Raw genomic sequence first — 57,671 nt, 5'->3', positions numbered from 1 at the left:
TCGAACAAACCCTGCAACAGATGGCCGAAGCCGGAGAGCAGCCATGGTCGCTGCACAGCTTCGAACGGGGCGAAGACCTGTTGCGCCAGCTGCGCCGGGAAACCTTTGACCTGCTGATCCTCGACTGGCAACTGCCCGACCTCACGGGATTGTTATTGCTGCAATGGACTCGCGAACACATGGACGCTCCTCCAGCGGCGATCATGCTCACCAGCCGCGACGGCGAAAGCGATATCGTTCAGGCCCTGAATGCAGGCGCCGATGACTACGTCAGCAAACCATTCCGCCCTAATGAACTGAAGGCCCGTGTTGGCGCAGTCCTGCGCCGCCATGGCCAGCAGCGCCTGGCTGCTGAAGTGTTGAGCTTCAATGACCTGGTTTTCGACGACGCCGAACTGACCGTCACTCGCGACGGCAAACCAATCGTCATGACCGAACGCGAATACCGCCTGGCGCATTGCCTGTTCAGCAACCTCGGCCGACCGCTGTCGCGGGAATACCTGTACGAACGATTCTGGCCACATGAAGAAATGTCGTCGTCACGGCCGCTGGACACCCACATCTATCGCCTGCGCAACAAGCTCGGCCTGACCGCGGATCGCGGTTGGCAGTTGCTGACGATTTATGGGTATGGGTACCGGTTGGAGAGTGTGGCGTCGGCGAGCGAGTGAAACGCTGGCCCTGACAATCCCTGGAAACACAGATGCCGCAAAACCTGTAGGAGCCGGCTTGCCGGCGATGGACCCAAGTACGCCCTGTTTACCCAATTAACACGCGTTATCGCTAACGATCATCGCCAGCAAGCCGGCTCCTACAAGGACGCTGCCCAGGCTGAAAATGAACTGACCAAAAAAAAGGCCAATGCAAATGCATTGGCCTTTTCGTGGCACCGACCTGGATCAGAAGTCCAGGTTGGACACCGCCAGGGCGTTGCTCTCGATGAAGTCACGACGAGGTTCGACCGCATCACCCATCAGGGTGTTGAAGATCTGGTCCGCGCCAATGGCGTCTTCGATGGTCACTTTGAGCATCCGGCGCTGACTTGGGTCCATGGTGGTTTCCCACAGCTGATCCGGGTTCATTTCGCCCAGACCTTTGTATCGCTGGATGGTGTGACGCTTGGTGCTTTCCGCCATCAGCCATTCAAGGGCTTCCTTGAACTCGGTCACTGGCTTCTTGCGCTCGCCACGCTGGATGTACGCGCCGTCGTCGAGCAGTGTGCTCAGTTGAGCGCCTAGCGAAACGACAGTCTTGTAATCATTGCTACCGAAGAAGTCGCGATTGAAGGTGACGTAGTTCGACAGGCCGTGGGAGATCAGTTCGACCTCTGGCAGCCAGACGTTACGTTCACGGTCTTCACGCAGGCTGGCTTTGTAAACCAGGCCGGACTTCTCGACGGTGCGCAGGCGAACTTCGTACTGAGCCAGCCAATCTTGCATTGCTGCGTGATCGGACAGTTGTTCCATGCTCACCGCTGGAAGGTAGATGAAGTGCTCGGTCAGTTCCTGTGGGTACAGGCGCGACAGACGCTTGAGGGTCTTCATCACCAGACGGAAATCAGTCACCAGACGCTCAAGCGCTTCACCGGAGATGCCAGGAGCTTCTTCGTTCAGGTGCAGGCTTGCATCTTCCAGGGCCGACTGCGTCATGTACTCTTCCATGGCGTCGTCGTCTTTGATGTATTGCTCTTGCTTGCCTTTCTTGACCTTGTACAGCGGTGGCTGGGCGATGTAGATGTAGCCGCGCTCGATCAGTTCCGGCAACTGACGGAAGAAGAAGGTCAGCAGCAGGGTACGGATGTGCGAACCGTCGACGTCAGCATCGGTCATGATGATGATGTTGTGGTAACGCAACTTGTCGATGTTGTACTCGTCACGGCCGATACCGCAGCCCAGCGCGGTGATCAAGGTGCCCACTTCTTGCGAAGAGATCATCTTGTCAAAACGCGCCTTTTCGACGTTCAGGATCTTGCCCTTAAGCGGGAGGATGGCCTGGGTCCGACGGTTACGCCCCTGCTTGGCGGAGCCGCCAGCAGAGTCACCTTCCACGAGATACAGTTCGGACAGGGCAGGGTCTTTTTCCTGGCAGTCAGCCAGTTTGCCCGGCAGGCCGGCGATATCCAGCGCGCCTTTACGACGGGTCATTTCACGGGCTTTACGCGCCGCTTCACGAGCACGCGCCGCATCGATCATCTTGCCGACAACCAGCTTGGCTTCGTTCGGGTTTTCCAGCAGGAAGTCGGAGAAGTACTTGCCCATTTCCTGTTCGACCGCGGTCTTCACTTCGGAAGACACCAGCTTGTCTTTGGTCTGGGAGCTGAACTTCGGATCCGGCACTTTCACCGAAATGATCGCGGTCAGGCCTTCGCGGGCATCGTCACCGGTGGTGGCGACTTTGTGCTTCTTCGCCAGGCCTTCCGCTTCGATGTAGGTGTTCAGGTTACGCGTCAGCGCGGAACGGAAACCCACTAGGTGAGTACCGCCATCGCGCTGTGGAATGTTGTTGGTGAAGCACAACAGGTTCTCGTTGAAGCTGTCGTTCCACTGCAGGGCGATTTCCACGCCGATGCCGTCTTCGCGCTGGATGTTGAAGTGAAACACCTGGTTGACCGCAGTCTTGTTGGTGTTCAGGTATTCAACGAACGCACGCAGGCCGCCTTCGTACTTGAACAGTTCTTCCTTACCGCTGCGCTCATCCTTGAGGACGATGCCGACACCGGAGTTGAGGAACGACAGTTCACGAATCCGCTTGGCCAGGATGTCCCAGCTGAAGTGGATGTTCTTGAAGGTTTCAGCCGATGGCTTGAAGTGAATCTGCGTACCGGTTGTCTCGCTCTCACCAACGATTTTCATCGGCTCTTGCGGAACACCGTGGACGTAAGTCTGTTCCCAGATCTTGCCGCTGCGGCGCACCGTTAGAACAAGCTCTTTGGACAGGGCGTTCACCACCGACACACCTACACCGTGCAGGCCGCCGGATACTTTGTAGGAGTTGTCGTCGAACTTACCGCCGGCGTGCAGCACGGTCATGATGACCTCGGCTGCCGAAACGCCTTCTTCCTTGTGCACGTCTACCGGGATGCCACGGCCGTTGTCGCGAACGGTGATGGACTCATCCGGGTGGATGATGATGCTGATGTCGTCGCAGTGGCCGGCGAGAGCTTCGTCGATCGAGTTATCGACCACTTCGAACACCATGTGGTGCAGACCGCTGCCATCATCGGTGTCACCAATGTACATACCGGGACGTTTGCGTACGGCATCCAGGCCTTTCAGCACTTTAATGCTCGTTGAGTCGTACGTATTTTCTTCGCTCAATGCCTTCACTCCCGATGGTCGTGGGTCTGGGTGATACGGCCCTGTTCCACGTGGAACAGAGCGACTGGCGTTTCCGTCTGCCAGCCTTCCCTCAATAATTCGTGATCTACACAGGTGATAAATACCTGGCAGCGTAAGTCTTCCAACAAGCGGCAAAGCGCGCGACGGTGGTGCTCGTCCAGCTCGGACGGCAAGTCATCCACCAGATAAATACACTGACCGCGCCGAGCCTGGCTGACCAGGTGCCCCTGGGCAATCCGTAATGCGCAAACCACCAACTTCTGCTGGCCACGGGACAAGATGTCCGCGGCATTGTGTGCGCCCAGTCTGAGGCGCAAATCAGCACGTTGTGGTCCGGCCTGGGTATGCCCTATTTGCTGGTCTCGTTGCAGAGATCCGGCGAGCACAGCACTCAGTTCACGGTCCTTGTCCCAGCCGCGGTAATAGCTGAGCGTCAAGCCTTCAAGCTCAACCAGTTCGCTCAAGGTTTGTTCAAAGACTGGTTTCAAGGCTTTGATATAAGCGCGGCGGTATTCATCAATTTCGGCGCTGGCCTGGCACAGTTCCCTGTCCCAAACCGCTTGCGAAACGGCGTCAAGTGTACCATGCCGCAGCCAAGAGTTTCTCTGGCGCAGGGCCTTCTGCAAGCGCTGCCAGGTTGACATGAAGCGCGGTTCCACGTGGAACACGCCCCAGTCGAGAAACTGTCGGCGAATCTTCGGCGCACCTTCCAGCAGCCGGAAGCTGTCGGGGTTAATCAGTTGCAGCGGCAAGATCTCGGCCAGTTGCGCGGCGCTGCGCGCATTCTGCCCATCGATACGGATCTGAAATTCGCCTTGGCGATCCCGTGAAATGCCCAAGGCGCTATGCCCGCCCTCCGCCAGCTCAACCTGGCCAAATACCGTACAGGCCAGCTGCTCGTATTGAATGACCGGCAACAGACGGGTGCTACGAAACGAACGGGCAAGCCCCAGCAGATGGATGGCTTCCAGAACACTGGTTTTGCCGCTGCCGTTGGCGCCGTAAAGAATATTGATGCGGGGGGAGGGGGAGAAGGTCACCGGGTGCAGATTGCGCACCGCGGTGACCGAGACGCGACTTAAGGACATCTAGCTTCTGCTGAGCATGATTACAGACGCATCGGCATGACGACGTAGGCCGAGTCGTCGTTATCCGATTCCTGCACCAGCGCACTGCTGTTGGAGTCGGACAGGATCAGACGAACCTGCTCGGTGGTCATCACGCCCAGTACGTCGAGCAGATAGCTCACGTTGAAGCCGATTTCCAGGGAGCCGCCGTTGTATTCAACGCCCACTTCCTCTTCCGCCTCTTCCTGCTCCGGGTTGTTCGCCTGGATCTTCAGCTGACCGCTGGCCAACTGCAGACGGATACCACGGTACTTCTCGTTGGACAGAATCGCGGTACGGCTGAACGCTTCGCGCAGGGCCTGGCGATCGCCAAGTACCAGTTTGTCGCCGCCTTTTGGCAGAACGCGTTCATAGTCCGGGAATTTGCCATCAACCAGCTTCGAGGTGAAGGTGAACTCACCGGTGGTGGCGCGGATGTGGTGCTGACCCAGCACGATGCTGACATTGCCGTCCGGCTCGGTGAGCAGGCGTGCCAGTTCGAGGATACCTTTGCGCGGCACGATGACCTGATGCCGATCCGGCTGACCGATATCGGCCTGCATCGAGCACATGGCCAGACGGTGACCGTCAGTGGCCACGGCGCGGATCACGCCTGCGGAAACTTCCAGCAGCATGCCGTTGAGGTAGTAACGCACGTCCTGCTGGGCCATGGCGAAGCTGGTGCGTTCGATCAGACGACGCAACTTGCTTTGCTCCAGGCTGCAGGTCAGCGAACCCGGGCCTTCTTCCACGGTAGGGAAGTCGTTGGCCGGCAGCGTCGACAGGGTAAAGCGGCTACGGCCAGCCTTGACCACAAGCTTCTGCTCATCGACCTTGATATCGATCAGCGCATCGTTCGGCAGGCTCTTGCAGATGTCCATCAGCTTGCGCGCCGGCACGGTGATGGAACCCGGATCCGCCGGCTCTTCGAGTTGAACACGACCGACCAACTCGACTTCCAGGTCGGTACCGGTCAGCGACAATTGCTGGCCTTCGACAACCAGCAGCACGTTGGAGAGCACCGGCAAGGTCTGGCGGCGTTCGACGACGCCTGCGACCAGTTGCAGGGGTTTCAACAGGGCTTCGCGTTGAATGGTGAAATGCATGGTCTAGTCCCTTGCCTTAATTAGCTGCGCTGGTGTTCATCAAGTGGTCAGTGTACGCAGCAGGTTCTTGTAGTCCTCGCGGATGTCCGCGTCGGATTCCTTAAGTTCGTTGATCTTGCGGCAGGCGTGCAAAACAGTCGTATGGTCGCGGCCGCCAAACACATCGCCGATTTCCGGCAGGCTGTGGTTAGTCAACTCTTTGGACAAGGCCATTGCAACCTGACGCGGACGTGCGACCGAGCGAGAACGACGCTTGGACAGCAAGTCGGAGATCTTGATCTTGTAGTACTCGGCGACCGTGCGCTGAATGTTATCCACAGAGACCAGTTTATCCTGCAACGCCAACAAGTCCTTAAGGGATTCGCGAATTAGCTCGATGGTGATATCGCGGCCCATGAAGTGCGAGTGGGCGATCACGCGCTTGAGCGCGCCTTCCAGCTCACGGACGTTGGAGCGAATGCGTTGGGCGATGAAGAACGCGGCATCGTGAGGCAGCTCGACTTTGGCCTGATCGGCCTTCTTCATCAGGATTGCCACGCGGGTTTCCAGCTCCGGCGGCTCGACCGCTACGGTCAGGCCCCAGCCAAAGCGGGATTTGAGGCGTTCTTCAAGACCTTCGATTTCTTTCGGGTAGCGGTCACTGGTGAGAATGACCTGCTGGCCACCTTCGAGCAGGGCGTTGAAGGTGTGGAAAAACTCTTCCTGGGAACGCTCCTTGCGGGCGAAGAACTGAATGTCATCGATCAGCAACGCATCGACCGAACGGTAGAAACGTTTGAACTCGTTGATCGCGTTCAGTTGCAGGGCCTTGACCATGTCCGCCACGAAACGCTCGGAATGCAGGTAGACCACCTTGGCATTCGGGTTCTTCTTTAATAGATGGTTACCCACAGCGTGCATCAAGTGGGTTTTACCCAGGCCGACACCACCATAAAGGAAGAGCGGGTTGTACCCGTGCTTGGGGTTGTCCGCCACCTGCCAGGCAGCGGCACGCGCCAACTGGTTGGATTTACCCTCAACGAAGTTCTCGAAGGTAAAGGTGCGGTTCAGGTAACTGGTGTGCTTGAGCGCACCTTCGACCTGCACCGTACGTTGCTCGGCGCGCACCGGGGCCTGTTGCGAACTGGCGCCGGCCATTGGGTCGAAACTGTCACGGGAAGGCTCTTCCTCGGTGACTTCAGCCACTTTTTGCGTGGCGCGCTTGGTCGACGCTGCGGCAGGTGCTGGCGGCGGACTGGCGGGCGCTTGAGCAGCCTGGGCCTGGGAAGCTGCGGCAGCCAGGGGAGCATTGGGCGCGGCACGCGGTGCCGAACTGCGTTTGCTGCCTATTAATAAGGAAAGCGCAGGCGCCATGCCATCGCCGTGCTCATCGAGCAACTCGAGAACACGCCCCAGGTATTTTTCGTTGACCCAGTCCAGAACAAAACGATTGGGCGCATAGACACGCAACTCGTCGCCTTCGGCTTCGACCTGTAGTGGACGGATCCAAGTGTTGAATTGTTGGGCAGGCAGCTCATCGCGCAGAAGCTCCACGCACTGCTGCCAAAGTTCCACTGACACGGATATCCCCTAAGTTGAAAGCCGGTGAGGCAAAAACAAGCGGCCATTGTAGCGACCAGACGCCGACTTATCCACACGAAGGTGGTTCATCGACCAAGAAGAATCATCGTTTTATACGCAAAAAAGACGACCAGTGGTCTGTGCATAAGCTCTGTGGATAACCGGGGTTAAGGTCATTGCACAAGTGGGGGCGAAACTCGGTGGATAACCGGCCTGTGGATAAAGCGGCATTCCACACACAGGTTATCCGACAGTGCAGCACAGGCTGAACACGGTTTTCCACTGTAGTTGTCATTCTCTGTACATCAGGTAAAACAAGGGCTGAATCAACTTATCCACAGATGGAGGCGAGCCTAGCTTTTATAAGCTTTACAGAAAAGCTTTAAATACTTTCCTTTCTTATTTTTATATTTACCGGCGGTTCGATCAGCGCAAAACCTCTGGAGATCTATTTATAAGGAAACGCTGGTTGGAAATTGACCTGAAGGCTTGCTTTCTCTAGAATCCCCGGTCTCTTAAAACGGGGGCCATTCCGGCCCGTTGTGGACGAACCAGGTAACACGACAATGAAACGTACTTTCCAACCAAGCACTATCAAACGCGCTCGTACCCACGGTTTCCGTGCTCGCATGGCTACCAAGAACGGTCGTGCCGTTCTGTCGCGTCGTCGCGCCAAAGGTCGTGCGCGTCTGGCAGTTTGATAAGCCGGCACTGGAGGTGAGTCAGGACTTCAGTCGGGAAAAGCGTCTGCTTACTCCCCGGCATTTCAAGGCAGTCTTTGACTCCCCTACCGGCAAGGTTCCGGGGAAAAATCTCCTGCTCCTTGCGCGCAACAACGATCTTGATCACCCCCGTCTCGGGTTGGTTATCGGGAAAAAGAGCGTAAAGCTCTCCGTCGAGCGCAATCGCCTCAAACGTCTGATGCGCGAGTCGTTTCGCCTGAACCAGGATTCTCTGGTCGGATGGGACATTGTTATCGTCGCGCGCAAAGGTTTGGGCGACGTAGAAAACCCCGAATTGATTCAGCATTTCGGCAAACTCTGGAAACGCCTGGCTCGCAGTTCGCCGGTACCAGCAGTCAATACCGAAACTGTAGGGGTAGACAGTCCAGATGCGTAAACTGGCACTCGTTCCGATCCAGTTTTATCGCTATGCCATTAGTCCCCTGATGGCCAGTCACTGTCGTTTCTACCCCAGTTGTTCCTGCTACGCGTTAGAAGCCATCGAAAATCATGGCCTTCTTCGCGGTGGCTGGCTGACCTTTCGTCGTTTAGGTCGCTGTCATCCGTGGAATCCCGGTGGTTATGACCCGGTTCCACCTATCCCTACCTCCCGTTCTTCTTCGATGGCCGAGTAATCATGGATATCAAACGCACGATCCTGATCGTCGCCCTGGCAATCGTGTCCTACGTTATGGTTCTTAAATGGAACCAGGACTATGGCCAGGCTGCCCTGCCGACTCAGAATGTTGCCACCAATACGACTGCATCGGGCCTGCCGGATACGGCATCTGGCTCCAACGCTTCCGCCAGTGACGACATTCCACGTGCTGCAAGCGACACCAGCGCGCCTGCCGAAACGCCGGTGGCTGTGAGCAAGGACCTCATCCAGATCAAAACGGATGTACTGGACCTGGCTATCGACCCACAAGGTGGCGATGTTGCCCAGCTGACCCTGCCGTTGTATCCGCGTCGTCAGGATCACCCGGAAATTCCGTTCCAGCTGTTTGATAACGGCGGCGAACGTACTTATCTGGCGCAAAGCGGTCTGATCGGCACCAACGGTCCGGACGCAAGCCCGGCCGGTCGTCCGGTTTATTCCTCGGAGAAGAAGGTTTATCAACTGGCTGACGGTCAGGACCAATTGGTCGTTGACCTGAAGTTCAGCAAGGACGGCGTCAACTACATCAAGCGTTTCACCCTGAAACGCGGCCTGTATGACGTAACCGTTTCCTACTTGATCGACAACCAGAGCGCCGAGCCCTGGACTGGTGCGATGTTCGCCCAGTTGAAACGTGACGCCAGCGCCGATCCTTCGTCGACCACGGCTACCGGCACCGCTACTTACCTGGGCGCTGCCCTGTGGACAAGTTCGGAGCCGTACAAGAAAGTGTCCATGAAGGACATGGACAAGGCCGCGCTGAAAGAAACCGTTACTGGCGGTTGGGTTGCCTGGTTGCAGCACTACTTCGTAACGGCGTGGGTTGCACCGAAGGGCGAAAACAACGTCGTCCAGACCCGTAAAGACAGCAAAGGCAACTACATCATCGGCTACACCGGCCCATCGATGAGTGTTGCCCCGGGTGCCAAGGCCGAGACCAGCGCTGTCCTGTACGCCGGTCCGAAAAGCCAGGCCGTGCTGAAAGAGTTGTCCCCAGGTCTGGAACTGACGGTCGACTACGGCATTCTGTGGTTCATCGCCCAACCGATCTTCTGGTTGCTGCAACACATCCACGCCATTGTGGGTAACTGGGGCTGGTCGATCATCTTCCTGACCATGCTGATCAAAGGGATCTTCTTCCCGCTGTCGGCTGCCAGCTACAAATCCATGGCGCGCATGCGTGCAGTGGCACCAAAACTGGCTGCGCTGAAAGAGCAACATGGCGATGACCGGCAGAAAATGTCGCAAGCCATGATGGAGCTGTACAAGAAAGAGAAGATCAATCCGCTGGGTGGTTGCTTGCCAATCCTCGTGCAGATGCCGGTTTTCCTCTCGCTGTACTGGGTTCTGCTGGAAAGCGTCGAGATGCGCCAGGCTCCGTTCATGCTGTGGATTACCGACCTGTCGATCAAGGATCCGTTCTTCATTCTGCCGATCATCATGGGTGCCACCATGTTCATCCAGCAGCAGCTGAACCCGACTCCTCCGGATCCGATGCAGGCCAAGGTGATGAAGCTGATGCCAATCATCTTCACTTTCTTCTTCCTGTGGTTCCCGGCTGGTCTGGTGCTGTACTGGGTAGTGAACAACTGCCTGTCGATCGCCCAACAGTGGTACATCACTCGTAAGATCGAAGCGGCTACCAAAGCAGCTGCCTGATTTACACTGTGGATAACCACTCAAAACGCCCCCTAGTGGGGCGTTTTGCTATCTGTCACTTTTGTCTGGATACCGGTTTATGAGCGTTCCTCGTGAAACCATCGCCGCTGTCGCCACCGCTCAAGGTCGCGGCGGAGTAGGCATCGTGCGTATTTCCGGGCCGTTGGCCAGCGTTGCGGCCAAGGCCTTCAGTGGTCGCGAGCTCAAGCCGCGATTTGCCCACTACGGTCCCTTTTTCAGTGAAAATGACGAAGTATTGGACCAGGGCATCGCGCTGTATTTTCCAGGGCCAAACTCGTTTACCGGCGAAGATGTGCTGGAGCTGCAAGGTCATGGCGGCCCGATCGTTCTGGATATGCTGCTCAAGCGTTGCCTGGAACTGGGTTGCCGGCTCGCCCGACCGGGGGAATTCAGCGAACGCGCGTTCCTCAACGACAAACTGGACCTCGCCCAGGCCGAGGCCATTGCCGACCTGATTGAAGCCAGTTCTGCCCAGGCTGCGCGAAACGCGTTGCGCTCCTTGCAGGGGGCTTTCTCGTCACGTGTGCATAACCTCACCGAGCAACTGATCGGCCTGCGGATCTATGTCGAAGCGGCCATCGATTTCCCGGAAGAGGAAATCGACTTCCTCGCCGATGGCCACGTCCTGAGCATGCTCGACAAAGTGCGCGACGAGTTATCCACCGTCATCCGTGAAGCCGGGCAGGGTGCCTTGCTGCGCGATGGCATGACCGTAGTCATTGCCGGTCGTCCGAATGCCGGTAAATCCAGCCTGCTCAATGCACTGGCCGGGCGTGAAGCGGCAATCGTGACCGAAATTGCCGGCACTACCAGGGACGTCCTGCGTGAACATATCCACATCGATGGCATGCCGCTGCACGTAGTGGATACCGCCGGTCTGCGCTATACCGATGACCATGTGGAAAAAATCGGCGTCGAGCGTGCCTTGAAAGCCATCGGCGAAGCGGATCGGGTATTGCTAGTGGTCGACGCGACGGCACCGGAAGCCCTCGATCCGTTCGCACTCTGGCCGGAGTTTCTGGAAATCCGTCCCGATCCGGCAAAAGTCACCCTGATCCGCAACAAGGCTGACCTTACGGGCGAAGCCATTGCCCTGGAAGTCAGCGAGGACGGCCACGTCACGATCAGCCTGAGCGCCAAGTCCGGAGGGGGTGGCCTGGAGCTGCTGCGTGATCACCTCAAGGCCTGCATGGGCTATGAACAAACGTCCGAAAGCAGCTTCAGCGCTCGCCGGCGACACCTTGAGGCGCTGCGGCATGCCAGTGCAGCCCTCGAGCATGGTCGTGCGCAATTGACCCTGGCCGGTGCTGGTGAGCTGCTGGCCGAGGATTTGCGTCAGGCTCAGCACTCGCTGGGAGAAATCACCGGCGCTTTCAGCTCTGACGATCTGTTGGGGCGAATTTTCTCCAGTTTCTGTATCGGTAAATAGCCCTCCTGCTCTTCACAGACAGGCCATTCGCGCCTGTCTGTTCCCTCCTTCCTGAATAAACACACCAGTGCCGAGCGGATTTTGTCTGCTTGAGCGGAATTCTCCTGCCTGAATTTCGAGCGAACGGCACTTATCTGTGGATTAAGCCCTGTGAATAACCGCGGCTAAGGTCAGTTGATAACAGGGCCTGAAAACTGAACATAACCGCCTCTGTGGATAACCACCCCTTTCATCCACAGGCTTACACCGGTTATCCAAGGGCCTCATTGGCACATGACCACAGGGTTTTGAATCTCTGTACACATTGAAAATAAAGGGCTGTATAGATCTATCCACAGAAAGGCATGTGCATAGAAATAAACATAAAAACAAAGATTTAATAAATTTCTTTCTTTTTAATTTCTATAACACCGACTTTTCCACAGCTGGTTAAATTTTGTGCAAAGGGTTCTTTAGGAAGGGCGAAGTCCCTATACTTGTCGACCAGGTCCAAAAACCTGAGCTCAAACTATTCCTGAATTACCTACTTAAGCAGGCACGAGGTGCGTGGTGGATTTCCCTTCCCGTTTTGAAGTGATCGTCATCGGCGGCGGTCATGCCGGTACCGAGGCAGCACTGGCCTCAGCACGTATGGGGGTTAAAACCCTGTTGCTGACGCATAACGTGGAAACCCTCGGTGCCATGAGTTGCAACCCTGCCATCGGCGGGATCGGCAAAAGCCACCTGGTCAAGGAAATCGACGCCCTCGGCGGCGCGATGGCCATGGCTACCGATAAAGGCGGCATCCAGTTTCGCGTGTTGAACAGCCGCAAAGGCCCGGCCGTGCGTGCAACCCGCGCTCAGGCAGACCGGGTTCTGTACAAGGCAGCTGTCCGCGAAATCCTGGAGAACCAGCCGAACCTGTGGATATTTCAACAAGCCGCTGACGATCTGATCGTCGAGCAGGAACAAGTCCGTGGTGTTGTCACGCAAATGGGTCTGCGGTTCTTCGCCGATTCCGTGGTGTTGACCACCGGTACGTTCCTCGGTGGACTTATCCACATCGGTTTGCAGAATTTTTCCGGCGGTCGCGCCGGTGATCCACCGTCAATTGCCCTCGCACATCGTTTGCGCGAACTGCCTTTGCGTGTTGGTCGCCTGAAAACCGGTACACCACCGCGCATCGATGGCCGTTCTGTGGATTTCTCGGTGATGTCCGAGCAACCGGGTGATACGCCGATCCCGGTGATGTCGTTCATGGGTTCCAAAGAGCAACATCCGAAGCAGGTCAGTTGCTGGATTACCCACACCAACGCCCGCACCCACGAAATCATTGCCGCGAACCTCGACCGTTCGCCGATGTATTCCGCTGTCGGTGAGATCGAAGGCATCGGCCCGCGCTATTGCCCGTCGATCGAAGACAAGATCCACCGGTTTGCCGACAAGGAAAGCCATCAGGTCTTCATCGAGCCGGAAGGTTTGACCACTCATGAGCTGTATCCGAACGGGATATCCACAAGCTTGCCGTTCGACGTGCAATTGCAGATCGTGCAATCGATCCGCGGCATGGAAAACGCGCATATCGTGCGTCCGGGCTACGCCATCGAATACGACTACTTCGACCCGCGTGACCTGAAGTACAGCCTGGAAACCAAAGTCATTGGCGGCCTGTTTTTCGCCGGACAAATCAACGGCACCACCGGTTACGAAGAAGCCGGCGCCCAGGGTTTGCTCGCCGGCACCAACGCGGCACTGCGCGCCCAAGGCAAAGAGGCCTGGTGTCCGCGTCGCGACGAGGCCTACATCGGTGTGTTGGTCGACGACCTGATTACCCTCGGTACCCAAGAGCCGTACCGGATGTTCACCTCCCGTGCCGAGTACCGTTTGATCCTGCGCGAAGACAACGCCGACCTGCGCTTGACCGAAAAAGGCCGTGAACTCGGCCTGGTCGATGACGTGCGCTGGGCAGCTTTCTGCAAAAAACGCGAAAGCATCGAATTGGAAGAGCAGCGCCTGAAAAGCACCTGGGTCCGCCCGGGCACCGAACAGGGCGATGCGATTGCCGAAAAATTCGGCACGCCGCTGACTCACGAATACAACCTGCTCAATCTCTTGAGCCGTCCGGAAATCGACTACGCTGGTCTGATCGAAGTGACCGGTGGCGGGGCAGAAGATCCACAAGTCGCCGAGCAGGTCGAAATCAAGACCAAATACGCCGGCTACATCGATCGTCAACAGGATGAAATCGCCCGCTTGCGAGCCAGCGAAGACACCAAACTGCCTGTGGATATCGATTACACGAATATTTCCGGTCTCTCCAAAGAGATCCAGAGCAAGCTCGGCGCGACCCGTCCGGAGACTTTGGGCCAGGCCTCGCGTATCCCGGGCGTAACGCCGGCAGCCATTTCGCTGTTGATGATTCATTTGAAAAAACGCGGCGCGGGCCGTCAGTTGGAGCAAAGCGCTTGAGTTCGTTGGTCACTTCGCAACACGCAGAAGAGTTATCCACAGGTGCCCGCCAGCTTGGCGTCACGCTGACCGAAACCCAGCACGCGCAATTGCTGGGTTATCTGGCCCTGTTGATAAAATGGAACAAGGCTTACAACCTCACTGCCGTACGTAATCCGGACGAAATGGTCTCCCGCCATCTGCTCGACAGTCTGAGCGTGATGTCATTCATCGAAAACGGACGCTGGCTCGATGTCGGCAGTGGCGGTGGCATGCCTGGCATTCCACTGGCCATCCTGTTTCCCGAGTCCCAGGTGACTTGCCTGGACAGCAACGGCAAGAAAACCCGCTTCCTGACCCAGGTCAAACTCGAACTCAAGCTGGATAACCTGCAAGTTATCCACAGTCGCGTCGAAGCCTTCCAGCCTGCCCAACCGTTCAACGGGATCATTTCCCGGGCGTTCAGCAGCATGGAGAACTTCAGCAACTGGACTCGCCACCTCGGCGATAGCGAAACACGCTGGCTGGCAATGAAGGGCGTTCACCCCGCCGATGAACTGGTAGCATTGCCGGCAGACTTCCACCTCGATAGCGAACACGCCCTGGCCGTACCTGGTTGCCAAGGCCAACGCCATCTGCTGATACTGCGCCGCACGGCATGATTGGGAACACAAGCAAGAATGGCTAAGGTATTCGCGATAGCGAACCAAAAGGGCGGTGTGGGCAAGACCACCACCTGCATCAACCTCGCAGCATCCCTGGTCGCGACCAAGCGCCGGGTGCTGTTGATCGACCTCGATCCACAGGGCAACGCCACCATGGGTAGCGGTGTGGATAAACACGGCCTGGAAAACTCGGTCTACGACCTGCTGATCGGCGAATGTGATCTGGCCCAGGCCATGCACTTCTCCGAACACGGCGGTTACCAGTTGTTGCCGGCCAACCGCGACCTCACCGCGGCCGAAGTGGTGCTGCTGGAAATGCAGATGAAGGAAAGTCGCCTGCGCAGTGCGCTGGCGCCAATCCGGGAAAACTACGATTACATCCTGATCGACTGCCCGCCGTCGCTGTCGATGCTGACCTTGAACGCACTGGTTGCCGCCGACGGGGTCATTATCCCCATGCAGTGCGAGTACTTCGCACTCGAAGGCTTGAGCGACCTTGTGGATAACATCAAGCGTATCGCCGAGCTGCTGAACCCGAACCTCAAGGTCGAAGGCCTGCTGCGTACGATGTACGACCCGCGCCTGAGCCTGATGAACGATGTCTCGGCGCAGCTCAAGGAACACTTCGGCGAACAGCTCTACGACACCGTCATTCCGCGCAACATCCGTCTGGCCGAAGCGCCAAGCTACGGCATGCCGGCGCTGGCGTACGACAAATCCTCGCGCGGTGCCGTTGCCTACCTGGCACTGGCGGGCGAAATGGTTCGTCGTCAGCGCAAAAACTCACGCATCGCCGCCGCTCAGGCAACTTAAGGAATCCCCATGGCCGTCAAGAAACGAGGTCTCGGACGAGGACTGGATGCACTGCTGAGTGGTCCGACCGTCAGCTCGCTGGAAGAACAAGCGGCGCAAGCCGATCACCGTGAGCTGCAACACTTGCCACTGGACTTGCTCCAGCGCGGCAAGTACCAGCCGCGTCGTGACATGGATCCGCAGGCGCTCGAAGAGCTGGCGCAGTCGATCAAGGCCCAGGGCGTCATGCAGCCCATCGTGGTTCGCCCGATCGGCGCTGGCCGCTTCGAAATCATTGCCGGCGAACGCCGCTGGCGTGCCAGCCAGCAGGCCGGTCAGGAAACCATCCCGGCGATGGTTCGCGATGTACCCGATGAAACCGCGATCGCCATCGCGCTGATCGAGAACATCCAGCGCGAAGACCTGAATCCGATTGAAGAAGCGGTGGCCCTGCAGCGTTTGCAGCAGGAATTCCAGCTGACCCAGCAACAGGTGGCCGAAGCTGTGGGCAAGTCCCGGGTAACCGTGGCTAACCTGCTGCGCCTGATTTCCTTGCCGGAAGTCATCAAGACCATGTTGTCCCACGGCGACCTGGAAATGGGTCATGCCCGTGCTTTGCTCGGTTTACCGGAAAATCAGCAGGTCGAAGGGGCGCGACATGTTGTCGCACGCGGGCTGACCGTGCGCCAAACCGAGGCACTGGTTCGCCAGTGGTTGAGTGGTAAACCTGAGCCTGTTGAACCGGCAAAACCGGACCCGGATATCGCCCGTCTCGAGCAGCGCCTGGCCGAGCGCCTAGGCTCTGCGGTGCAGATTCGCCACGGTAAGAAGGGTAAAGGGCAGTTGGTAATTGGTTACAACTCCCTGGATGAGCTTCAAGGCGTGCTCGCGCATATCCGCTGAAACATTTCCTCATGTAGCGCGCAGTCGGAAATCACTACCTGACAGTTGAATAGGGGCAGAACCGCCCCTATACTCTGCGCGCATTTTGTCGGCACAAATTATGCCAAGTTATTGAATTTCGGCAGCCGACCATTGGAGAGTAAAAGTGATGGAAACCCGCACGCCAAACCGCCTGCCCTTCCATCGCCTGGCAGTTTTTCCGGTGTTAATGGCTCAATTTGTCGTGTTGCTGATCGCCGCTTTGGCGCTCTGGTACCGATATGGAGTCGTTGCCGGGTACTCGGGACTCTGCGGAGGCCTGATAGCCTTGCTACCCAATGTTTATTTCGCTCACAGGGCATTTCGGTTTTCCGGCGCCCGGGCAGCTCAAGCCATCGTTCGGTCATTTTATGCCGGCGAGGCGGGCAAGTTGATTTTGACGGCAGTGCTCTTTGCATTGACGTTTGCAGGTGTGAAGCCATTGGCGCCGCTAGCTGTATTCGGCGTCTTCGTGTTGACCCAACTGGTCAGCTGGTTCGCGCCCCTGCTGATGAGAACAAGACTTTCGAGACCTTAGGGCGTTTGAGGCAACCATGGCAGAAACAACCGCTTCGGGCTATATCCAGCACCACTTGCAGAACCTGACTTTCGGTCAGCTCCCTACCGGCGGCTGGGGCTTTGCCCACACCGCAGCAGAAGCCAAGGAAATGGGCTTCTGGGCTTTCCACGTCGATACTCTCGGCTGGTCGGTCGCATTGGGTCTGATCTTCGTTCTTCTTTTCCGCATGGCGGCAAAGAAGGCGACTTCCGGTCAGCCAGGTGCTTTGCAGAACTTCGTTGAAGTTTTGGTCGAATTCGTCGATGGCAGCGTGAAAGACAGCTTCCATGGCCGTAGCCCGGTGATTGCACCGCTGGCACTGACCATCTTCGTCTGGGTGTTCCTGATGAACGCCGTCGACCTGGTACCGGTCGACTGGATTCCTCAACTGGCCATCCTGATCTCCGGCGACCACCACATCCCGTTCCGTGCCGTGTCGACCACCGACCCGAACGCAACGCTGGGCATGGCGCTCTCGGTTTTCGCACTGATCATTTTCTACAGCATCAAGGTCAAGGGTATCGGCGGCTTCATCGGCGAACTGACCCTGCACCCGTTCGGCAGCAAGAACATCTTCGTTCAAGCGCTGCTGATCCCGGTGAACTTCCTGCTGGAATTCGTGACCCTGATCGCCAAGCCGATCTCCCTGGCTCTGCGTCTGTTCGGCAACATGTACGCCGGCGAGCTGGTCTTCATCCTGATTGCTGTGATGTTTGGCAGCGGTCTGCTCTGGCTTAGTGGCCTGGGCGTTGTTCTGCAGTGGGCGTGGGCTGTGTTCCACATCCTGATCATCACCCTGCAGGCGTTCATCTTCATGATGCTGACCATCGTCTACCTGTCGATGGCACACGAAGAAAACCATTAAGACCAGTCTCGACTAGTCTGATGTCCTTCCCGGTCAAACGGGAAGGGGCTCTTCGGGGCCTCTGAAACGATTTGTTTTACCGCTTTAAATTAAAAAAACCTAAACCATACGACGTAAAAGTCGGGAGGAAAGATGGAAACTGTAGTTGGTCTAACCGCTATCGCTGTTGCACTGTTGATCGGCCTGGGCGCACTGGGTACCGCAATTGGTTTCGGCCTGCTGGGCGGCAAGTTCCTGGAAGGCGCAGCGCGTCAGCCAGAAATGGTTCCAATGCTGCAAGTTAAAATGTTCATCGTTGCCGGTCTGCTCGACGCCGTAACCATGATCGGTGTTGGTATCGCTCTGTTCTTCACCTTTGCGAACCCGTTCGTTGGTCAGATCGCTGGCTAATTACTCGGATCTTCCGGGTAATTTGGTGTGATGGACAACGTAACTGCGAGGTGTTGGCGTGAACATTAATGCGACCCTGATTGGCCAGTCCGTTGCGTTCCTGATTTTTGTACTGTTCTGCATGAAGTTCGTATGGCCTCCGGTCATCGCGGCACTGCACGAACGTCAAAAGAAGATCGCTGATGGTCTGGACGCTGCCAGCCGAGCAGCTCGCGACCTGGAGTTGGCCCAAGAGAAAGCGGGTCAACAACTGCGCGAAGCGAAAGCTCAGGCAGCTGAAATCATCGAGCAAGCCAAGAAACGCGGTAACCAGATCGTTGAAGAGGCTGTTGAAAAAGCCCGTATCGACGCTGACCGTGTGAAGGTTCAGGCTCAGGCCGAGATCGAACAGGAACTGAACAGTGTCAAAGACGCGCTGCGTGCCCAAGTGGGCTTGCTGGCAGTCGGCGGCGCCGAGAAGATCCTGGGTGCCACAATCGATCAAAACGCGCACGCAGAGCTGGTTAACCAACTGGCTGCTGAAATCTAAGCGAGGGCGATCATGGCAGAACTGACCACGTTGGCCCGACCTTACGCTAAGGCGGCCTTCGAGCACGCTCAGGCCCACCAGCAACTGGCCAATTGGTCAGCCATGCTCGGCCTGGCTGCAGCGGTGTCGGAAGACGACACCATGCAGCGCGTGCTCAAGGCCCCGCGACTGACGAGCGCAGAAAAGGCCGCCACGTTCATTGACGTGTGCGGCGACAAGTTTGATGCCAAGGCACAGAACTTCATCCACGTCGTTGCCGAAAACGACCGTCTCCCGCTGTTGCCGGAGATCGCCGCTCTGTTCGACCTGTACAAGGCCGAACAAGAGAAATCGGTAGACGTAGAAGTGACCAGTGCTTTTGCATTGAACCAAGAACAGCAAGACAAACTCGCCAAGGTTCTCAGTGCACGACTCAACCGGGAAGTGCGCCTGCAAGTTGCGGAGGACGCTGCCCTTATTGGTGGTGTCGTCATCCGCGCCGGCGACCTGGTTATCGATGGCTCGATTCGCGGCAAAATCGCGAAACTTGCCGAAGCATTGAAATCTTGAGTTTGAAGGGGCAGCAGAGCAATGCAGCAACTCAATCCTTCCGAAATAAGTGAAATTATCAAGGGCCGCATCGACAAGCTCGATGTGACCTCCCAAGCCCGTAACGAAGGCACTGTCGTCAGCGTATCTGACGGTATCGTGCGGATTCACGGTCTGGCCGACGTAATGTACGGCGAGATGATCGAGTTTCCGGGCGGCGTCTTCGGTATGGCCCTCAACCTGGAGCAAGACTCCGTAGGTGCCGTTGTATTGGGCGCATACCAGTCTCTGGCTGAAGGCATGAGCGCCAAGTGCACTGGCCGCATCCTGGAAGTTCCTGTTGGTAAGGAACTGCTGGGTCGCGTTGTCGACGCACTGGGTAACCCTGTTGACGGCAAAGGTCCACTGGGCAACACCGAGACCGACGCGGTCGAGAAAGTTGCTCCAGGCGTGATCTGGCGTAAGTCGGTAGACCAGCCTGTACAGACTGGCTACAAGGCTGTCGATGCCATGATCCCTGTCGGCCGTGGCCAGCGTGAGCTGATCATCGGTGACCGTCAGATCGGTAAAACCGCTCTGGCGATCGACGCGATCATCAACCAGAAGAACAGCGGCATTTTCTGCGTCTACGTAGCAATCGGTCAGAAACAATCGACCATCGCCAACGTTGTTCGTAAGCTGGAAGAAAACGGCGCCCTGGCCAACACGATCATCGTGGCTGCCAGTGCTTCGGAATCTCCTGCGCTGCAATTCCTGGCACCGTACTCCGGTTGCACCATGGGTGAATTCTTCCGCGACCGCGGTGAAGACGCGCTGATCGTTTATGACGATCTGTCCAAGCAAGCAGTGGCTTACCGCCAGATTTCCCTGCTGCTGCGCCGTCCACCAGGCCGTGAAGCTTACCCAGGCGACGTGTTCTATCTCCACTCCCGTCTGCTGGAGCGCGCATCCCGCGTTTCGGAAGAATACGTAGAGAAGTTCACCAACGGCGCAGTGACCGGCAAAACCGGTTCCCTGACTGCACTGCCGATCATCGAAACCCAGGCTGGCGACGTTTCCGCGTTCGTTCCGACCAACGTGATTTCCATCACCGACGGTCAGATCTTCCTGGAATCGGCCATGTTCAACTCGGGCATCCGCCCTGCAGTGAACGCCGGTGTTTCGGTATCCCGTGTGGGTGGTGCCGCTCAGACCAAGATCATCAAGAAGCTGTCCGGTGGCATCCGTACCGCTCTGGCTCAGTACCGTGAACTGGCGGCATTCGCCCAGTTCGCTTCTGACCTGGACGAAGCGACCCGTAAGCAACTTGAGCATGGTCAGCGCGTTACCGAGCTGATGAAGCAGAAGCAATACGCACCAATGTCGATCGCTGACATGGCGCTGTCGCTGTATGCCGCTGAGCGTGGGTTCCTGACTGACGTTGAAATCGCCAAGATCGGCAGCTTCGAGCAAGCGCTGATTGCTTTCTTCAACCGCGATCACGCCGATTTGATGGCGAAGATCAACGTGAAAGGTGACTTCAATGACGAAATCGACGCTGGCATGAAAGCCGGTATCGAGAAGTTCAAGGCCACCCAAACCTGGTAAGCCGCAGCGGGAGCCGCAAGGCTCCCGCTTGCTAACCTGATAGGTGTTACATGGCAGGCGCAAAAGAGATTCGCAGTAAGATTGCGAGCATCAAAAGCACGCAAAAGATTACCAGCGCCATGGAAAAAGTGGCGGTCAGCAAAATGCGCAAGGCACAAATGCGCATGGCTGCTAGCCGTCCTTATGCGGAGCGTATCCGCCAGGTAATTGGGCATCTGGCCAACGCCAACCCGGAATACCGCCACCCGTTCATGATCGACCGCGAAATCAAGCGTGTTGGTTATGTCGTAGTGAGCAGTGACCGTGGTCTGTGCGGCGGCTTGAACACCAACCTGTTCAAGGCCCTGGTCAAGGACATGGCGGTAAACCGCGAAAACGGCGTCGAGATCGATCTGTGTGTCGTTGGTAGCAAGGGTGCGGCCTTTTTCCGCAACTTCGGCGGTAACGTCGTTGCAGCTATCAGCCACCTGGGTGAAGAGCCGTCGATCAATGATCTGATCGGCAGCGTCAAGGTGATGCTGGATGCCTACCTGGACGGCCGTATTGACCGCCTGTCCGTGGTGTCCAACAAGTTCATCAACACCATGACGCAACAGCCTACCGTGGAGCAATTGATTCCACTGGTGGCAACCCCGGATCAAGACCTCAAGCACCACTGGGATTATCTGTACGAACCGGACGCCAAAGAGCTGCTAGACGGCTTGATGGTCCGTTACGTTGAGTCGCAGGTCTACCAGGCGGTGGTCGAGAACAACGCGGCTGAACAAGCTGCGCGGATGATCGCGATGAAGAACGCTACCGACAACGCCGGTGATTTGATCAGCGATTTGCAGCTGGTCTACAACAAGGCGCGTCAGGCTGCGATCACCCAAGAGATCTCGGAAATCGTCGGCGGCGCTGCCGCGGTTTAACGGTTCAAATATTCAGAGGATCCAGCTATGAGTAGCGGACGTATCGTTCAAATCATCGGCGCCGTTATCGACGTGGAATTTCCACGCGACAGCGTACCGAGCATCTACAACGCGCTGACTGTACAAAGCGCGGCCGGGACCACCCTGGAAGTTCAGCAGCAGCTGGGCGACGGCGTGGTTCGTACCATTGCGATGGGTTCCACCGAAGGCTTGAAGCGCGGTCTGGACGTTGTCGACTCTGGCGCAGCCATCTCCGTACCGGTCGGTAAAGCGACTCTGGGCCGGATCATGGACGTTCTGGGCAACCCGATCGACGAAGCAGGTCCAATCGACACCGACGAGCGCTGGGGCATTCACCGTCCAGCGCCTTCGTTCGCTGAACAAGCAGGCGGCAACGACCTGCTGGAAACCGGCATCAAGGTTATCGACCTGGTTTGCCCGTTTGCCAAAGGCGGTAAAGTCGGTCTGTTCGGTGGTGCCGGTGTAGGCAAAACCGTAAACATGATGGAACTGATCCGTAACATCGCCATCGAGCACAGCGGTTATTCCGTGTTCGCAGGTGTGGGTGAGCGTACTCGTGAGGGTAACGACTTCTACCACGAGATGAAGGATTCCAACGTTCTGGACAAAGTGGCACTGGTTTACGGTCAGATGAACGAGCCGCCGGGTAACCGTCTGCGCGTAGCACTGACCGGCCTGACCATGGCCGAGAAGTTCCGTGACGAAGGTAACGACGTTCTGCTGTTCGTCGACAACATCTATCGTTACACCCTGGCCGGTACTGAAGTATCCGCACTGCTGGGCCGTATGCCTTCGGCAGTAGGTTACCAGCCGACCCTGGCTGAAGAGATGGGCGTTCTGCAAGAACGTATCACTTCGACCAAGGAAGGTTCGATCACCTCGATCCAAGCGGTATACGTACCTGCGGACGACTTGACCGACCCGTCGCCAGCGACCACCTTCGCCCACTTGGACGCTACCGTCGTTCTGTCCCGTGACATCGCTTCCCTGGGTATCTACCCAGCGGTCGATCCACTCGACTCGACTTCGCGCCAGCTGGACCCGAACGTAATCGGCCAGGACCACTACGACACCGCTCGCGGCGTCCAGTACGTTCTGCAGCGTTACAAAGAACTGAAGGACATCATTGCGATCCTGGGTATGGACGAGCTGTCGGAAGCCGACAAGCAGTTGGTAAACCGTGCTCGTAAGATCCAGCGTTTCTTGTCGCAGCCGTTCTTCGTGGCTGAAGTCTTCACCGGTGCATCGGGTAAATACGTTTCCCTGAAAGACACCATTGCTGGCTTCAAAGGCATCCTCAACGGTGACTACGACCACCTGCCAGAACAAGCGTTCTACATGGTTGGCGGCATCGAAGAAGCGATCGAGAAAGCCAAGAAACTGTAATCCCGGCGCCCGGCAACGGGCGCTAATTTAGGTTGAGGCAATCAGATGGCTATGACAGTCCATTGCGATATCGTCAGCGCGGAAGGGGAAATCTTTTCCGGTCTGGTCGAGATGGTGATTGCGCACGGTGCACTGGGTGATCTTGGTATCGCTCTGGGTCACGCGCCGCTGATCACTAATCTGAAGCCAGGTCCGATCCGCCTGGTCAAGCAGGGCGGGGAAGAGGAGGTGTATTACATCTCCGGTGGTTTCCTCGAGGTTCAGCCGAACATGGTCAAGGTACTTGCCGACACCGTGCAACGTGCTGCCGACCTGGATGAAGCCTCCGCTCAGGAAGCCGTCAAGGCTGCCGAGAAGGCCTTGCATGAACGTGGCGCTGAATTCGATTACGGTTCCGCTGCCGCACGTCTGGCCGAGGCTGCAGCTCAGCTGCGCACCGTCCAGCAGATCCGCAAGAAGTTCGGCCACTAAGGCAGCGCTTGTTGTGTGATTGATTAAAAAGGGTAGCCTCGGCTACCCTTTTTTCTTTTCCGATTTTTACAACCTGGTCGCAGCCGCTGACCACCCAGGATTGGTAGCCAGTCATGTCTCTTGAAATCGTTATTCTCGCTGCTGGCCAAGGCACGCGCATGCGTTCCGCTTTGCCGAAAGTACTGCACCCGATTGCCGGCAACTCCATGCTCGGCCATGTTATCCACAGCGCCCGACAACTTGATCCACAGCGCATTCACGTGGTGATCGGCCATGGCGCCGATGCCGTGCGTGAGCGCCTGGCCGCTGACGATCTGAATTTCGTCCTTCAGGACAAACAACTGGGCACCGGTCACGCCGTGGCCCAGGCTGTACCCTTCATCAAAGCCGACACTGTGCTGGTTCTTTACGGTGATGTGCCTTTGATTGAAACAGAAACCCTGCAGCGCCTGCTCAAGCTTGTCGTGCCTGGGCAAATGGGCCTGCTCACTGTCGAACTGGACGACGCGACCGGTTACGGTCGAATTGTTCGCGACACTGATGGCAAGGTCTGCGCGATCGTCGAGCACAAGGACGCCACCGAAGCTCAACGTGGCATCAACGAAGGCAATACCGGCATCCTCGCAGTCCCGGCGGATCGCCTGGCTGACTGGACCAGTCGCCTGTCCAACAACAACGTGCAGGGCGAGTATTACCTGACCGACGTGATCGAAATGGCGGTCAGCGATGGTCTGGTGGTAGCGACCGAACAACCCCACGACGCGATGGAAGTGCAGGGCGCCAACGATCGTAAACAGCTTTCCGAACTTGAGCGTCACTATCAATTGCGCGCGGGTCTGCGCTTGATGGCCCAAGGCGTGACGCTGCGCGACCCGGCGCGTTTCGATGTGCGCGGTGAAGTCACGGTTGGCCGCGACGTGCTGATCGACATCAACGTGATCCTCGAAGGCAAGGTCGTCATTGAAGATGACGTGGTGATCGGCCCGAACTGCGTGATCAAGGACAGCACCCTGCGCAAAGGCGTGGTCATCAAGGCCAACAGCCACATCGAAGGTGCCATTCTCGGTGAAGGCAGCGATGCCGGCCCGTTCGCACGCCTGCGTCCAGGCACCGTGCTGGAAGCCCGCGCACATGTGGGTAACTTCGTCGAGTTGAAAAACGCACACCTGGGCGAAGGCGCCAAGGCCGGTCACCTGGCCTATTTGGGCGATGCCGAGATCGGCGCGCGCACCAACATTGGCGCCGGCACCATCACCTGCAACTACGATGGCGTGAACAAGTGGAAAACCGTGCTGGGTGCGGATGTGTTCATCGGTTCCAACAACTCGTTGGTAGCGCCTGTGGATATCCTGGACGGTGCAACCACGGCAGCCGGATCGACCATTACCTCGACTGTGGATAAATCCCAGTTGGCCATCGGGCGTGCTCGCCAGAAGAACATCGACGGCTGGAAGCGCCCGGAGAAGGTCAAGAAGAGCTGAGTTATCCACAACTCCCTTGTAGGAGCGAGCTTGCTCGCGATGAATTCGAGAGCGGCGCATTTTTCCAGAAGGAATACGTCATCGTTCACGCCCATCGCGAGCAAGCTCGCTCCTACAAGTTATCCACAGTTCTTTTTATCGCATGACGCTTGACGAAGTTTCGCCGATAGGTTTTGATTGCTTCCGTTATCTTTCGAAACGAAACTTACTAGCTCATGTCGAAGCGCAACACGCCTCAACGCCGCCACAACATCCTCGCCTTGCTCACCGAGCAGGGCGAAGTCAGTGTGGATGAGTTGGCCAAGCGTTTCGAAACGTCGGAAGTTACGATTCGCAAGGATCTGGCGGCACTTGAAAGCAATGGGCTGTTGCTGCGTCGTTATGGCGGAGCGATCACCATGCCTCAGGAGCTGGTGGCCGATCTTGGCCAGCCGGTTTCCAAGTACAAACAAGCCATCGCCCGTGCCGCCGTTGCGCGGATTCGCGAGCATGCGCGCATCATTATCGACAGTGGCAGTACCACCGCCTCGATGATCCCGGAACTCGGCCAGCAACCCGGCCTGGTGGTGATGACCAACTCGCTGCATGTCGCCAATGCCCTGAGCGAACTTGAGCACGAACCGGTGCTGTTGATGACCGGTGGCACCTGGGACCCGCATTCCGAGTCCTTTCAGGGGCAGGTGGCCGAGCAGGTACTACGCTCCTACGATTTCGACCAGCTGTTCATCGGTGCCGATGGCATCGATCTGGTCCGCGGTACAACCACCTTCAACGAACTGCTCGGGCTGAGCCGGGTCATGGCCGAAGTCGCCCGTGAAGTGGTCGTGATGGTGGAGGCCGACAAGATCGGCCGCAAGATTCCCAATCTGGAGCTGCCCTGGAGCAGTGTCCATACCCTTATTACCGATGAACGCCTGCCGCTTGAGGCTCGCGATCAGATTCAGGCCCGCGGCATCACTTTGATATGCGCGGCTGTCAGTCAGGAGAAATAGCATGTGTGGAATTGTCGGCGCAGTCGCAGAACGTAACATCACCGCCATCCTCGTCGAAGGCCTCAAGCGCCTTGAATACCGTGGGTACGACAGCGCTGGCGTGGCGGTCTACACCAACGATGAAAAACTCGAGCGCATGCGTCGTCCGGGCAAGGTCAGCGAGCTGGAACAGGCTCTGACCACCGAACCGCTGGTCGGTCGACTGGGTATCGCCCACACCCGCTGGGCCACTCACGGTGCGCCGTGCGAGCGCAATGCCCACCCGCATTTCTCCGGTGACCTGGCGGTGGTGCACAACGGCATCATCGAAAACCACGAAGCCCTGCGTGAACAACTCAAGGCCCTGGGTTATGTGTTCACCTCGGACACCGACACCGAAGTCATCGCTCACCTGCTGAACCACAAACTTAAGGATCTGAGCGACCTGACCGTGGCCCTGAAGGCGACCGTCAAAGAGCTGCACGGTGCCTACGGTCTGGCGGTCATCAGTGCAAAGCAACCGGATCGCCTGGTCGCAGCCCGCAGCGGCAGCCCGCTGGTGATCGGCCTGGGCCTGGGGGAAAACTTCCTCGCGTCCGACCAATTGGCCCTGCGTCAGGTCACCGACCGCTTCATGTACCTGGAAGAAGGCGACATCGCCGAAATCCGCCGCGACAGCGTGCAGATCTGGGACGTTGACGGCCAGGCTGTCGAGCGCGAAGCCGTGCAGTATCGCGATGGCGCCGAAGCCGCTGATAAAGGTGAATTCCGCCACTTCATGCTCAAGGAAATCCACGAGCAACCGTCCGTGGTGCAGCGCACCCTGGAAGGTCGCCTGAGCCAGAACCAGGTACTGGTACAGGCATTCGGTCCACAGGCTGCCGAGTTGTTCGCCAAAGTGCGCAACGTACAGATCGTCGCGTGCGGCACCAGCTACCACGCCGGCATGGTCGCGCGTTACTGGCTCGAAGAGCTGGCCGGCATCCCTTGCCAGGTCGAAGTTGCCAGCGAATTCCGCTACCGCAAGGTGGTGGTGCAGCCGGACACCTTGTTCGTGACCATCTCCCAGTCCGGCGAAACCGCCGACACCCTGGCCGCGCTGCGCAACGCCAAGGAACTGGGCTTCCTCGCCAGCCTGGCGATCTGCAACGTCGGCATCAGCTCGCTGGTGCGTGAATCCGATCTGACCCTGCTGACCCAGGCCGGCCGTGAAATCGGTGTGGCTTCGACCAAAGCCTTCACCACGCAATTGGTTGGCCTGTTGTTGCTGACACTGTCCCTGGGCCAGGTTCGTGGTACCTTGGCCAAAGGCGTCGAAGCAACGCTGGTCGAAGAACTGCGTCGCTTGCCAACCCGTCTGGGCGAAGCGCTGGCCATGGACAGCACCGTGGAAAAAATCTCCGAGCTGTTCGCCGAGAAGAACCACACCCTGTTCCTCGGCCGTGGCGCGCAGTTCCCGGTAGCGATGGAAGGGGCACTCAAGCTCAAGGAAATCTCCTACATCCACGCTGAAGCCTATCCGGCCGGCGAGCTGAAACACGGCCCGTTGGCGCTTGTGGATAACGACATGCCCGTGGTGACCGTGGCGCCGAACAACGAACTGCTGGAGAAGTTGAAATCCAACCTCCAGGAAGTCCGCGCCCGTGGTGGCCAGTTGATCGTCTTCGCAGACGAGAAGGCCGGCATGACCAACGGTGAAGGCACGCACGTGGTGCACATGCCGCACATTCACGACATCCTGTCGCCGATCCTCTACACCATCCCGCTGCAGCTGCTGTCGTACTACGTTGCCGTGCTCAAAGGCACCGACGTTGACCAGCCGCGCAACCTGGCGAAATCGGTTACTGTGGAATAAGTTATCCACAGGTGAAAGAAACCTGGATTCGGACAATTGATTTTGACAACAGACAAAACATTCTGACGCCAAATAGTAGATTTTGAAAAATGCCAAAGGCCCCTGATTTCAGGGGTTTTTTTTATGTCCTCCACCACATGTCCAATTTTGTCTGTGATCTTGGTAGGGAATTAGTCTGGTATTGGTGCTCAGACTTATTCACAGCTTTGATATTTTCCTATTGCTGCTGTACGTCGAGGCACGTTACTGCGTAAACGCTTTAGGGTATTTGACCAGATAGGCATCATTGAGCTGCGTATCCCGGGAACGCATGAAAGTCGTGAAATCGGGTACCAGAAAGACCAGCAAAGACAAGAGTAGAACCAATGCGCCCAGCAGCGTGATTGTCAATTCGACTCCTATATAAGCGATCAGGGAGGGCATCGCGAAACTGCCCAAGGGGCTGGCCGCCGCAGACAGAAATGAAACTATGGCTAGAACCCTGTTGCGATGGGGCTTTGGCGTCGCCAACAACCTCACAGCAGAGGTGGGAATATTGATTAACATCAGGCCGACGCCTCCGCAGAAAAAGGCTACGGGTATGAAGAACGACGATGAAACAGTCCCAACCACCACGAGGTTGCTTCCCAGTAGTGCAAAACCTGTAGACACGCACATGTCACGAGGTAACCGGGTGGATAACCATCCGATGATTTTGTAACTCCCCGCCAAAATGCCCAGCCCGAAGCACGAATCCAGAAGACCAATATAAGTGACCGGATACTGGATGACGTCCTTTACGTACAGTGGGATCAAGATAGTAAAAAATGGAAACAGTGCGAAATTGATCAGCATCGCAATGATGGCCAGATAAAATTCGACTTTCACGCCATAAACCACTTTGAAGCCTGAAAAGGTCATGCTGAAACCACTTGCACGTGGTGCTATTTCGCATGAGTCAACTGCACCGATATGGCTCGGGATGGTTGCAATCAATGCCCCAGCGATGAGAATTGCAAAAAAATCGGTGACAAAGGCCATAGTGATACCGACCCCGTAAATCAACCCACTGGCCAGTACCGGTCCCAGAAGAATAGAAAAAGACGACATCACACTTTTAGTCCGAAAGGCCAAGGAGACTTTATCGTCGTCTGCAAACAAAGGAATGATGGACGCCTGGAGAGGGTCGCGAACGCCGATGATCGCACTGCTGAGCATCATCAGCGCGCCAACCGCCCAAGGGTTGAAAGACTCCGTGATGGACAGCACCGCCATCAATAACGCAGTCAGAAGGCTGATCCATGAGGTCAGTTTGATGATGAGGATTTTGTTGTACTTGTCGCCCAGCCATCCCAGCAGGAGTTTGGCTAACACTTCCGCCGCGATGGAACAGGCAATCATGTTGGCGAAGTAGGTCGCAGAGCCTGTTACCTGCAGGGCCCACCAGGCCACCGCCAGTTGATTGCACCGTCCACCCAGAGTGATCAGCAAAAAGCTGAATTGTAGTTTCAGCAGGCGCCGGTCGATATCGGGAAGACCCCAAGTAATACCTGAAAAATTTCCATTCATGAATGTATCTTTGATTCAGATAGGAGCGACTGCACAAGCAGAATGCTCAAGCATCTTTTTTTTACGGATGCAGCCTTCACCGACTTGAGAGTTTTCTTACAGTAACTGGATGGGCCCGAGGAATGTGAGGGGGACTTTTTCTAGCATGTTCAAGACGCTTTCCTGTTTCGTGCCGTGTTATTAACCGGGCTGACCCTCTTCAGGTATCGGCTTGGCGACATGGCGCCGCCGCCGCCGCGTATCCAGCAAATGCACCATCACACAGGCGTACAAGGTCACCAGAATGAACAACCCCATGCGGATGGCAAAGGCGGTGTAGACATCCTTCCCCGCTGCGCTGTCCTGCACCGATTGGCCGAGCAGGATGATCAGGGTCGCCAGGCTGTTGAGCCAGAAGCTCGGTGGTTGTCGGGTCTGGGCCAGGCCGTAGAGTTTTCTGGCGCCCAGCAGGCCGAACAGCAACATCCACAGAAAGAACATCCACAGGTTGACGAACAGGCTCAGCGCGCACCAGAACAGGATCGCCATCAGGCCGCCGAGCAGGGTCGAGCCGAGCAATTCCTGGCCGGCGTTGCGGGCGCTGGTTGCGCAGCTTTGTTGGCCGAGGCTGACGGCTTTCATAATGATCGGCAGGTAGCTGGCCGGGTCGACCATGGCCAGCAGGAACGTTGGCAGCACCACCAGCGTGGCACGAAGGGCCAGCCAACTGCTTTCGGTGGGAGACAGGCTAGGGGCAGGTTTGGCTGGTGGGGCGCTGGCGGGGTCGGGGAATAGCCAATGGCTGATGGTCAGTGTCGTGACGGCCAGGAACAGTCCCTTGACCAGGGCCACGATCACCTCCAGTGCCAGGGCGAATTCAGCGGTTCCGGCCGCACTGATCAAGGTCAGGCCCACCACCAGGAACGTCGCCACCAATGGGTTGCCGCCGCGCAGGCCGTAACCAAATGCCATGAACAGGCACAGTCCGACCAGCAGTACGCCACTGAGCGGGTAGTAACGCAGCAGGGGAATGAGCAGCAGGCCGGTCCCGGTGGTCAGCATAAGGATCAGGATCAGGCCCAGGCTGGCCTTGAACGGTAATGGCCGGTTCATCGCTGCCAGCATCATCAGCGCCAGCATCGGCGCGAGGAACGGGATGGGGAGAGCCAGACCGAAGCTCGCTGCCAGGCACAGCGCGGTACCGAAGCTCAGGCGCAGGGCGCGCTGAACCCGGGCCGGGCGCTCAATACGCATAGGACATCCAGCTCATCACGCGCAGGAACAGGCGGCCCAGGATATTCAGCGGGTTGCCTTCACTCGGGAACGCCATGACTTCGGCCTGGCCGCCGGAGCGGATGCCTTGCGGACTGGTCAGCTCACCGGGTTCGAACTCGATGATGACCGGAAAGCGCTGGGCAGGGCGTAGCCAATCGCGGCTGTTCTCCACTTTCGGCAGGCTGCCCGGCTGGGTGGTCTGGCCGATATCGACGCCATAGCCGACGCTGCGCACATGGCCTTGGTAAATTTTCCCTGGCAGGGCGTCGAGGACGATGGACACCGGCGTCCCGGGCTGGACACTGCCCAGGTTGTTTTCGGTCATGTCGGCGCTGATCCACACGTCGTGGATGGCAATCAGGGTCATCACCGGAGCACCGGCGGCGGCGAACTGGCCGACATCGGTGCGCAGATCGGTGATCAGGCCGGCCGAGCGCGCGTGGACCTTGGTATTGCTCAAGTCCAGCTCGGCTTTTTCAAGGTTGCTGGCGGCGCTGAGCAACTGGGCGTTTTCGTCTTCGTTACCGCCCTGTGTTTCCCGCGCACGTTGTACTTCAGCCTTGGCCGCGGCGACCTGGCTGATGGATTCTTGCACGGTGGCGCGGGATATCTCCAGGCGTCGCAGCGAGATGGTGCCCGGGTCTTCGCGGTACAGGCGCTCAAGCCGCTGGATGTCCTGGCGTGCCTTGAGCTCGTTGGCCTGGGCGGCGCGCAGGGAAGCTTGCTTGGAGTCGATGCCGGCGGTGTTGGCGCCCACCTGGCGCCGGGTCGATTCAAGGTCGGCGCGGGCGCGATCGACGGCGATCTGGTACTGCTCCGGGTTGACTTCAAACAGCAGTTCGCCGGCCTTCACGTCCTGGTTGTTGCGTATATGCACCTTGGTCACCCGGCCGGATACCTCGGCCGCCACCGGCACAATGAAGGCCTGCACCCGTGCCTGTTGCGTGTAGGGCGTATAACGGTCGGCCATCAGGTACCAGACCAGGCTCAGGATGATCAGCAGCACCACCCAGTTGATCGCTTTTCTGGCCGGGTCGGCGGTGGGGGCCGAGGCGTTCTCGGCGGCCGGTTGTTGGCTGTCAGTCATGGGCACTTTCCTTCGGTTCGTCGAGCAGATCGCCCCAATCGGTCCGTTCTTGCATTTGTTTGCGGGTGGCCGGGTCGACGATCGGCTGGTCGCTGTACCAGCCACCGCCCAGGGCCTTGTACAGGGCGATCAGGCTGTTGACCGCGGTGCCACGGTTGACCAGGTAGATATCCTGTTGGGCAAACAGGGCCCGCTGGGCATCCAGCACGCGCTGGAAATCCGAATAGCCTTCGCGGTATTGGGCATTGGCCAGGGTCACCGAACGTTCGGCGGCTACCGAGGCTTCGCTGAGGATCCGGTCGCGCTCCAGCGCCTTGATCAGGCCGGTCGCGGCATCGTCGGCCTCGCGCGCCGCCTGGCGCACGCTGTCCTGGTAGATAACGATCAGCTGTTGCAAGCGGGCATCCTGCACGCGGACGTTGTTGGTGATCCGGCCGTGGTCGAAGATGTCCCAGCGCAGGCTGGGACCGGCCACGAAGTCGAGGGTATTGGGCGCGGCGTTGAGCGAGCTGGCGGACCAGACGATGCTGCCCAGCAGGCTGATGGAGGGGTACAGGTCAGTCTCGGCCACACCGATCAATGCCGACTGCGCCGCCACTTGCAGCTCGGCAGCGCGAACATCGGGGCGCCGTACCAGCAGGTTGGCCGGCACATCCTGCAAAACCGCAGTATCGAGCAGCGGCACTAAACCAGTGTTGCGATTGAGGTCAGGGATCGAGCCGGGTGGCTGGCCGATCAGGGTGGACAACGCATTGCGCAAGCTCGCCACCTGGCTCTCGAAATCCGGGATGGTGCTCAGGGTGCCCAGGTACTGGGTCTTGGCTTGTTGCAGATCGAGTTCGGCTTCGGCGCCGCTGTTGAACAGGCGCTCGGTGATCTCGTAGCTGCGTTTTTGCAATTTTGCGTTACTGCGGGCGATGGCCAGGCGCGCCTCGGCGGTGCGCAAGGCGTAGTAGTTTTGCGCCAGCTGCGCGTGCAACAGCACCAAGGCATTTTCGTAGTTGGCCTGGGCGGCAAACCAGGACGCGTCCGCCGACTCGATGGCACGGCTGAAACGCCCCCAGAAATCCAGCTCCCAGCCGATATCGAAGCCGACGCTGTGTTGCCAGAAATTCGTGTCCTGAGGGTTGGCGCCGCCCGATTGCCGGCGGTTCAAGTACAGGCTGTCAGCGCTGGCCTGCTGCAATTGCGGGTAGCGGCCGGCCAGTGCGATGCCCAATTGTGCGCGGGACTCCATGACCCGCAGGCCAGCGACGTGCAGGTCAGGGTTGTGGGCATCGGCTTCGGCCATCAAATGGTCCAGTACCGGGTCGTTGAACACGCGCCACCATTGGCGGCTGTCAGGTTGCGCGTGTTGTCGGCCGGCGATCTCCAGGGCCGGACTGTTCCAGTGGTCGACCCATGGCTGGGCCGGCGACTGGAAATCCGGACCCAGTTGCACGCAGCCCCCCAGGACGACGGTGCCACAGAGCAGAAGCCGGCTGATGCGAGCAGGGCGAGGCATCAAGCGCAAACTCCTCAGAGGGGACGCTGATCGTTCATTGCCTCGATTTGCGGTGTCTCGTTCAACGCCTCGAGATGTGGTGTCTCGCTCAATATCTCGGCAGACGGTTGATCCTGGACCCACTGCCAGAACAGTTGGTAGCCCACCGCCAGTGCAACCGGCCCGATGAACAAACCAATGAAGCCGCCACTCACCATGCCGCCCAGGGCGCCAATCAGAATCACCGGCATGGGCACATCGACGCCGCGGCCAAGCATCAACGGTTTGAGGACGTTGTCGGCCATCCCGGCAATCAGGCTGTAGATGCCAAAAATAACAGTGGCCAGGCTGGTGCCTTCAGTGGCGAAGACATAAGCGATCACCGGAAGCGTCACCAGCAGCACGGGCAACTGCATGATCCCCATCAACAGCGCCACCATGGCCAGCAGGCCGGCACCGGGGACGCCCATGAGCACGAAGCCCACACCGACCAGCAACATCTGAATGAACGCGATACCCACCACACCCTGGGCAACTGCGCGGATTGTGGCAGTGCACAGCTCGGTGATGCGCGGGCCACGTTCTGGCCCGGAAAGGCGCGAGGTGATGGCCAGGGCACTTCTTTCGCCGTTTTCGCCGTAGGCCATGAGCACGCCGGCAATGATCAGGGCGCCGATGAACAACAGAAAGCCCACGCCAACGTCAGCCATTTTGCCCAACAAGGTCAGGCCGACGGACTTGATATAGGGCATCACCTTCATCAGCACGCTGCTCATGTCGGTGGCAGCCTGCATCCAGTAGCCGTAGAGCGGCTTGCCAATGAGCGGCAGGGAAGCGATTTTTTCGCTGGGGAGTGGAATCTGCAACGTATCGGACTTGAGGACCGCCAGGGTGCCCTGGATCGATTCACTGATCGAGGTGCCCAGCAGGTAGATCGGCACCATCAGCAAGGCCAGGGAGACCACCACGATCAGGGTGGCGGCACGACCGTCCTTGTTGACCAGTTTGCGCTTGATGAGCCCATGCAGTGGATACAGGGTGATGGCCAGAATCATTGCCCAGAGCATAAGGTTGAGGAACGGGTGGAAGATCTGGAAGCAGAACAGTACCAGCACCGCAATCAGCCCGGCGCGAATCAGTACGTCGAGCAAACCACCGGTCAGTGCTCTAGCGGAAATGTTAGTGCGCAACATTGTCGAACTCCTTGCTGTGTCACACAGGTTAGCCAGCCAGTGAAGTTGCACTTCCCCTACTAAGCGAATCCTCAAAGAAGGACAGGCACGCAAGCGTTAACAACCCGATAACGCTCTAATTCAACTAGGGAAAATTTCAACGTGGTACCTATCAAAAATCCAATAGGTAACAGGGTGGTTTGTAGTATAGGAGCAGTCGTATATTCCGCCTGTTTATACAGCGCGCAATTGTGCTGCCGTTGAGGGTGCCCGCCGCTGAGCCTTTACCACGCGATGGTTTTGACCCAGTGCGAATGGCTTGTTCTGCTGTCAGATATTAGCCATTGCGGCCGGCGGGTCCGGATAATTACGAACTGGAACACCTGTCGCAAGATAATAATCCTCATTAATTATCAATAATCTCCGGGGGGCTTTTTCGTGAGTCCGTCGGTGTGAGGCAGGTTGTAGTACCGTTCATTCAAGAGACAGGGCGAGCCATAAATAACCTGTGGCGAGGGAGCTTGCTCCCGTCGGGGCGCGAAGCGACCCCAAAAATGGAACGGCTCTGCAGTTCAGCGGGAGCAAGCTCCCTCGCCACGGAAAGCGTTTGCGTCTTGCGACTTTAATTTATCCGAAAGAAGGACATGCCCATGGACCGCTTCCAGGAAATGCAGGTCTTCGCTGCCGTCGCCCAGGAACAGGGTTTTTCGGCGGCGGCGCGGCGTTTGGGCCTGTCGGCGGCCAGTGTTACCCGGGCAGTGGCGGCGCTGGAGCAGCGTATTGGCACGCAGTTGCTTACGCGGACCACGCGCAGCGTGCATTTGAGCGAGGCCGGTCAGCGCTATCTGGAGGACTGTCGGAGAATTCTCGCCGAGGTGCAGGAAGCCGAGGATTCGGCAGCGGGCAGCCATATCCATCCTCGTGGGCAACTGACCATCACCGCACCGGTTTTGTTTGGCGAGCTGTTTGTCACGCCGCTGATGGTCAGCTACCTGACGCAATACCCCGAGGTCTGCATCAATGCGCTGCTGGTCGACCGGGTGGTGAGCGTGGTCGAGGAAGGCGTCGATGTGGCCATTCGCATCGGCGAGTTGCCCGACAGCAATCAGCATGCGATCCGCGTGGGTGAGGTACGGCGGGTGATCTGCGCATCGCCACAGTATCTGGCCAGCCATGGTCGGCCCAGGCATCCACAGGAACTGGCTCAGGCGCCGATAATCGCGACCTCTGCTATCGGCCAGCTCAGGAGTTGGCCATTCATTGAGGACGGTGAAACCTTGAGTGTCCGGGCCGAGCCGCGACTGGTGGTGACCGCGAATCAGGCCGCCATTACGGCAGCTTGCCTTGGGTTGGGCTTCACGCGGGTGCTGTCTTATCAAGTGGCGAGCAAGGTGGCCGCCGGTGAGTTGGAGATCATTCTGGCCGACTTCGAACTGCCGCCGTTGCCCATCCATGTGGTCTACCAGGGCGGGCGCAAGGCACCGGCCCGGGTGCGCAGTTTTGTTGATTTCGCGGTGAAGACGCTGCGCGAGCATCCCGCGCTCGAGGGTTGAACTATTTCACCCACTGAAATAATGGATTGCGTTTGCTGGTGATTCTGTTGTTTTGGTTGTCGGTGGAAGATACGACCCATCGGCGCTGGTCACTCCTGAGCAGCACCACTGACCCAAGGTGTCGACCATGCAAGCGATCAAACTCTACAACTTCCCACGTTCCGGCCACGCTCATCGCGTCGAGTTGATGCTGTCCCTGCTGAAATTGCCGACCGAATTGATCTTCGTTGACCTCGCCAAGGGCGAACACAAGCAGCCGGCGTTCCTGGCGCTCAATGCGTTCGGTCAGGTGCCGGTGATTGATGACCAGGGCGTGGTGTTGGCCGACTCCAACGCGATTCTGGTTTATCTGGCGCAAAAGTACGGCAACGGCCGCTGGCTGCCGGCTGATCCGGTGGGGGCGGCCAAGGTTCAGCGCTGGTTGTCGGCGGCTGCGGGCCCGATTGCCTTCGGCCCTGCCCGGGCAAGATTGATCACCGTGTTTGGCGCGCCTTACAACGCTGACGACGTGATTGCCTACGCCCATTCCGTGCTCAAAGTGATCGATCACGAATTGGCCAGTACGCCCTATCTGGCAGGCACTGAACCGACGATTGCCGACGTCGCCGCCTACAGTTACATCGCCCATGCGCCCGAGGGCAATGTGTCGCTGGACGAGTACGCCAATATTCGCGCCTGGCTGTCCCGCATTGAAGCCCTGCCAGGTTTTGTCGGCATGCCGCGCACGGTCGCCGGTCTGCAAAAAACTGCCTGATGCTGGCGGCCCGGAGTTGCCGGGCCGCCCCGTTCTGCGCCACTGGCGCAGGGGAGAAACCCTATGGACCGTTCACCCTGGCATGCCGGCGAGAAACAACTGCAGGCGCATGTGGGCGTTGCCGAGCGCATGGAGGTGTTCGGTCGCAAGGTGATTCGCAGCGAGATGCCGGACCAGCACCGCACGTTCTATCAGCAATTGCCGTTCATGCTGTACGGGGCGGTGGATGCCGACGGTCATCCTTGGGCCAGCATCCTTGAAGGCCAGCCCGGTTTCGCCCACTCACCAGAACCTGGCCTGCTGCAATTTCGCAGCTTGCCTGCCCTTGATGATCCAGCGCAGTTGCACGACGACTCGGCCATCGGCCTGTTGGGCATCGAGTTGCATACCCGCCGTCGCAACCGCATCAATGGCCATGTCCGCGCCATGACGGCGGAGGGGTTCGCGGTGACGGTGGATCAGTCCTTCGGCAATTGCCCGCAGTACATTCAGTTGCGCCAGTTTCGCTCGGTGCCGCTGAGCGATCCTTCGACGCGTGCCGCCCGACATTTCAGCGAACTGGATGACGCGGCCAAGGCCATGATCGCCGAGGCGGACACGTTCTTCGTTGCCAGTTATGTAGATGTCGACGGTGAGCGTTCGGTGGATGTGTCTCACCGTGGCGGCCAGGCCGGTTTCGTACAAGTGGAAGGCAATCGCCTGACCATTCCGGACTTCGCCGGCAACCTGCATTTCAACACCTTGGGCAACTTGCTGCTCAATCCCCGGGCCGGATTGTTGTTCATCGACTTCAATACCGGTGATTTGCTGCAGCTCAGCGGGCGCACCGAAATCATTCTGGAGGGCCCTCAGATCGACGCGTTCCAGGGCGCCGAGCGTCTGTGGACAATCGATGTCGAGCACGTCGTACGTCGCCCGGCCGCGCTGGCATTGCGCTGGCGCTTCGACGGCGTGTCGCCCACCAGTTTGCTCACCGGCACATGGGAGCAGGCCCAGGCGCGTTTGCAGGCCAAAGCCTTGGGCGATCAATGGCGACCGTTGCGGGTGGCGCGGATTGAAGCGCAAAGCCACAACATTCGCTCGATTTACCTGGAGCCCGCTGATGGAGCCGGGTTGCCACTGTTTCAGGCCGGGCAGCATTTGCCCCTGCGCTTCGACATTGACGGTGAAGTGCACATCCGCACGTACAGTTTATCGAGCGCACCGTCCGATGATTTTTTCCGCATCAGCGTGAAGCGTGACGGGCGGGTGTCGACGCATTTGCATGAGCAGATTCGTGTCGGCGATCTGCTGGAGGCGCGAGCGCCGCAAGGGCATTTCACCGTGGTGCCCCACGAGCGTCGGCCATTGGTGTTGCTGGCAGCCGGGGTGGGCATCACGCCGCTGTTGTCGATGGTGCGGGAGGTGGTTTACCAGGGGCTGCGCACCCGCCGTATCCGCCCGACTTTGTTTATCCAGAGTTCGCGCACGTTGGCCGACCAGCCGTTTCGCCAGGAACTGGACCGCTTGCTCGAAGTTGCCGGTGACGCGGTGCGGGTGGTGCGTTTGCTCAGCCAACCGGAAGCCGAGGCGATGCAAGGAGAGGACTTCGACCTTCAGGGCCGGATCGACGTCGCGCTGCTCAAGGATCTGCTGACCGTCGAGGACTACGACCAGCTGGACTTTGTCGTCTGTGGCCCGGGGAGTTTTACCCAGGCGCTGTACGACGGCTTGCGCGAACTGGACATTCGCGATTCGCGGATTCACGCCGAAACCTTCGGCCCGTCGACCTTGCGTCGACGTCCGGATCCCGATGCCGTGGTCATCGAACAACCGCCAGCCGCCACCACGTCCGTGCCCGTGGTGTTCCAGCGCTCGGCCAAGGAAGCGCGCTGGCAGCCGGAGGGCGGCAGTTTGCTGGAGTTGGCGGAAAGCCGTGGCCTGCGCCCTGAGTTCAGTTGTCGCGGCGGCTCCTGCGGCACCTGCAAGACGCGCTTGATCAGCGGCCAGGTGCATTACCCGTTGCCGCCAGCGGAGGTGCCGGATGACGGACAGGTGCTGATTTGCTGTGCGATTCCGGCGCAGGGAGCGCAGCCGCTGGTGCTCGATATCTGAAGGAAGATTGCAGGCCAACATTGCCCGCCGGTCGACGGCTGGGTAGGGTGGGGAGCCCAGGACCCTGTGGGAGCGGGCTTGCTCGCGAAAGCAATGTGTCAGCAACGTTGATGTCGACTGACACGACGCCTTCGCGAGCAAGCCCGCTCTCACAGGGTTTGTGGTAAAGCCTTTACTGCATTTCAGGAACAAGCGTTTCCATGGTTTTTTTCATTCGTTCCATTGTCTTGTTGATGGCGCTGGCGCTGACCGCCGGTTGCGAAAAACAGGAAGCACCGCCGCTGGATCAGCAACTTTACGTCTGGCAGCGGCAGTGGACGCCGGCCCACGACGCGGCCCTCAGCGACAGCCGTGCAGATTTTTCGACGTTGCGGGTACTGGCCTTGCAGGCCTTCCCCAACGCCGGCTGGAATCGGGCCCGGATTGACCTGGCACTGCTCACACGCGACGGCCGGCCGGTGATTGCGGTGGTGCGCCTGGACGGGCAGCTCAAGTCGCTGGATCAGGAAGAGGTCACCGCGCAAATCCGCCAAGTGATCAGCGATTGGCAGAAACAGGGGGTGAACCTCGCCGGGGTGGAAATCGACCACGATGCGGGTAATGCCCGGCTACCGGCGTACCGCGAATTTCTCGCGCATTTGCGCGAAGCGTTGCCGACTTCGTTGCCGTTGAGCATCACCGCGTTGCCGTCCTGGCTCGACAGTCGCGAACTGCCGGCGCTGTTATCCACAGTCGACAGCAGCGTGTTGCAGGTGCACGCCGTGAGCGATCCGCGTCGGGGCTTGTTCGATGCCGATCAGGCCCGGCAATGGGCAAAGGCCTGGAGCCGTATCACGACGAAGCCTTTCTATCTGGCGCTGCCGGCCTACGGCGTGGCATTGCTGCCGTCGGCGGATGGCGCGCCGATCGTGGAAAGCGAAGTCACGCTGGAGCGCGAAGGCCTGCGCCGGGAATTACTCGCCGATCCGCAGTCATTGCGCACTCTCGGCACCGAGCTGCGCGCCGATCCACCGAAACATCTGGCGGGCCTGATCTGGTTTCGCCTGCCATTGGCCAACGACCGTCGCGCCTGGAGCTTGACCACCTTGCGCGCGGTGGCGCGGGGTGATGTCCTCGACAGTCAATTACAACTGAAACTATCGGCCGACGATGGCCTCTATGACATCGGCATCAGCAACCAGGGCAATCTCGACCGCGCCTGGCCCGAACGCCTGACCCTCGCGGTCAGCGGCTGTGAAGGGGCCGATGCCTTGGCCGGTTACGCGTTGCAACAGAGCCCGGATCTGCTTACCTTCACCCGCCTGCGTGATGGCCGACTACCGGCTGGCGGGCAGCGTGCCATTGGTTGGGCTCGCTGCGCACACATTGATCAAGGAGGTTCGAATGTTCACCCGTAACTGGCCGCGTCATTTGCTTTGCCTGAGCCTCAGCCTGCCGCTGGGTTCGGCGCTGGCCTGCGGCCCGGACTTCCCCATGCGCCTGCTGGATAACCGTGGCCAGTCGCTGGCGGAACTGCCCGAGGGCAACTTCAGCTTCGAAGTCAGCCGCCTCGGCCACGCCATCAACGGCTTGAAGAACGTCACCGCTGGCGCCGACTACAGCGATGAGCCCGACCTTGTAACGCTGCGGGATCAGGCTGAGCAGGCCGGACTTTCCGCTGAGCAACAGGTGTTGGTGAAACACCTGCGCAGCCTGACGGATGCCCGTCAGGTTGAAACCGAAGGCGCGCAACTGGCGCCCGAGCTCAGGTTGTACCTGGCCGGTGCCGTGGCATTTGGCGCGGGTGATCCTGCCTTGGCCGCCGGGTATTTCAAGAAAGTGCTGGCGTTGCCCGCTGAGCAACGGGCCTCGCGCAGCACCTGGGCGGCTTACTCGCTGGGGCGCGCGTTGTTCGCCATGAGCGCTGAAGCCAATGCAGCCCCGGATCTGCTCGAACAATCTGCCAAGGCTTTTGAGCAAACCCGGCAACTGAGCATCGACGGCTTCAGCGACCCGCTGGAACTGGGTGTTGCCAGCCTCGGCGAAGAAGCTCGTGTGGTGCGCACCGCTGGCGACTGGAACCGCGCCATCGAGCTGTACGCCACGCAAAATCTGCACGGCTCCGTGGTGGGCTACGAATCGCTGAAGTTGTTGATGGCGGACCTGATGACGCTGCCGGAGGATCAAGTGGCCGAATTGCTCAAGGGCCAGCCCGTGCAGCAGTTGGTGACGGCATCGCTGATCAGCCGCTTGGGCTGGTCGTTCGGTGATCAACCCGCCAACGAACAAAAAATGATCAAGCTCCTGCAAAACAGCACCCGTGGCAGTCTCGAAAACGCCGACCGCCTGGCAGCGATGAATTATCAACAGGGTGATTACGCCAGCGCCAAGGCCTTCCTCGAACATGCCGGCGATGGCGGTTTGGCCTGGTGGCTGCGGGCAAAACTGGCAGTGCGCGAGGGCGATAAAAAGGCAGCCGCCGCAGCCTACGCCAAAGCGGCCCAGGCCTTCCCGCAGAACGAATCCTGGGGCGAGCGCCGGACCCCGGACTACGATTACGAAACGCTCCAGCCCAAATGCCGGGTCGAGGGTGAAAGTGCGATCCTGGCGTTGCAACGCGGGGATTACCTGCAAGCCTTCGATCAGTTGTATCGCAGCCAAAGCATTTACTGGTTCGACGCCGCCACCGTTGCCGAGCGCGTGTTGACCCTCGAAGAACTCAAGCACTACGTCGACACACAAGTGCCAGCCCCGCCAGCGCTTACCCAGCAGGACCGCGACAACTACGTGCCCTTGCCGGTAGCGGCGAGCCTGCGCAATCTGCTGGGCCGGCGTTTGTTGCGCGAGGGGCATTACGAGGAGGCACCGGCATACTTCGATAATGACGGCTTGAGACACAAGGCGAAATTGTATGGCGAGCAACGTCTGGCGGCTGATTCAGCCTGGTGGCCAACCCGTCGCGCCGCTGCGCTGTTCAATGCGGCCTGGACGGCGCGCGAGTGGGGCATGGACATTCTGGGCTACGAGATGGCGCCGGACTACGCCACCTTCGGCGGTAACTTCACCCTGGCAAACGACGAGCTCAAGGTCGGGCCATTGGTGGCCGAGGACGAAATAAAGCGCCAGCAGGCCAGCGCTGCCCAGCCAGATCAGCGTTATCACTATCGCTTCATGGCCACCGCGCTGGCGAGCAAGGCAGCGGATAACTTGCCTCACACCAGTCAGGCGTTTGCGGCGGTGCTGTGCGAGGCGTCGGGGTGGAACAGCAGTCCCGAAGAGCAAAGTGCGATTTATCAGCGTTATGTCAAACAAGGACCTTACGTGGAATGGGCCGCCGACTTCGGCCACCAGTGCCCGTATCCCGACTTCGAGAACGCTGACAAACGCTACGTGACCCAGGTCACCGACGCGGCGCGTTCGGCCTTGCGCCCGTACAAGACGCCGTTGCAGGCCGGTAGCGTATTGGCGTTCGCGGCAGCCGCGCTGTTGATGTTCAAGCGTCGCCGCGCCAAGGCTCAGTAAAGGCTCAAGCCTGTTGCACAAAGGTCAGCCGTACGGCGAAACCGATCAACAGGCTGCCGAACAACCATTGTTGCAGGCGTTGGGCTGAAGGGCTGCGTTGCAACCACCGGCCGAGTGCCGCGCCGACCAGGGCGTAAGCGCTGTCGAACAGCAAACCGACGCCGACCAGCACCACGCCCAAGGTCGCAAATTGTCCGAGCACCGCTCCGGCCTCTGGGTTGATGAATTGCGGTAGCAGCACTGAGCAGAACAGCAGCGCCTTGGGGTTGAGCAGGTTGCTCAGCAGTCCGCGTCGGATGGCTGCGCCCCAGCGCGGTTTTTCGCCGGTTGTATCAGCGCTGGTGAGGCTCGGCAGCATCGTGGTTCGCAGGCACTGAATACCGATCCACAGCAGATACGCGGCGCCTGCCAGGCGCACGACATCGAAGGTCCAGGGCGCTGCCTTGAACAGAGCGGCCAACCCCAGCGCCGCCAACGCCACGTGACAACCCCGGGCGATGCCCAACCCCACGGCCGTGGCCAGCGCGGCGCTTTTGCCCTGGCGGGCACCGGTCTGCAACAGCAGGATCATGTCAGGCCCCGGCAGAAGATAGACCACTGCCAGTGCCATGAAAAACAGCCAGAGCCCCTGCATGTTGCACCCCATTCGTTGTCGATTCGGTGGTGCCAGTCTAGGGCGGAAGGGCGGGGCAGGTGCTTGCGTTGTCAGCTTCTATCGGCTTCTGAATTGGCATAATCTGCCACTTTCTTTCGTGTGAACCATCTGGATCTGCCAAACCATGAAACTCGACGCCTACGACCGCAAGATTCTCGCCGCGCTGCAACGGGATGGCCGCCTGAGCAATGTGCAACTGGCGGACGAGATAGGTCTGTCGGCATCGCCTTGTTTGCGCCGGGTGCGGATGTTGGAAGAGGCCGGGGTCATTCGCGGCTACCAGGCCAATCTGGATCGCGATGAGGTGGGGTTGGGGCTGACGGTGTTTGTCGGGGTCAAGGTCGAGCGTCATAACGATGAACAAGCCGAAAGTTTTCGCCTGGCGGTGACGGCATTGCCCGAGGTGATTTCGGCGTTTCTGGTGTCAGGGGAATCGGATTTCCTGTTGCAGGTGGTGGTGCCGGATTTGCGTGCCTATGACCGGTTTCTCACCGGGCGTTTGTTGAAGCTGCCGGGTGTGAGCGACATCCGCAGCAACTTTGCGATTCACACGGTGAAGGCGCCGGGGTCGTTGCCGTTGGAGCATTTGCCGCTTTAGACCGAGTCGCCTGATTCGCGAGCAAGCCCGCTCCCACAGGGTTTTCGCTGTACCTGTGGGAGCGGGCTTGCTCGCGAAGGCGATAGTTCAATCACTGCAACTCTTCAAGCCTCACATCTGCGTCGCCATCCCCTCCACATCCATCGCCGCCTGGCGCAAGGCCTCGGAGCGGGTCGGGTGCGGGTGGCAAGTCAGGGCGATGTCTTCGGCCGAGGCGCTGAACTCCATGGCCACGCAATACTCGCCAATCATTTCGCTGACGCTCGGGCCGACCAGGTGCACGCCGAGGACTTCATCCGTGCGCTCGTCGGCCAGCACTTTGGCAAAGCCTTCGGTTTCATGGTTGATCTTCGCCCGGCTGTTGGCGGTGAAGGGAAACTTGCCGACCTTGTACGCCCGCCCTTCAGCCTTGAGCTGCTCTTCGGTCTTGCCGACGCTGGCCAGTTCCGGTCTGGTGTAGACCACGCTGGGGATCAGGTCGTAGTTGACCTCGCCGGCCTTGCCGACGATCTGCTCGACGCAGGCCATGGCTTCGTCCTCGGCCTTGTGGGCGAGCATGGGGCCCGAGGTCACATCACCAATCACCCAGACCCCGGCGGCTTCCGTGCGATGCCCCTTGTTGGCGAGCATGCCGCGTTTGTCTGTGGCTAAGCCGACGTTCTCCAGGCCCAGGCCCTGTGTATACGGTCGGCGCCCGATGGCCACCAGTACGTAATCCGCTTCCAGCAGCTCGGCAGTACCGCCCGCGGCAGGCTCGATGCTCAGCTGAACGCCGTGGGTGGAGCGGGTGGCGCTGGTCACTTTCGAACTCAACTTGAAACTCAAGCCTTGCTTGCTCAGGGAGCGCTGCAGGGTTTTGCCGGCTTCGATGTCCACGCCTGGGCAGATCCGGTCGAGAAACTCGACCACCGTTACCTGCGCCCCGAGACGTCGCCATACCGAACCCAGCTCCAGGCCGATCACGCCAGCGCCGATCACCACCAGATGCTTGGGCACCTCGGTCAGCGCAAGGGCGCCGGTGGAATCGAGGATGCGTTTGTTATCGATGTCCACGCCAGGCAGGGGAGTGGGTTCGGAACCGGTGGCGATGATGATGTCCTTGGCGCTCAGTTCGGTCTTGCCGCCGGCGCTGTCGGTCACCGTGACTTTGCCCGGCCCGTCGATGTGGCCCCAACCCTTGATCCAGTCGACTTTGTTCTTGCGGAAAAGAAACTCGATGCCCTTGGTCAGCCCGGTAACGCTTTCATCCTTTTGCTTCATCATCTGGGCAAGGTTGAGACTGGGTTTGACGTCGATCCCCAGGTTGGCGAATTCCGCACCCATGGCCGCGTCGTACAGTTCGGAGGCATGCAGCAATGCCTTGGATGGCATGCAACCGACGTTCAGGCAGGTGCCGCCGAGTGTGGCGCGTCCTTCCACGCAGGCTGCCTTCAGACCCAGTTGTCCGGCGCGGATCGCCGCGTTGTAACCGCCGGGGCCACCGCCGAGGATCACGACGTCATAAGTGCTCATGGATGTACTCCTGGATCGAATGGGAAAGGGATCGTTAAAAGTAGTTCCTGAAGAAAATTACGAACGTAATATGTGCGTTATGCAGCATTTCGGTCAAGGCTTCAGGTAAGCGACAGGTTGGGCATCTTTAGATAGCGCGCTTGAGAACGGAAATTTCACCACTTTCGTTATATCGTAACGAATTGCCATTTAAGCGAAGACTCTCTGGAGTGGTATGCAAGTCGATCTCGATACTGATGAAACGCCGTTAGCCGGGTTGCCGCGCTTTCAGCAGGCGTTCATTCAAGGGCGGCGTTTGCGCCGGTTCGCCATCGGTGCGGGCGTACTCACGACAGTGGGTGTGCTGCTGGCGTTTTTTGCCGGGCTGTTTGCGTCGCAAACACTGTGGCCAGCGTTGCTGTTGAACTTGAGCGCGGCGTTGCTGGTGTTGATGGCGGGTTTGCAATCGGCCTGGGGGGTGTCCCGGTGGCGGGCCCGCGCCATGAATCCGGTCGTGTCCGAGGTCGTTGTCGACGAATCTGTCGCGCCTTCGGGATGGTATGAACGTTTGCTGGACCGCATCAGCCAGAAATCGCAGTACCTGCTCGGGCAAATCGGCGCGCCGACGCTGTGGCTTGGCGGCTGGGCATTGTTGGCGTTGTTGGGTGTCGAACAGGTCTGGAACCTCGCGTTACCCCCGGCGGCACTGGGCCTGACGGCCACTGTCGGTGCCGCGTGTTCCTTACTGCTGGCCTTCGCACTGTTGGTGATGGAGCGTCATCTGGCGCAGGAAAACCCCGCTCAATGGCCGGAAGCCACCGCGTTGGCGCAATTGACACGCGTGGCGATCATCAGCCTGGTCCTCGGTGCCTTTTGCCTGCTGTTTGCCAATGAAACATCGGTTTGGCCCGTACGCCTGGCGGTGTTGATCGGGCTGCTGCCGGGGCTGGTGGCGGCCGAACTGTTGCTGCGTGCAGTGTTGTCTTTGTTCAGCCCGCGCCGCGAGCGTGTTGAGCCCGAGTTGTTGGCGCGCAGTTTTGTCGCCGACATGCTGCGCTGGCCACCCCAGCCATTGCTGGCGTTGCAGCACGAATTGCATAACCGTTTCGGCATCGATCTTCGGCAGATCTGGGCCTTTACTTACATGCGTCGGGCATTGCTGCCGGTGTTGGCGGTGGTTTCGCTGGTTGGCTGGTCCCTGACCGGCATTCACGAAATTGCCCTGCAAGGCCGTGGTATCTACGAGCGATTCGGCAAGCCGGTGGAGGTGTTTGGCCCCGGTTTGCATGTCGGCTTGCCGTGGCCTTTGGGCCGGGTGTTGAGCGTCGAGAATGGCGTGGTACATGAGTTGGCCACCAGTGTTGGCGAAACCACGGCTCCCGCCCAGGCCGACCCCGCCGAAGGCCCGGCCCCGGCGATTGCCAATCGCCTGTGGGACGCCAGCCATGTGAACGACAAATCCCAGGTGATCGCCAGCAGCCGAGCCGACAAGCAGAGCTTTCAGATCGTCAACATGGATGTGCGCTTCGTCTATCGCATCGGTCTGAGCGATCAGGCAGCGCTGGCCGCGACCTATAACAGTGCCGATGTGCCGATGTTGATTCGCAGCACCGCCAGCCGAATCCTGGTTCACGATTTCGCTTCGCGCACCCTCGACGGCTTGCTGGGCGAGGACAGGGTAGGGCTGGCCGACGAAATCGGCCGCGCCGTCCAGGCTGACTTGCAGAAACTCGACAGCGGCGTGGAAATTCTCGCCACGGTGGTCGAGGCGATTCATCCCCCGGCCGGTGCAGCCAACGCCTATCACGGTGTACAAGCGGCGCAGATTGGTGCGCAAGCCTTGATCGCCCGGGAACGCGGCGCCGCTGCCGAGGCCACCAACCAGGCGCAGCTGCAGGCTAGCATCGCCCGCGATCAGGCGACGGCCAGCGCCCGTGAAATCACTGCTGGCGCCGACGCGGCGGACCTGAAATTCAACGCCGAGCAGAAAGCCTATGCCAGCGCTGGCCAGGCCTTCGTGCTGGAACAGTATTTCAGCCAGTTGTCCCAGGGTTTGGCCAACGCCAAATTGCTGGTTCTCGATCATCGACTGGGCGGCAGCAGCAATGCGCCGACCATCGATCTCCGTACGTTCACGCTGCCGGTTGACCCTGCGCCGTCGCGTAAAACCGCTCAGCCAGGAGCCGCCAATTGAGCCAGTCCCATACTCACGATCACGATGACCACGCTGGCCACGATCACGGCCATGGTGGGCATCACCACGGCCATCACCATCATCACCACGGCGATCCTCAGGAGGCCGGTCCATTTCTATGGCGTCGGATGGGGTGGTCGGCATTGCTGGTGGCGTTTGCGGTTGCCGCCGCGAGCCTGGTGCAGGTGCGTTCGGGGGAAGCCACGGTGATCACGCGCTTCGGCAACCCTTCACGAGTCTTGCTGGAACCGGGACTGGGCTGGCGCTGGCCGGCACCGTTCGAAGCGGCGATCCCGGTGGATCTACGACTGCGCACCACGTCCAGCGGTTTGCAGGATGTGGGCACGCGGGACGGTTTGCGCATCATCGTTCAGGCCTACGTGGCGTGGCAGGTGCAAGGCGACCCGGACAATGTGCAACGTTTCATGCGCGCGGTGCAGAACCAACCTGATGAAGCCGCGCGGCAGATTCGTACCTTTGTCGGCTCCGCACTGGAAACCACCGCCAGCAGTTTTGATCTGGCGAACCTGGTGAATACCGATGCCAGCCAGGTACGCATTGCCGATTTCGAAGCACAACTGCGCAAGCAAATTGATCAGCAGTTGCTCACCACTTATGGCGTGCGCGTGTTGCAGGTCGGCATCGAACGACTGACGCTGCCTTCGGTGACACTCACCGCGACCGTCGACCGGATGCGCGCCGAGCGTGAAACCATCGCCACTGAGCGCACGGCCATCGGCAAGCGTGAAGCCGCGCAAATTCGTTCTGCCGCCGAACGTGATGCGCGAATTGTGCAGGCCGATGCCACGGTGAAAGCGGCAGATATCGAAGCGCAATCGCGCGTCGAAGCCGCGCAGATTTACGGTCGCGCCTACGCGGGATCACCGCAGCTCTACAACCTGTTGCGCTCCCTCGACACCTTGGGCACGGTGGTGACGCCGGGCACCAAGCTGATTTTGCGCACCGACGCGGCACCGTTCCGGGTGTTGGTTGACGGTCCGCCGAGCCTCGACAACAAGTCCGGATCGCAGCCATGAGTTTGGTTCCACGTGGAACAAATGAGTTGAGCAGCCCTTGGATTCAGGCCGGGCGCTTGGCGTTTATTGCCCTGTACGCAGTGACAGTACTGGCGGCGTTGGCGTGGGCGTTTTCCAATGTGCGGCAGATCGATCCACAAAATCGCGCGGTGGTTTTGCATTTCGGTGCGCTGGATCGCATTCAGAATGCCGGGCTGTTACTGGCCTGGCCGCAACCTTTTGAACAGGTGATTTTGTTGCCGGCCGCGGACCGGGTCATCGAGCGTCGGGTGGAAAGTCTGTTACGCAGCGATGCTGCAATACAGGCCGATCGCGTGGCCAGTTTTGCCACGCCCATCAGCGATGCCCTTGCCGGCTCCGGCTATCTGTTAACCGGTGATGCCGGTGTGGTGCAACTCGATGTTCGGGTTTTCTACAAAGTCACCGAACCTTACGCATTCGTGCTTCAAGGCGAACATGTGTTGCCGGCACTGGATCGCTTAGTCACTCGCAGCGCAGTGGCACTCACCGCCGCACGGGATCTGGACACTATCCTGGTCGCTCGCCCGGAATTGATCGGCGCTGACAGTCAGGCGGCGGAACGACGCGAGCGCTTGCGAGGCGATCTGGTGCAGGGCATCAACCAGCGTCTTGCTGAACTCACGGCGACGGGGCAGGGACTGGGGATCGAAGTGGCGCGGGTCGATGTGCAATCGAGCTTGCCCAGTCCGGCGGTGAACGCTTTCAACGCGGTACTGACGGCCAGCCAGCAAGCCGATAAATCCGTCGCCAATGCGCGCACTGAAGCCGAGAAGCTGACGCAGACTGCCAACGAACAAGCCGACCGCACGCTGCAGGTAGCCCATGCCCAGGCGAGTGAACGACTGGCCAAAGCGTCAGCTGACACGGCCACGGTGTTGAGCCTGGCCAAGGCACAACAGCAAGGCACTGATCCGCAAATGTTGCTGCGGATTTACCGTGAGCGCATGCCGAAAATTCTCGGCCAGGCCGGATCGGTCACTACGGTCGATCCCAAAGACGATTCCCGCCTGATCATTCAGGGAGCTGCACAATGACTGCTCAAACCGCCGCTGCACCGAGCCTGTTGTCTTCGGCCGAACAGCGCCGCGCCGCGCGTCAACTGACACTGGCCATGCTCGCGTTGGGCCTTCTTGCGCTCGGCTTGATCTGGCGATGGCTGGCGCCGGAGCAAACGGGTGTCAGTCAATTGTTGCTTGGGTTTGCCTCGTTGCTGGTCGCTGTGCCAGTCATGCGTTCGGCCTGGTACAGCCTGCGTTATCCGAGCCTGCACGGCATTACCGATCAATTGATTGCCCTGGCCATGCTGGGTGCGTGGGCTACCGGGGACCTGCTGACGGCGGCGCTGTTGCCGATCATCATGATCTTCGGCCACGTGCTGGAGGAGCGCAGCGTGATTGGCTCCCAGGAAGCCATTCACGCCCTCGGCAAACTGACTCGCAGTCACGCACGCAAGGTGCAGGCGGACGGCTCCATCATCGAAGTCGACAACGGCACGCTCAAGGCCGGCGATCTGGTCGAGGTGCGGGCCGGTGACCGGGTGCCGGCGGATGGCCGGGTGTTGTCCGGTCAGGCAAGTCTGGACACCGCCTCCATTACCGGCGAATCGGTACCGATGGAGGCGGGCGTCGGCATGTCGGTGTTTGGCGGGGCGATCAACCTCGACGGTCTGCTGCGAATCGAAGTGACCCGCACAGGCCAGGAATCGACCCTCGGCAAAGTCATCGCGCTGATGCAAAACGCCGAACGTTCGAAGCCGCCAATCACTCGTCTGCTTGAGCGTTACGCCGGCAGCTATATGGTGCTGGTGTTGCTGCTGGCGGCCGTAACCTGGTTCATCACCAACAACGCGCAAGCGATGCTCGCGGTGTTGGTGGCGGCCTGTCCTTGTGCACTGGTGTTGTCGGCACCGGCCACGGCAATTGCCGGGGTGGCGGTAGCGGCACGCCACGGGATTCTGATCCGCAGCTCCGCCTTCCTCGAAGAGTTGGCGGACCTGACTTCGCTGGTGGTCGACAAGACCGGAACGCTGACCTTCGGCACCCTGCGCCTGCAATCCATCGACAGTCCGCTGGAGGATCGCAGCCATGTCCTGGCGCTCGCTGCAAGCCTTGGTTCGGCCAGCAGTCACCCGGTCAGCCGAGCGCTCGCGGGGTTGGTGACCCAGGAGCATTTCCTGCTGCTGTCTGACATTCATGAGCGCCAGGGTCTGGGTGTGGTGGCGATGACCGGGCAGGGCGAAGCGGCGCTTGGCCGGCCGGAGTTGTTCGCGCAATTGGGCATCAGCACAACGGCGGTTCCCGATCACGACGGTCCGATTGCCGGGCTCGCGCTCAATGGTGAATTCCTCGCGTGGCTGTTGTTGGCCGACAGCGTCAAACCCGAAGCGCAGTTTGCCTTGGGTGAATTGCGCGACCTCGGATTGGGTCGTCAGTTGTTGCTCACCGGTGACCGGCACAGCGTTGCGCAAACGCTCGCCCGGGATGTCGGGATCAGCGACGTCGAAGCGCAAGCCCTGCCCGAAGACAAGCTGAACCGCGTGCTCAAGGAAATCGACAGCGGCTTCCGGCCGATGGTGGTCGGCGATGGCATCAACGACTCCCTGGCCCTCAAGGCTGGCGTGGTCGGTGTGGCCATGGGCGCAGGCGGTGCAGACATCGCCCTGGCATCGGCAGACATCGTGTTGATCGGCAGCGACCTGCGCCGCCTCGGCACCTGCGTGCGCCTGAGTCGGCAGTGCCGCCAGACATTGCAGGTCAACGTGATCATCGGCCTGGGCTGGACCCTGGCCATTGTGGCCTTCGCCGCGTTCGGCTGGCTCGGTGCTGCCGGGGCGATGATTGCGGCATTGCTGCATAACCTCAGCACCTTGTTGGTGTTGGGTAATGCCGGTCGTTTGCTGCGGTTTCAGGAGCCGTTGCTCAAGCTCAAGGACGAAGTTTGAAGGCGAATGCTCTAAATCGGGCAATCACGGGGTTTCAAATTTTTAGAACTGTGCGCCCGGTTCGTAGTCATTGGAAATGAGGGCACATCATTTTGTGCATTCGCGGCGGCAAGTCTAGGCGTCGCGAATCATTGAAAATGGCTATTAATTCGATAGCCAGCTATTTTTCAAAGATGGTCTACCCTCTGTTCAGACGTCTGAAACAAGGGGGTTATCCATGCTCGCGCAACTACCACCGGCCTTACAGAATCTGCAATTACCGCTTCGCTTGAGACTCTGGGACGGCCATGAATTCAATCTGGGGCCGACGCCTAGCGTCACGATTGTGGTCAAGGACCCGCAAATGGTCACCCAGTTTACCCACCCAAGCCTGGATGCCCTCGGCGCTGCATTTGTCGAAGGCAAGCTGGAACTTGAAGGCTCCATCAGCGACGTGATCCGCGTCTGTGATGAATGGAGCCAGGCGTTGCTGAATGAGGACGACGACAATCAGCCTGTTCGCAGCGCCCATGATAAAGAGATGGACGCCAAGGCGATTTCCTACCACTACGACCTGTCCAACGAGTTCTATCAACTGTGGCTCGACAGCGACATGGCGTACTCCTGCGCTTACTTCGAGACTGGCAGTGAAAGCCTTGAACAGGCCCAGCAAGCCAAGTTCCGTCATCTGTGCCGCAAGCTGCGCCTGCAGCCCGGCGAGTATTTGCTGGATGTGGGTTGCGGTTGGGGTGGATTGGCGCGTTTTGCGGCGCGCGAGTTTGGCGCGAAAGTGTTCGGTATCACCCTCAGCAAAGAGCAGTTGGCCCTGGCCCGGGAACGCGTTAAAGCGGAGGGCCTGGAGGACCTGATCGAACTGCAACTGCTCGACTATCGCGACCTGCCGCAGGATGGTCGTTTTGACAAAGTAGTCAGCGTCGGCATGTTCGAACACGTCGGCCACGCCAATCTGGCCGAGTACTGCAAGACCCTGTTCGGCGCGGTGAAAGAGGGCGGCCTGGTGATGAACCACGGGATTACGGCCAAGTACACCGACGGCCGTCCGGTGGGACGCGGTGCCGGTGACTTCATCGAGAAATACGTGTTCCCCAACGGCGAACTGCCGCACCTGTCGATGATCTCTGCGGAGATCAGTGAGGCCGGGCTGGAAATCGTCGACGTCGAAAGCTTGCGCCTGCACTACGCGCGCACCCTCGATCACTGGAGCGAACGCCTGGAAGACAATCTGGAAGCGGCTTCCAAACTGGTACCGGAACAAGCCCTGCGCATCTGGCGGCTGTACCTGGCCGGTTGCGCCTACGCGTTCGCGCGCGGCTGGATCAACCTGCACCAGATTCTCGCGGTGAAGGCCCACGCCGATGGCAGTCATGAACTGCCTTGGACCCGCGACGATATCTATCTCTAAAGAATCGGTGAAATAAGCCGGGCGACCCGCATGCCGACCTGTTGGACGCGGCGGGTGTCCCGGCCTTCTTCTTTGGCGATTTCGTGGGCATTGGCGAAGTCATCGTTGAGCATCTGTTCCACCTCGGCGGCGAACGCGCTGTCGACGGTCAGCAACATCACTTCGAAATTCAGCCGGAACGAACGGTTGTCCATATTGGCGCTGCCGATGGCGCTGATTTCGCTATCGATCAACACCACTTTCTGGTGCAGGAAGCCGGGTTGGTAACGGAATACCCGTACACCCGCGCGCACCGCCTCGAAGGCATAGAGGCTGGAGGCGGCGTAGACGATTCGATGGTCGGGCCGTGACGGCAACAACAGGCGCACATCTACACCGCGCAATACCGCCAGGCGCAACGCAGCGAATACGGCTTCGTCGGGGATGAAATACGGGCTGGTTATCCACACCCGTTCGGTCGCTGCATGGATGGCTTCGACAAAGAACAATGAACAGGTTTCGTAGGCATCGGCCGGTCCGCTGGCGAGGAGTTGGCACAGCACGCCGTCTTCCGGATAAACCTCGGGCAGGATCAGCGGCGGCAGTGCACGAGCGACCCAGAACCAGTCTTCGGCGAAAGACTCCTGCATGCACGCCACCACTGGCCCGCGTACTTGTACGTGGGTATCGCGCCAGGGGGCCAGGGGTGGTTTCTCGCCCATGTATTCGTCACCGACGTTGTGCCCGCCGACGAAGCCGATAATGCCGTCCACCACCACTATCTTGCGGTGGTTGCGGAAGTTCACCTGAAAGCGATTGAGCCAGCCACTGCGAGTGGCAAAGGCTTTGACCTCGACTCCACCATCGCGCAAGGCCTGCACGTAGCCGTGGGGCAGGGAGTGGCTGCCGATTCGGTCATACAACAGGTAAATCGCCACGCCTTCGGCGGCTTTCTTCAACAGCAGGGTTTGCAGGCGTTGGCCGAGGCGGTCGTCGTGAACGATGAAAAACTGGATCAGTACGGCTTCTTTCGCCTGGCTGATGGCCTCGAAAATGGCCTCGAACGTCGACTGGCCGTTGATCAACAGCCGCATCTCGTTATTGGCCAGGCACGGCATGCGTCCGAGCTTGGGCATCGCCCTGAGTGAGGCATACGCCGAGGAGGCGCGGGCAGTGAGTGCTTCTTCCACCCAGGGTCGCCAGTTGAGTTCGGAAACGGCCTTGCGCATCTCCTCGTTCGCCTGCCGCCGGGCCTTGATGTAGCCATCGAATGTGCTGCGGCCGAACACCAGGTAGGGGATCAGCGTGAAATAAGGGATGAAAAACAGCGACAGGGCCCAGGCGATAGAGCCTTGGGCGGTACGGACGGTCAACACGGCGTGTATGGCCGCGATCATGCCCAGCGAGTGCAACAGGGCGATGGTATAACCGAAAATATGCGGTCCGAAGTAATCCATGGGGGCTGCCTTGCTCCTGAAGATTCAGTGCTTAACAGACCATGTTCCGTGCAGAATGTCGCTAATTAATTGGCCCATGAACCGAAGCCTGCGGCTGACGTCTAACGGCCACTACTGATCAGGAGTTACTCGATGAACGTTCGTCTGCTGGGTTTGGCCATGGCACTGGGTTTGGCACTTCCTGTGGCGGCTCATGCGCAAATGCTGCAACCGGGATTGTGGGAGCTGACCACGAGCAACATGAAGGTCGATGAGCAGAATATGCCCGACCTGCAATTGATCCTCGGGCAGCTCCAGAGCCAGATGACCCCTGAGCAGCGTGCAATGCTGGAAAAACAGGGCATCACCATGGGCGGCAAAGGGATCCGGGCGTGCCTGACCCCGGAGCAGGTCAAGACCGACAACATTCCGCTGACCGATCCGCAGTCGGGCTGCAAACAGGAAATCACCGATCGCTCCGGCAATCAGTGGAAGTTCCGCTTCAGCTGCCCGAAAGCCCAGGGTGCGGGCGTGGCGACATTCCTCAGCGATCGTGAATTCACCACCAAGGTCAACGGGACGTTCAATGCTACCGGCATTCAGCAGAAGGGCAGCCTCGAATCCCGTGCGGTCTGGTTGGGGCAGGATTGCGGCACTGTGAAGCCGCGAGCCTAAAATTTTAAAAGCTTCGCGAGCCAGCCCGCTCCCACACTGGATCTATGGCGTTCACAAAACCAGTGTGTGGGCTTGCTCGCGAAGGCGTCCTTCCAGCCGTCCTAGATCCCCGGCTGACTCAACCACTCACAAGCCGCCTCGACAGCCATCCGGCCAAAATCCTCCCCCGTGCGACTGCGCACACTGACAAACCCCCCAGCCTGTTCTTTTTCGCCAACCACCACCAGGTAAGGCACCGTCTGGCTGTGCTGGCGAATCTTGTAGCGGACTTTTTCGTTACGCAGGTCGGCCTTGGCGCGCACGCCTCGTTGGCGCAAGGAATCGGTCACCGCTTGCGCATAAGTCGCCTGACGGTCATCCATGCTCACGACGACCACGTGGGGCGGAACGCTCCATTGTTGCAGTTCCTGGTGGCTGGACCAGCAGGTGCCGTAGATCCGTTGTTGCAGTGTGCCGCTGATGTGATCGAGGGCAAACGCCTGCAAGACCTTGGTGGTGGGGACATGCGGTCCATGGCTCTGGTACTCGGTGTCCCCCAGTCGATACAGCGGAATCTCTTCACGATGAGGTCGGCGGCGGATCGAGTGATTGGTCGCAGCCAGTGATTGCATGCGCGCTTCGATGAGGGGCAAGTCAGCCGGAGTCAGGGGGCGCTCGACGGAAAACTCGTAAAAAAAACCATCGCCCAACTCCTTGCCCGCGCGCATTTGTGCATGCGGGTGGAGTTGCTTGACCGCCATGGCCAGCATCAAGGCACAGGAGCGGCGAAGGATCTCCAGGCCGTCCGGCTCCCGGGGGGTGACAATGCTGACCCGGGCATCCGCCTCGATCATGTATTCGCAGTCCACCAGTACACCATTGACCCGGCCCGCTACGGCAGCGCTGGCCAGGTCAGGGCCGATGCTGGCGGCCACTTCATGTACGGACAGCGGTTGGTCGTACTCACGCAATGAACCATCGGGCAAGGTGATCTGGATCATGGTCGGCGTACTCATGTGCTTCTAACGAGCTTTATCGCATAAACCGTAGGGGCAAACCTTGGCAGCTGTCATTTAGACGTTTGTCGTGCCAGGCAATTTGCCCCGACACGATCGTGGTGCTGACGCTGTGTCGAAAGCTGCGGCGGGCGAAGGGTGTCCAGCCGCACTGCGACAGGATCGGTTGCGTGGAAACGGCAACGCCGCCAGGTTCAGGTTTGATCAGCACCAGATCTGCCCAATAGCCCTCTCGAAGATAACCGCGATCGGGAATGGCGAACAGGTCTGCGACACGGTGACTGGTTTTTGCCACCAGCGTAGTGATCGGCAAAATCTGCTCCGCGACCAGTTCCAACAGCGCGGGCAGCGCGTGTTGTACCAGCGGCAGACCGGACGGTGCCTGCCAGTAGGGTTGCTGCTTTTCCGACCAGGTGTGCGGCGCGTGGTCGCTGCCGATGATGTCCAGCCGGTTGCTCGACAGGGCCTGGCGCAGGGCATCGCGGTCAGCTTGTGTCTTGATCGCCGGGTTGCATTTGATCTGGTTGCCAAGGTCAGGGTAGTCGCGATCATCGAACAGCAAATGATGCAGGCAGACTTCAGCGGTGATGCGTTTATGAGGCAGTGGCTTGTCCTCGAACAAGGCCAGTTCCCGAGCCGTTGTCAGGTGCAGCACGTGCAGGCGAGTGCCATGTGTTCTCGCCAGGTCGACCGCCATTGACGATGAGCGAAAGCACGCTTGGGCATCGCGGATCAGTGGATGAGCGGCCGGAGGGGGGGAGTCGCCAAAGTGCTCTCTGAGTTTGGCCGCGTTGGATTCGATGCTGGGTGTGTGCTCGCAGTGGGCAAGTAGCAAGGTCGGCACTTCGGCGAAGAGCCGCTCGAGAATGCGTGGGTCGTCCACCAGCATGTTGCCGGTGGAGGCGCCCATGAACACTTTTACCCCGGCCACTTCACAAGGCTTGAGCGCGGCGACGGTGTCGAGGTTGTCGTTGCTCACGCCAAAATGAAAGCCGTAGTTGGCCACGGAATTGATCGCCGCGCGGCGCTTCTTGTCCGCCAGTGCTTCGAGGGTCAGGGTCGGCGGGCTGGTGTTCGGCATGTCCATGAAGCTGGTGATGCCACCCGCCACCGCGGCCCGGGATTCGGTGTAGATGCTGCCCTTGTCGGGCGCGCCTGGATCACGAAAATGCACCTGGTCGTCGATCATGCCGGGCAGCAGCCACTGGCCCTTGGCATCGATCTCCACTTTGGCATTTTCATCGTGAATGCTGCGTGCGATTTTCACGATACGGCCGTTGCTCACCAGCAGATCGCCCTCGAACACACGGCCTTCGTTCACCAGCCTGGCATTGCGAATCAGCACGCTACTCATGGTCAGAACTCGTTTTGCAGGGCTTTGTAGCCGCGCACCAGATCGACGTTGGTGCGCGCCACATCTTCGGAAAACTCCGAGGCACTGACGCTCACCGGTGGGTATTGCGAGAGGTCGGTGTTCGGACCGATCCGTGTCGTGGAGGGCACGTAGAAGGCCTCAGGCAGATCGCGCCCGTCGACCACCGAGTTGTGCCGCACCACGCAACCGTCACCGACCACGCAGTTGAACAGCACGCTGTTGAAACCGATGAACACCCGATTGCCCACGGTGCAGGGGCCGTGGACGATCGAGCGGTGGGCGATGGAACTGAATTCGCCGATGGTCACCGCGGCACCGGATTTGGAGTGGATCACCACACCGTGTCGGCGCTGATTGAAAACTGACCCACCCTGCCGATTGAAAATTGACCCAGGGCGGATTGCTGATTTTTGCTTCAGCAATTGTGGATAAGCTTAGCAGTCGTGTCCCAGTGCAGAGGCGCCGAAC

The 57,671-nt window shown here is 59.2% G+C and carries 48 protein-coding genes and 1 pseudogene (1 of these 49 running past the window's edge); 34 read left to right on the top strand and 15 right to left on the bottom strand.

What is annotated here, in order from left to right; genetic code table 11:
* Positions 1–671, top strand: partial view of a response regulator transcription factor gene (locus KGA88_RS08770; RefSeq protein WP_223590168.1) — the 3' portion only. It extends 46 nt beyond the left edge of the window; only the last 671 of its 717 coding nucleotides appear in the window; its start codon lies beyond the left edge, outside the window; the stop codon is at positions 669–671.
* 228 nt (positions 672–899) lie between these two features.
* On the opposite strand, the gene gyrB is transcribed toward KGA88_RS08770, so the two are convergent.
* Genes gyrB through dnaA form a run of 4 tightly spaced genes read right to left on the bottom strand, consistent with a single transcriptional unit; the run spans position 900 to position 7,110 of the window.
* Complete coding sequence (gyrB, locus tag KGA88_RS08765) at positions 900–3,317, bottom strand: DNA topoisomerase (ATP-hydrolyzing) subunit B (protein ID WP_095943029.1); 2,418 nt, start codon at positions 3,315–3,317, stop codon at positions 900–902.
* Positions 3,318–3,322: 5 nt separating this feature from the next.
* Positions 3,323–4,426 (bottom strand): DNA replication/repair protein RecF, encoded by a 1,104-nt coding sequence (gene recF / locus KGA88_RS08760; protein WP_223590165.1) that lies wholly within the window; start codon positions 4,424–4,426, stop codon positions 3,323–3,325.
* 20 nt (positions 4,427–4,446) lie between these two features.
* Positions 4,447–5,550 carry a DNA polymerase III subunit beta gene (gene dnaN / locus KGA88_RS08755; RefSeq protein WP_007969885.1) on the bottom strand — a complete coding sequence of 368 codons (1,104 nt, stop codon included), beginning with the start codon at positions 5,548–5,550 and terminating at the stop codon, positions 4,447–4,449.
* A gap of 39 nt (positions 5,551–5,589) precedes the next feature.
* Entirely contained in the window at positions 5,590–7,110 is a 1,521-nt protein-coding gene (gene dnaA, locus KGA88_RS08750; RefSeq protein ID WP_110660407.1) for a chromosomal replication initiator protein DnaA, read from the bottom strand.
* Between the two features lie 566 nt (positions 7,111–7,676).
* Between dnaA and rpmH the strand changes: the two genes are divergently transcribed.
* From rpmH to glmS, 21 genes are all read left to right on the top strand, one after another.
* On the top strand, positions 7,677–7,811 hold the full coding sequence (gene rpmH, locus KGA88_RS08745) for a 50S ribosomal protein L34 (protein WP_003213577.1): 135 nt from the start codon (positions 7,677–7,679) through the stop codon (positions 7,809–7,811).
* A 16-nt stretch (positions 7,812–7,827) separates the two neighbouring features.
* Positions 7,828–8,229: a ribonuclease P protein component gene (rnpA, locus tag KGA88_RS08740; RefSeq protein ID WP_223590210.1), complete on the top strand. Its 402-nt coding sequence runs from the start codon at positions 7,828–7,830 to the stop codon at positions 8,227–8,229.
* A complete protein-coding gene (gene yidD / locus KGA88_RS08735) occupies positions 8,222–8,467 on the top strand; it encodes a membrane protein insertion efficiency factor YidD (protein ID WP_010207715.1) in 246 nt (81 codons plus the stop codon). Before rnpA ends, yidD begins: the two co-directional genes overlap by 8 nt.
* 2 nt (positions 8,468–8,469) lie before the next feature.
* Positions 8,470–10,149: a membrane protein insertase YidC gene (gene yidC, locus KGA88_RS08730; RefSeq protein ID WP_110660406.1), complete on the top strand. Its 1,680-nt coding sequence runs from the start codon at positions 8,470–8,472 to the stop codon at positions 10,147–10,149.
* Between the two features lie 79 nt (positions 10,150–10,228).
* A complete protein-coding gene (mnmE, locus tag KGA88_RS08725; protein ID WP_223590163.1) occupies positions 10,229–11,599 on the top strand; it encodes a tRNA uridine-5-carboxymethylaminomethyl(34) synthesis GTPase MnmE in 1,371 nt (456 codons plus the stop codon).
* A gap of 549 nt (positions 11,600–12,148) precedes the next feature.
* Positions 12,149–14,047, top strand: a complete 1,899-nt coding sequence (mnmG, locus tag KGA88_RS08720; RefSeq protein WP_223590161.1) for a tRNA uridine-5-carboxymethylaminomethyl(34) synthesis enzyme MnmG — start codon at positions 12,149–12,151, stop codon at positions 14,045–14,047.
* The gene (gene rsmG / locus KGA88_RS08715; RefSeq protein WP_223590159.1) at positions 14,044–14,688 is read left to right on the top strand and encodes a 16S rRNA (guanine(527)-N(7))-methyltransferase RsmG; all 645 of its coding nucleotides are present in this window, start codon (positions 14,044–14,046) and stop codon (positions 14,686–14,688) included. The genes mnmG and rsmG overlap by 4 nt, the downstream gene beginning before the upstream one ends.
* 18 nt (positions 14,689–14,706) lie before the next feature.
* The gene (locus tag KGA88_RS08710; RefSeq protein ID WP_008002319.1) at positions 14,707–15,504 is read left to right on the top strand and encodes a ParA family protein; all 798 of its coding nucleotides are present in this window, start codon (positions 14,707–14,709) and stop codon (positions 15,502–15,504) included.
* A 9-nt stretch (positions 15,505–15,513) separates the two neighbouring features.
* Positions 15,514–16,386 carry a ParB/RepB/Spo0J family partition protein gene (locus KGA88_RS08705; protein WP_110659406.1) on the top strand — a complete coding sequence of 291 codons (873 nt, stop codon included), beginning with the start codon at positions 15,514–15,516 and terminating at the stop codon, positions 16,384–16,386.
* 148 nt (positions 16,387–16,534) lie between these two features.
* A complete protein-coding gene (locus KGA88_RS08700; RefSeq protein ID WP_110659407.1) occupies positions 16,535–16,942 on the top strand; it encodes a F0F1 ATP synthase subunit I in 408 nt (135 codons plus the stop codon).
* Between the two features lie 16 nt (positions 16,943–16,958).
* A complete protein-coding gene (atpB, locus tag KGA88_RS08695) occupies positions 16,959–17,828 on the top strand; it encodes a F0F1 ATP synthase subunit A (protein ID WP_110659408.1) in 870 nt (289 codons plus the stop codon).
* 132 nt (positions 17,829–17,960) lie between these two features.
* Positions 17,961–18,218, top strand: coding sequence for a F0F1 ATP synthase subunit C (atpE, locus tag KGA88_RS08690; RefSeq protein WP_003097235.1), 258 nt, complete (start codon positions 17,961–17,963; stop codon positions 18,216–18,218).
* Between the two features lie 58 nt (positions 18,219–18,276).
* Entirely contained in the window at positions 18,277–18,747 is a 471-nt protein-coding gene (locus tag KGA88_RS08685) for a F0F1 ATP synthase subunit B (protein WP_008064601.1), read from the top strand.
* Between the two features lie 12 nt (positions 18,748–18,759).
* Positions 18,760–19,296: a F0F1 ATP synthase subunit delta gene (locus tag KGA88_RS08680; protein WP_008045680.1), complete on the top strand. Its 537-nt coding sequence runs from the start codon at positions 18,760–18,762 to the stop codon at positions 19,294–19,296.
* 21 nt (positions 19,297–19,317) lie between these two features.
* Complete coding sequence (gene atpA / locus KGA88_RS08675) at positions 19,318–20,862, top strand: F0F1 ATP synthase subunit alpha (protein WP_030132553.1); 1,545 nt, start codon at positions 19,318–19,320, stop codon at positions 20,860–20,862.
* A 50-nt stretch (positions 20,863–20,912) separates the two neighbouring features.
* Positions 20,913–21,773: a F0F1 ATP synthase subunit gamma gene (gene atpG / locus KGA88_RS08670; protein WP_008045673.1), complete on the top strand. Its 861-nt coding sequence runs from the start codon at positions 20,913–20,915 to the stop codon at positions 21,771–21,773.
* Positions 21,774–21,800: 27 nt separating this feature from the next.
* Positions 21,801–23,180, top strand: coding sequence for a F0F1 ATP synthase subunit beta (gene atpD / locus KGA88_RS08665; RefSeq protein ID WP_060540274.1), 1,380 nt, complete (start codon positions 21,801–21,803; stop codon positions 23,178–23,180).
* 45 nt (positions 23,181–23,225) lie between these two features.
* Positions 23,226–23,651 (top strand): F0F1 ATP synthase subunit epsilon, encoded by a 426-nt coding sequence (locus KGA88_RS08660; protein WP_007969909.1) that lies wholly within the window; start codon positions 23,226–23,228, stop codon positions 23,649–23,651.
* Positions 23,652–23,764: 113 nt separating this feature from the next.
* Positions 23,765–25,132 carry a bifunctional UDP-N-acetylglucosamine diphosphorylase/glucosamine-1-phosphate N-acetyltransferase GlmU gene (gene glmU / locus KGA88_RS08655; protein ID WP_110659409.1) on the top strand — a complete coding sequence of 456 codons (1,368 nt, stop codon included), beginning with the start codon at positions 23,765–23,767 and terminating at the stop codon, positions 25,130–25,132.
* A 215-nt stretch (positions 25,133–25,347) separates the two neighbouring features.
* Entirely contained in the window at positions 25,348–26,124 is a 777-nt protein-coding gene (locus KGA88_RS08650; RefSeq protein WP_110659410.1) for a DeoR family transcriptional regulator, read from the top strand.
* Position 26,125: 1 nt separating this feature from the next.
* On the top strand, positions 26,126–27,958 hold the full coding sequence (gene glmS, locus KGA88_RS08645; RefSeq protein WP_110659411.1) for a glutamine--fructose-6-phosphate transaminase (isomerizing): 1,833 nt from the start codon (positions 26,126–26,128) through the stop codon (positions 27,956–27,958).
* Positions 27,959–28,201: 243 nt separating this feature from the next.
* Here glmS and KGA88_RS08640 read toward each other — a convergent pair whose 3' ends face one another.
* The 5 genes from KGA88_RS08640 to KGA88_RS08620 all read right to left on the bottom strand — a co-directional run bounded on the left by KGA88_RS08640 (position 28,202) and on the right by KGA88_RS08620 (position 34,523).
* The gene (locus KGA88_RS08640) at positions 28,202–29,506 is read right to left on the bottom strand and encodes an MFS transporter (protein WP_223590157.1); all 1,305 of its coding nucleotides are present in this window, start codon (positions 29,504–29,506) and stop codon (positions 28,202–28,204) included.
* Between the two features lie 180 nt (positions 29,507–29,686).
* On the bottom strand, positions 29,687–30,739 hold the full coding sequence (locus KGA88_RS08635) for a DUF2955 domain-containing protein (RefSeq protein ID WP_223590155.1): 1,053 nt from the start codon (positions 30,737–30,739) through the stop codon (positions 29,687–29,689).
* Positions 30,729–31,847: an HlyD family secretion protein gene (locus KGA88_RS08630; protein ID WP_223590151.1), complete on the bottom strand. Its 1,119-nt coding sequence runs from the start codon at positions 31,845–31,847 to the stop codon at positions 30,729–30,731. The genes KGA88_RS08635 and KGA88_RS08630 overlap by 11 nt, the downstream gene beginning before the upstream one ends.
* Positions 31,840–33,351, bottom strand: a complete 1,512-nt coding sequence (locus KGA88_RS08625) for an efflux transporter outer membrane subunit (protein ID WP_223590148.1) — start codon at positions 33,349–33,351, stop codon at positions 31,840–31,842. The genes KGA88_RS08630 and KGA88_RS08625 overlap by 8 nt, the downstream gene beginning before the upstream one ends.
* A 14-nt stretch (positions 33,352–33,365) precedes the next feature.
* The gene (locus KGA88_RS08620) at positions 33,366–34,523 is read right to left on the bottom strand and encodes an AI-2E family transporter (RefSeq protein WP_110662034.1); all 1,158 of its coding nucleotides are present in this window, start codon (positions 34,521–34,523) and stop codon (positions 33,366–33,368) included.
* Positions 34,524–35,152: 629 nt separating this feature from the next.
* On the opposite strand from KGA88_RS08620, the gene KGA88_RS08615 reads away from it, so the two are divergent.
* From KGA88_RS08615 to KGA88_RS08595, 5 genes are all read left to right on the top strand, one after another.
* Complete coding sequence (locus KGA88_RS08615; protein ID WP_110662015.1) at positions 35,153–36,055, top strand: LysR family transcriptional regulator; 903 nt, start codon at positions 35,153–35,155, stop codon at positions 36,053–36,055.
* A 127-nt stretch (positions 36,056–36,182) separates the two neighbouring features.
* Positions 36,183–36,809, top strand: a complete 627-nt coding sequence (locus tag KGA88_RS08610; RefSeq protein ID WP_110662016.1) for a glutathione S-transferase family protein — start codon at positions 36,183–36,185, stop codon at positions 36,807–36,809.
* A 63-nt stretch (positions 36,810–36,872) separates the two neighbouring features.
* Positions 36,873–38,903, top strand: coding sequence for a pyridoxamine 5'-phosphate oxidase family protein (locus KGA88_RS08605; protein WP_223590146.1), 2,031 nt, complete (start codon positions 36,873–36,875; stop codon positions 38,901–38,903).
* Between the two features lie 200 nt (positions 38,904–39,103).
* Positions 39,104–40,300 carry a DUF3142 domain-containing protein gene (locus KGA88_RS08600; RefSeq protein WP_223590143.1) on the top strand — a complete coding sequence of 399 codons (1,197 nt, stop codon included), beginning with the start codon at positions 39,104–39,106 and terminating at the stop codon, positions 40,298–40,300.
* Positions 40,287–42,404, top strand: a complete 2,118-nt coding sequence (locus KGA88_RS08595; protein WP_110657729.1) for a hypothetical protein — start codon at positions 40,287–40,289, stop codon at positions 42,402–42,404. The genes KGA88_RS08600 and KGA88_RS08595 overlap by 14 nt, the downstream gene beginning before the upstream one ends.
* A 4-nt stretch (positions 42,405–42,408) precedes the next feature.
* Here KGA88_RS08595 and KGA88_RS08590 read toward each other — a convergent pair whose 3' ends face one another.
* The gene (locus KGA88_RS08590; protein WP_223590140.1) at positions 42,409–43,038 is read right to left on the bottom strand and encodes a LysE family translocator; all 630 of its coding nucleotides are present in this window, start codon (positions 43,036–43,038) and stop codon (positions 42,409–42,411) included.
* 145 nt (positions 43,039–43,183) lie between these two features.
* Here KGA88_RS08590 and KGA88_RS08585 point away from each other — a divergent pair, with 145 nt between their 5' ends.
* Complete coding sequence (locus KGA88_RS08585) at positions 43,184–43,657, top strand: Lrp/AsnC family transcriptional regulator (protein ID WP_110657725.1); 474 nt, start codon at positions 43,184–43,186, stop codon at positions 43,655–43,657.
* Between the two features lie 111 nt (positions 43,658–43,768).
* Here KGA88_RS08585 and lpdA read toward each other — a convergent pair whose 3' ends face one another.
* Positions 43,769–45,169 (bottom strand): dihydrolipoyl dehydrogenase, encoded by a 1,401-nt coding sequence (gene lpdA / locus KGA88_RS08580; protein WP_110657723.1) that lies wholly within the window; start codon positions 45,167–45,169, stop codon positions 43,769–43,771.
* A 214-nt stretch (positions 45,170–45,383) separates the two neighbouring features.
* Between lpdA and hflK (KGA88_RS08575) the strand changes: the two genes are divergently transcribed.
* From hflK (KGA88_RS08575) to cfaB, 5 genes are all read left to right on the top strand, one after another.
* Positions 45,384–47,342 carry a protease modulator HflK gene (gene hflK / locus KGA88_RS08575; RefSeq protein WP_223590136.1) on the top strand — a complete coding sequence of 653 codons (1,959 nt, stop codon included), beginning with the start codon at positions 45,384–45,386 and terminating at the stop codon, positions 47,340–47,342.
* Positions 47,339–48,379, top strand: a complete 1,041-nt coding sequence (hflC, locus tag KGA88_RS08570) for a protease modulator HflC (RefSeq protein WP_223590134.1) — start codon at positions 47,339–47,341, stop codon at positions 48,377–48,379. Before hflK (KGA88_RS08575) ends, hflC begins: the two co-directional genes overlap by 4 nt.
* A complete protein-coding gene (gene hflK, locus KGA88_RS08565) occupies positions 48,376–49,434 on the top strand; it encodes a protease modulator HflK (RefSeq protein WP_223590131.1) in 1,059 nt (352 codons plus the stop codon). Before hflC ends, hflK (KGA88_RS08565) begins: the two co-directional genes overlap by 4 nt.
* The gene (locus KGA88_RS08560) at positions 49,431–51,341 is read left to right on the top strand and encodes a heavy metal translocating P-type ATPase (protein WP_110657715.1); all 1,911 of its coding nucleotides are present in this window, start codon (positions 49,431–49,433) and stop codon (positions 51,339–51,341) included. The genes hflK (KGA88_RS08565) and KGA88_RS08560 overlap by 4 nt, the downstream gene beginning before the upstream one ends.
* Before the next feature lie 217 nt (positions 51,342–51,558).
* The gene (gene cfaB, locus KGA88_RS08555) at positions 51,559–52,743 is read left to right on the top strand and encodes a C17 cyclopropane fatty acid synthase CfaB (RefSeq protein ID WP_110657713.1); all 1,185 of its coding nucleotides are present in this window, start codon (positions 51,559–51,561) and stop codon (positions 52,741–52,743) included.
* Here the strand turns inward: cfaB and cls are convergent.
* Positions 52,740–54,179, bottom strand: a complete 1,440-nt coding sequence (gene cls, locus KGA88_RS08550; protein WP_110657711.1) for a cardiolipin synthase — start codon at positions 54,177–54,179, stop codon at positions 52,740–52,742. The genes cfaB and cls overlap by 4 nt on opposite strands.
* Positions 54,180–54,311: 132 nt before the next feature.
* On the opposite strand from cls, the gene KGA88_RS08545 reads away from it, so the two are divergent.
* Positions 54,312–54,833, top strand: a complete 522-nt coding sequence (locus KGA88_RS08545) for a DUF3617 domain-containing protein (protein WP_103396008.1) — start codon at positions 54,312–54,314, stop codon at positions 54,831–54,833.
* A gap of 101 nt (positions 54,834–54,934) precedes the next feature.
* Here KGA88_RS08545 and KGA88_RS08540 read toward each other — a convergent pair whose 3' ends face one another.
* The 3 genes and pseudogenes from KGA88_RS08540 to KGA88_RS08530 all read right to left on the bottom strand — a co-directional run.
* Positions 54,935–55,813, bottom strand: coding sequence for a His/Gly/Thr/Pro-type tRNA ligase C-terminal domain-containing protein (locus KGA88_RS08540; protein ID WP_110657709.1), 879 nt, complete (start codon positions 55,811–55,813; stop codon positions 54,935–54,937).
* Between the two features lie 31 nt (positions 55,814–55,844).
* A complete protein-coding gene (locus tag KGA88_RS08535) occupies positions 55,845–57,182 on the bottom strand; it encodes a dihydroorotase (RefSeq protein ID WP_223590128.1) in 1,338 nt (445 codons plus the stop codon).
* Positions 57,183–57,184: 2 nt separating this feature from the next.
* Positions 57,185–57,544, bottom strand: a pseudogene (locus KGA88_RS08530) (carbonate dehydratase); the annotation flags it as partial.
* Between the last annotated feature and the right edge of the window lie 127 nt (positions 57,545–57,671).

The sequence above is a fragment of the Pseudomonas sp. A-R-19 genome, assembly GCF_019956575.1.
Lineage (GTDB): Bacteria > Pseudomonadota > Gammaproteobacteria > Pseudomonadales > Pseudomonadaceae > Aquipseudomonas.
Note: the sequence above shows the minus strand (reverse complement) of the source record. Positions and strands in the feature narration are given on the sequence as shown.

What these genes read in the sequence shown, in the direction of transcription:
- recF (WP_223590165.1), bottom strand. Translation starts at nt 4,426, where the DNA reads ATGTCCTTAAGTCGCGTCTCGGTCACCGCGGTGCGCAATCTGCACCCG.
- atpB (WP_110659408.1), top strand. Translation starts at nt 16,959, where the DNA reads ATGGCAGAAACAACCGCTTCGGGCTATATCCAGCACCACTTGCAGAAC.
- yidD (WP_010207715.1), top strand. Translation starts at nt 8,222, where the DNA reads ATGCGTAAACTGGCACTCGTTCCGATCCAGTTTTATCGCTATGCCATT.
- glmS (WP_110659411.1), top strand. Translation starts at nt 26,126, where the DNA reads ATGTGTGGAATTGTCGGCGCAGTCGCAGAACGTAACATCACCGCCATC.
- rpmH (WP_003213577.1), top strand. Translation starts at nt 7,677, where the DNA reads ATGAAACGTACTTTCCAACCAAGCACTATCAAACGCGCTCGTACCCAC.
- KGA88_RS08640 (WP_223590157.1), bottom strand. Translation starts at nt 29,506, where the DNA reads ATGAATGGAAATTTTTCAGGTATTACTTGGGGTCTTCCCGATATCGAC.
- atpA (WP_030132553.1), top strand. Translation starts at nt 19,318, where the DNA reads ATGCAGCAACTCAATCCTTCCGAAATAAGTGAAATTATCAAGGGCCGC.
- KGA88_RS08545 (WP_103396008.1), top strand. Translation starts at nt 54,312, where the DNA reads ATGAACGTTCGTCTGCTGGGTTTGGCCATGGCACTGGGTTTGGCACTT.
- KGA88_RS08680 (WP_008045680.1), top strand. Translation starts at nt 18,760, where the DNA reads ATGGCAGAACTGACCACGTTGGCCCGACCTTACGCTAAGGCGGCCTTC.
- atpE (WP_003097235.1), top strand. Translation starts at nt 17,961, where the DNA reads ATGGAAACTGTAGTTGGTCTAACCGCTATCGCTGTTGCACTGTTGATC.
- KGA88_RS08710 (WP_008002319.1), top strand. Translation starts at nt 14,707, where the DNA reads ATGGCTAAGGTATTCGCGATAGCGAACCAAAAGGGCGGTGTGGGCAAG.
- glmU (WP_110659409.1), top strand. Translation starts at nt 23,765, where the DNA reads ATGTCTCTTGAAATCGTTATTCTCGCTGCTGGCCAAGGCACGCGCATG.
- KGA88_RS08560 (WP_110657715.1), top strand. Translation starts at nt 49,431, where the DNA reads ATGACTGCTCAAACCGCCGCTGCACCGAGCCTGTTGTCTTCGGCCGAA.
- hflK (WP_223590131.1), top strand. Translation starts at nt 48,376, where the DNA reads ATGAGTTTGGTTCCACGTGGAACAAATGAGTTGAGCAGCCCTTGGATT.
- KGA88_RS08705 (WP_110659406.1), top strand. Translation starts at nt 15,514, where the DNA reads ATGGCCGTCAAGAAACGAGGTCTCGGACGAGGACTGGATGCACTGCTG.
- lpdA (WP_110657723.1), bottom strand. Translation starts at nt 45,169, where the DNA reads ATGAGCACTTATGACGTCGTGATCCTCGGCGGTGGCCCCGGCGGTTAC.
- yidC (WP_110660406.1), top strand. Translation starts at nt 8,470, where the DNA reads ATGGATATCAAACGCACGATCCTGATCGTCGCCCTGGCAATCGTGTCC.
- KGA88_RS08535 (WP_223590128.1), bottom strand. Translation starts at nt 57,182, where the DNA reads ATGAGTAGCGTGCTGATTCGCAATGCCAGGCTGGTGAACGAAGGCCGT.
- KGA88_RS08540 (WP_110657709.1), bottom strand. Translation starts at nt 55,813, where the DNA reads ATGATCCAGATCACCTTGCCCGATGGTTCATTGCGTGAGTACGACCAA.
- KGA88_RS08700 (WP_110659407.1), top strand. Translation starts at nt 16,535, where the DNA reads ATGGAAACCCGCACGCCAAACCGCCTGCCCTTCCATCGCCTGGCAGTT.
- atpD (WP_060540274.1), top strand. Translation starts at nt 21,801, where the DNA reads ATGAGTAGCGGACGTATCGTTCAAATCATCGGCGCCGTTATCGACGTG.
- KGA88_RS08585 (WP_110657725.1), top strand. Translation starts at nt 43,184, where the DNA reads ATGAAACTCGACGCCTACGACCGCAAGATTCTCGCCGCGCTGCAACGG.
- KGA88_RS08605 (WP_223590146.1), top strand. Translation starts at nt 36,873, where the DNA reads ATGGACCGTTCACCCTGGCATGCCGGCGAGAAACAACTGCAGGCGCAT.
- KGA88_RS08590 (WP_223590140.1), bottom strand. Translation starts at nt 43,038, where the DNA reads ATGCAGGGGCTCTGGCTGTTTTTCATGGCACTGGCAGTGGTCTATCTT.
- KGA88_RS08600 (WP_223590143.1), top strand. Translation starts at nt 39,104, where the DNA reads ATGGTTTTTTTCATTCGTTCCATTGTCTTGTTGATGGCGCTGGCGCTG.
- KGA88_RS08610 (WP_110662016.1), top strand. Translation starts at nt 36,183, where the DNA reads ATGCAAGCGATCAAACTCTACAACTTCCCACGTTCCGGCCACGCTCAT.
- hflK (WP_223590136.1), top strand. Translation starts at nt 45,384, where the DNA reads ATGCAAGTCGATCTCGATACTGATGAAACGCCGTTAGCCGGGTTGCCG.
- KGA88_RS08635 (WP_223590155.1), bottom strand. Translation starts at nt 30,739, where the DNA reads ATGCGTATTGAGCGCCCGGCCCGGGTTCAGCGCGCCCTGCGCCTGAGC.
- KGA88_RS08615 (WP_110662015.1), top strand. Translation starts at nt 35,153, where the DNA reads ATGGACCGCTTCCAGGAAATGCAGGTCTTCGCTGCCGTCGCCCAGGAA.
- KGA88_RS08630 (WP_223590151.1), bottom strand. Translation starts at nt 31,847, where the DNA reads ATGACTGACAGCCAACAACCGGCCGCCGAGAACGCCTCGGCCCCCACC.
- KGA88_RS08625 (WP_223590148.1), bottom strand. Translation starts at nt 33,351, where the DNA reads ATGCCTCGCCCTGCTCGCATCAGCCGGCTTCTGCTCTGTGGCACCGTC.
- KGA88_RS08660 (WP_007969909.1), top strand. Translation starts at nt 23,226, where the DNA reads ATGGCTATGACAGTCCATTGCGATATCGTCAGCGCGGAAGGGGAAATC.
- mnmE (WP_223590163.1), top strand. Translation starts at nt 10,229, where the DNA reads ATGAGCGTTCCTCGTGAAACCATCGCCGCTGTCGCCACCGCTCAAGGT.
- KGA88_RS08595 (WP_110657729.1), top strand. Translation starts at nt 40,287, where the DNA reads ATGTTCACCCGTAACTGGCCGCGTCATTTGCTTTGCCTGAGCCTCAGC.
- KGA88_RS08650 (WP_110659410.1), top strand. Translation starts at nt 25,348, where the DNA reads ATGTCGAAGCGCAACACGCCTCAACGCCGCCACAACATCCTCGCCTTG.
- dnaN (WP_007969885.1), bottom strand. Translation starts at nt 5,550, where the DNA reads ATGCATTTCACCATTCAACGCGAAGCCCTGTTGAAACCCCTGCAACTG.
- cls (WP_110657711.1), bottom strand. Translation starts at nt 54,179, where the DNA reads ATGGATTACTTCGGACCGCATATTTTCGGTTATACCATCGCCCTGTTG.
- KGA88_RS08620 (WP_110662034.1), bottom strand. Translation starts at nt 34,523, where the DNA reads ATGTTGCGCACTAACATTTCCGCTAGAGCACTGACCGGTGGTTTGCTC.
- atpG (WP_008045673.1), top strand. Translation starts at nt 20,913, where the DNA reads ATGGCAGGCGCAAAAGAGATTCGCAGTAAGATTGCGAGCATCAAAAGC.
- cfaB (WP_110657713.1), top strand. Translation starts at nt 51,559, where the DNA reads ATGCTCGCGCAACTACCACCGGCCTTACAGAATCTGCAATTACCGCTT.